Source organism: Citrobacter sp. Igbk 16 (assembly GCF_028069755.1).
Classification (GTDB): domain Bacteria; phylum Pseudomonadota; class Gammaproteobacteria; order Enterobacterales; family Enterobacteriaceae; genus Citrobacter.
This window is the reverse complement of sequence record NZ_JANEWJ010000014.1, coordinates 1-57,214: the sequence shown is the minus strand read 5'-3', so window position 1 is coordinate 57,214 and position 57,214 is coordinate 1. Positions and strand designations below refer to the sequence as shown.

The 57,214-nt window shown below is 51.9% G+C and carries 56 protein-coding genes and 1 pseudogene (1 of these 57 cut by a window edge); 31 read left to right on the top strand and 26 right to left on the bottom strand.

Annotation, left to right across the window (positions count from 1 at the left end; all coding sequences use genetic code 11):
• Positions 1-107, bottom strand: partial view of a 2-keto-3-deoxygluconate transporter gene (kdgT, locus tag NNO03_RS11435; protein ID WP_003028743.1) — the start only. Its footprint begins 877 nt before the window's first position; only the first 107 of its 984 coding nucleotides appear in the window; its start codon is at positions 105-107; its stop codon lies off the left edge, out of view.
• 283 nt (positions 108-390) lie between these two features.
• Positions 391-1,011: a superoxide dismutase [Mn] gene (gene sodA / locus NNO03_RS11430; RefSeq protein ID WP_003840480.1), complete on the bottom strand. Its 621-nt coding sequence runs from the start codon at positions 1,009-1,011 to the stop codon at positions 391-393.
• 289 nt (positions 1,012-1,300) lie between these two features.
• Here sodA and rhaT point away from each other — a divergent pair, with 289 nt between their 5' ends.
• Positions 1,301-2,335 (top strand): L-rhamnose/proton symporter RhaT, encoded by a 1,035-nt coding sequence (gene rhaT / locus NNO03_RS11425; protein WP_271449568.1) that lies wholly within the window; start codon positions 1,301-1,303, stop codon positions 2,333-2,335.
• Here rhaT and rhaR read toward each other — a convergent pair.
• Positions 2,332-3,180, bottom strand: coding sequence for an HTH-type transcriptional activator RhaR (gene rhaR, locus NNO03_RS11420; protein WP_271449567.1), 849 nt, complete (start codon positions 3,178-3,180; stop codon positions 2,332-2,334). The two genes, rhaT and rhaR, sit on opposite strands and share 4 nt — an antisense overlap.
• A gap of 152 nt (positions 3,181-3,332) precedes the next feature.
• Positions 3,333-4,181 (bottom strand): HTH-type transcriptional activator RhaS, encoded by an 849-nt coding sequence (rhaS, locus tag NNO03_RS11415; protein ID WP_271449566.1) that lies wholly within the window; start codon positions 4,179-4,181, stop codon positions 3,333-3,335.
• Between the two features lie 303 nt (positions 4,182-4,484).
• Here rhaS and rhaB point away from each other — a divergent pair, with 303 nt between their 5' ends.
• From rhaB to rhaM, 5 genes are all read left to right on the top strand, one after another.
• Positions 4,485-5,954 carry a rhamnulokinase gene (gene rhaB / locus NNO03_RS11410; RefSeq protein ID WP_271449565.1) on the top strand — a complete coding sequence of 490 codons (1,470 nt, stop codon included), beginning with the start codon at positions 4,485-4,487 and terminating at the stop codon, positions 5,952-5,954.
• The gene (rhaA, locus tag NNO03_RS11405; protein WP_271449564.1) at positions 5,951-7,210 is read left to right on the top strand and encodes an L-rhamnose isomerase; all 1,260 of its coding nucleotides are present in this window, start codon (positions 5,951-5,953) and stop codon (positions 7,208-7,210) included. The genes rhaB and rhaA overlap by 4 nt, the downstream gene beginning before the upstream one ends.
• A 142-nt stretch (positions 7,211-7,352) precedes the next feature.
• Positions 7,353-8,180, top strand: coding sequence for a rhamnulose-1-phosphate aldolase (gene rhaD / locus NNO03_RS11400; protein WP_271441474.1), 828 nt, complete (start codon positions 7,353-7,355; stop codon positions 8,178-8,180).
• Positions 8,181-8,254: 74 nt separating this feature from the next.
• Positions 8,255-9,403, top strand: a complete 1,149-nt coding sequence (gene fucO / locus NNO03_RS11395; RefSeq protein WP_271449563.1) for a lactaldehyde reductase — start codon at positions 8,255-8,257, stop codon at positions 9,401-9,403.
• Positions 9,400-9,714, top strand: coding sequence for an L-rhamnose mutarotase (gene rhaM, locus NNO03_RS11390; RefSeq protein ID WP_271449562.1), 315 nt, complete (start codon positions 9,400-9,402; stop codon positions 9,712-9,714). The genes fucO and rhaM overlap by 4 nt, the downstream gene beginning before the upstream one ends.
• Positions 9,715-9,868: 154 nt before the next feature.
• Here rhaM and NNO03_RS11385 read toward each other — a convergent pair whose 3' ends face one another.
• The gene (locus NNO03_RS11385; RefSeq protein WP_271449561.1) at positions 9,869-10,417 is read right to left on the bottom strand and encodes a helix-turn-helix domain-containing protein; all 549 of its coding nucleotides are present in this window, start codon (positions 10,415-10,417) and stop codon (positions 9,869-9,871) included.
• 101 nt (positions 10,418-10,518) lie between these two features.
• Here NNO03_RS11385 and NNO03_RS11380 point away from each other — a divergent pair, with 101 nt between their 5' ends.
• Positions 10,519-11,178: an AzlC family ABC transporter permease gene (locus NNO03_RS11380; protein ID WP_271449560.1), complete on the top strand. Its 660-nt coding sequence runs from the start codon at positions 10,519-10,521 to the stop codon at positions 11,176-11,178.
• Complete coding sequence (locus NNO03_RS11375) at positions 11,178-11,501, top strand: AzlD domain-containing protein (protein ID WP_137381438.1); 324 nt, start codon at positions 11,178-11,180, stop codon at positions 11,499-11,501. Before NNO03_RS11380 ends, NNO03_RS11375 begins: the two co-directional genes overlap by 1 nt.
• A gap of 42 nt (positions 11,502-11,543) precedes the next feature.
• On the opposite strand, the gene NNO03_RS11370 is transcribed toward NNO03_RS11375, so the two are convergent.
• A complete protein-coding gene (locus NNO03_RS11370) occupies positions 11,544-11,756 on the bottom strand; it encodes a DUF1471 domain-containing protein (RefSeq protein ID WP_003825262.1) in 213 nt (70 codons plus the stop codon).
• Between the two features lie 129 nt (positions 11,757-11,885).
• Here NNO03_RS11370 and NNO03_RS11365 point away from each other — a divergent pair, with 129 nt between their 5' ends.
• Together NNO03_RS11365 and NNO03_RS11360 are read left to right on the top strand one after the other, a co-directional pair.
• Positions 11,886-12,407: a Crp/Fnr family transcriptional regulator gene (locus NNO03_RS11365; protein WP_271441469.1), complete on the top strand. Its 522-nt coding sequence runs from the start codon at positions 11,886-11,888 to the stop codon at positions 12,405-12,407.
• A 58-nt stretch (positions 12,408-12,465) separates the two neighbouring features.
• On the top strand, positions 12,466-12,972 hold the full coding sequence (locus tag NNO03_RS11360) for a YgjV family protein (RefSeq protein ID WP_271441468.1): 507 nt from the start codon (positions 12,466-12,468) through the stop codon (positions 12,970-12,972).
• On the opposite strand, the gene fdhD is transcribed toward NNO03_RS11360, so the two are convergent.
• Positions 12,939-13,775, bottom strand: coding sequence for a formate dehydrogenase accessory sulfurtransferase FdhD (gene fdhD, locus NNO03_RS11355; RefSeq protein WP_271441467.1), 837 nt, complete (start codon positions 13,773-13,775; stop codon positions 12,939-12,941). The two genes, NNO03_RS11360 and fdhD, sit on opposite strands and share 34 nt — an antisense overlap.
• A 194-nt stretch (positions 13,776-13,969) precedes the next feature.
• On the opposite strand from fdhD, the gene fdnG reads away from it, so the two are divergent.
• The 4 genes from fdnG to fdhE are packed head-to-tail and all read left to right on the top strand — an operon-like array spanning position 13,970 to position 19,493.
• A complete protein-coding gene (gene fdnG / locus NNO03_RS11350; protein WP_158654566.1) occupies positions 13,970-17,020 on the top strand; it encodes a formate dehydrogenase-N subunit alpha in 3,051 nt (1,016 codons plus the stop codon).
• A gap of 12 nt (positions 17,021-17,032) precedes the next feature.
• The gene (fdoH, locus tag NNO03_RS11345) at positions 17,033-17,935 is read left to right on the top strand and encodes a formate dehydrogenase O subunit beta (RefSeq protein ID WP_202037268.1); all 903 of its coding nucleotides are present in this window, start codon (positions 17,033-17,035) and stop codon (positions 17,933-17,935) included.
• Positions 17,932-18,567: a formate dehydrogenase cytochrome b556 subunit gene (fdoI, locus tag NNO03_RS11340; RefSeq protein WP_271441466.1), complete on the top strand. Its 636-nt coding sequence runs from the start codon at positions 17,932-17,934 to the stop codon at positions 18,565-18,567. Before fdoH ends, fdoI begins: the two co-directional genes overlap by 4 nt.
• Positions 18,564-19,493, top strand: coding sequence for a formate dehydrogenase accessory protein FdhE (gene fdhE / locus NNO03_RS11335; protein WP_271449559.1), 930 nt, complete (start codon positions 18,564-18,566; stop codon positions 19,491-19,493). The genes fdoI and fdhE overlap by 4 nt, the downstream gene beginning before the upstream one ends.
• A 36-nt stretch (positions 19,494-19,529) precedes the next feature.
• Here fdhE and NNO03_RS11330 read toward each other — a convergent pair whose 3' ends face one another.
• Both NNO03_RS11330 and NNO03_RS11325 read right to left on the bottom strand, forming a co-directional pair.
• Positions 19,530-19,904: a type II toxin-antitoxin system VapC family toxin gene (locus NNO03_RS11330; protein WP_271441464.1), complete on the bottom strand. Its 375-nt coding sequence runs from the start codon at positions 19,902-19,904 to the stop codon at positions 19,530-19,532.
• Positions 19,904-20,146: a CopG family transcriptional regulator gene (locus tag NNO03_RS11325; RefSeq protein ID WP_003825279.1), complete on the bottom strand. Its 243-nt coding sequence runs from the start codon at positions 20,144-20,146 to the stop codon at positions 19,904-19,906. Before NNO03_RS11325 ends, NNO03_RS11330 begins: the two co-directional genes overlap by 1 nt.
• 205 nt (positions 20,147-20,351) lie before the next feature.
• Between NNO03_RS11325 and NNO03_RS11320 the strand changes: the two genes are divergently transcribed.
• Positions 20,352-21,266 (top strand): alpha/beta hydrolase, encoded by a 915-nt coding sequence (locus tag NNO03_RS11320; protein WP_271449558.1) that lies wholly within the window; start codon positions 20,352-20,354, stop codon positions 21,264-21,266.
• Positions 21,267-21,304: 38 nt separating this feature from the next.
• Here the strand turns inward: NNO03_RS11320 and fabY are convergent, their stop codons facing one another.
• From fabY to NNO03_RS11290, 6 genes are all read right to left on the bottom strand, one after another.
• Complete coding sequence (gene fabY, locus NNO03_RS11315) at positions 21,305-22,246, bottom strand: fatty acid biosynthesis protein FabY (RefSeq protein ID WP_170974333.1); 942 nt, start codon at positions 22,244-22,246, stop codon at positions 21,305-21,307.
• 44 nt (positions 22,247-22,290) lie between these two features.
• Positions 22,291-22,728 (bottom strand): D-aminoacyl-tRNA deacylase, encoded by a 438-nt coding sequence (gene dtd, locus NNO03_RS11310; protein WP_137381428.1) that lies wholly within the window; start codon positions 22,726-22,728, stop codon positions 22,291-22,293.
• Positions 22,725-23,597, bottom strand: a complete 873-nt coding sequence (locus tag NNO03_RS11305) for a virulence factor BrkB family protein (RefSeq protein WP_137381427.1) — start codon at positions 23,595-23,597, stop codon at positions 22,725-22,727. The genes dtd and NNO03_RS11305 overlap by 4 nt, the downstream gene beginning before the upstream one ends.
• Positions 23,591-24,190 (bottom strand): glucose-1-phosphatase, encoded by a 600-nt coding sequence (gene yihX, locus NNO03_RS11300; RefSeq protein ID WP_271449557.1) that lies wholly within the window; start codon positions 24,188-24,190, stop codon positions 23,591-23,593. The genes NNO03_RS11305 and yihX overlap by 7 nt, the downstream gene beginning before the upstream one ends.
• A gap of 105 nt (positions 24,191-24,295) precedes the next feature.
• Entirely contained in the window at positions 24,296-25,099 is an 804-nt protein-coding gene (locus NNO03_RS11295; protein WP_202037272.1) for a DeoR/GlpR family DNA-binding transcription regulator, read from the bottom strand.
• Positions 25,100-25,132: 33 nt separating this feature from the next.
• Complete coding sequence (locus tag NNO03_RS11290) at positions 25,133-26,029, bottom strand: sugar kinase (RefSeq protein ID WP_271449556.1); 897 nt, start codon at positions 26,027-26,029, stop codon at positions 25,133-25,135.
• A gap of 166 nt (positions 26,030-26,195) precedes the next feature.
• Here NNO03_RS11290 and yihU point away from each other — a divergent pair, with 166 nt between their 5' ends.
• The 8 genes from yihU to ompL all read left to right on the top strand — a co-directional run bounded on the left by yihU (position 26,196) and on the right by ompL (position 35,828).
• Positions 26,196-27,092 carry a sulfolactaldehyde 3-reductase gene (yihU, locus tag NNO03_RS11285; protein ID WP_271449555.1) on the top strand — a complete coding sequence of 299 codons (897 nt, stop codon included), beginning with the start codon at positions 26,196-26,198 and terminating at the stop codon, positions 27,090-27,092.
• Between the two features lie 10 nt (positions 27,093-27,102).
• Positions 27,103-27,978 carry a sulfofructosephosphate aldolase gene (gene yihT / locus NNO03_RS11280; protein WP_271449554.1) on the top strand — a complete coding sequence of 292 codons (876 nt, stop codon included), beginning with the start codon at positions 27,103-27,105 and terminating at the stop codon, positions 27,976-27,978.
• Between the two features lie 15 nt (positions 27,979-27,993).
• Complete coding sequence (gene yihS / locus NNO03_RS11275; RefSeq protein ID WP_271449553.1) at positions 27,994-29,235, top strand: sulfoquinovose isomerase; 1,242 nt, start codon at positions 27,994-27,996, stop codon at positions 29,233-29,235.
• A gap of 18 nt (positions 29,236-29,253) precedes the next feature.
• Positions 29,254-30,096 (top strand): aldose-1-epimerase, encoded by an 843-nt coding sequence (locus tag NNO03_RS11270; protein WP_271449552.1) that lies wholly within the window; start codon positions 29,254-29,256, stop codon positions 30,094-30,096.
• Positions 30,097-30,133: 37 nt separating this feature from the next.
• Positions 30,134-32,170, top strand: coding sequence for an alpha-glucosidase (locus NNO03_RS11265; protein ID WP_271449551.1), 2,037 nt, complete (start codon positions 30,134-30,136; stop codon positions 32,168-32,170).
• Positions 32,171-32,215: 45 nt separating this feature from the next.
• Positions 32,216-33,601, top strand: a complete 1,386-nt coding sequence (locus NNO03_RS11260) for an MFS transporter (RefSeq protein ID WP_271441457.1) — start codon at positions 32,216-32,218, stop codon at positions 33,599-33,601.
• Between the two features lie 46 nt (positions 33,602-33,647).
• Entirely contained in the window at positions 33,648-35,069 is a 1,422-nt protein-coding gene (locus NNO03_RS11255; RefSeq protein WP_271449550.1) for an MFS transporter, read from the top strand.
• Positions 35,070-35,135: 66 nt separating this feature from the next.
• On the top strand, positions 35,136-35,828 hold the full coding sequence (gene ompL / locus NNO03_RS11250) for a porin OmpL (protein WP_271449549.1): 693 nt from the start codon (positions 35,136-35,138) through the stop codon (positions 35,826-35,828).
• 70 nt (positions 35,829-35,898) lie between these two features.
• On the opposite strand, the gene NNO03_RS11245 is transcribed toward ompL, so the two are convergent.
• From NNO03_RS11245 to typA, 4 genes are all read right to left on the bottom strand, one after another.
• Positions 35,899-37,164: an MFS transporter gene (locus NNO03_RS11245; protein ID WP_271449548.1), complete on the bottom strand. Its 1,266-nt coding sequence runs from the start codon at positions 37,162-37,164 to the stop codon at positions 35,899-35,901.
• Between the two features lie 101 nt (positions 37,165-37,265).
• A complete protein-coding gene (locus NNO03_RS11240) occupies positions 37,266-38,246 on the bottom strand; it encodes a sugar phosphate isomerase/epimerase (RefSeq protein ID WP_271449547.1) in 981 nt (326 codons plus the stop codon).
• Between the two features lie 8 nt (positions 38,247-38,254).
• Complete coding sequence (locus tag NNO03_RS11235) at positions 38,255-38,965, bottom strand: GntR family transcriptional regulator (RefSeq protein WP_271449546.1); 711 nt, start codon at positions 38,963-38,965, stop codon at positions 38,255-38,257.
• A gap of 227 nt (positions 38,966-39,192) precedes the next feature.
• Positions 39,193-41,016, bottom strand: a complete 1,824-nt coding sequence (gene typA / locus NNO03_RS11230; protein WP_003028641.1) for a ribosome-dependent GTPase TypA — start codon at positions 41,014-41,016, stop codon at positions 39,193-39,195.
• Between the two features lie 379 nt (positions 41,017-41,395).
• Between typA and glnA the strand changes: the two genes are divergently transcribed.
• The 4 genes from glnA to NNO03_RS11210 all read left to right on the top strand — a co-directional run bounded on the left by glnA (position 41,396) and on the right by NNO03_RS11210 (position 45,915).
• Positions 41,396-42,805, top strand: a complete 1,410-nt coding sequence (glnA, locus tag NNO03_RS11225; protein WP_137381412.1) for a glutamate--ammonia ligase — start codon at positions 41,396-41,398, stop codon at positions 42,803-42,805.
• Positions 42,806-43,221: 416 nt separating this feature from the next.
• A complete protein-coding gene (gene glnL, locus NNO03_RS11220; RefSeq protein ID WP_008786986.1) occupies positions 43,222-44,271 on the top strand; it encodes a nitrogen regulation protein NR(II) in 1,050 nt (349 codons plus the stop codon).
• An 11-nt stretch (positions 44,272-44,282) separates the two neighbouring features.
• Positions 44,283-45,692, top strand: a complete 1,410-nt coding sequence (gene glnG / locus NNO03_RS11215; RefSeq protein WP_271449545.1) for a nitrogen regulation protein NR(I) — start codon at positions 44,283-44,285, stop codon at positions 45,690-45,692.
• 112 nt (positions 45,693-45,804) lie between these two features.
• Positions 45,805-45,915, top strand: a complete 111-nt coding sequence (locus NNO03_RS11210; RefSeq protein WP_086523820.1) for a YshB family small membrane protein — start codon at positions 45,805-45,807, stop codon at positions 45,913-45,915.
• A gap of 89 nt (positions 45,916-46,004) precedes the next feature.
• On the opposite strand, the gene hemN is transcribed toward NNO03_RS11210, so the two are convergent.
• The 3 genes and pseudogenes from hemN to NNO03_RS11195 all read right to left on the bottom strand — a co-directional run bounded on the left by hemN (position 46,005) and on the right by NNO03_RS11195 (position 48,387).
• On the bottom strand, positions 46,005-47,378 hold the full coding sequence (gene hemN / locus NNO03_RS11205) for an oxygen-independent coproporphyrinogen III oxidase (protein WP_271441452.1): 1,374 nt from the start codon (positions 47,376-47,378) through the stop codon (positions 46,005-46,007).
• A 188-nt stretch (positions 47,379-47,566) separates the two neighbouring features.
• The gene (gene yihI, locus NNO03_RS11200) at positions 47,567-48,076 is read right to left on the bottom strand and encodes a Der GTPase-activating protein YihI (RefSeq protein ID WP_271441489.1); all 510 of its coding nucleotides are present in this window, start codon (positions 48,074-48,076) and stop codon (positions 47,567-47,569) included.
• A gap of 113 nt (positions 48,077-48,189) precedes the next feature.
• Positions 48,190-48,387, bottom strand: a pseudogene (locus NNO03_RS11195) (hypothetical protein).
• A 254-nt stretch (positions 48,388-48,641) separates the two neighbouring features.
• On the opposite strand from NNO03_RS11195, the gene yihA reads away from it, so the two are divergent.
• Positions 48,642-49,274, top strand: coding sequence for a ribosome biogenesis GTP-binding protein YihA/YsxC (gene yihA, locus NNO03_RS11190; RefSeq protein WP_103771976.1), 633 nt, complete (start codon positions 48,642-48,644; stop codon positions 49,272-49,274).
• Positions 49,275-49,716: 442 nt separating this feature from the next.
• On the opposite strand, the gene polA is transcribed toward yihA, so the two are convergent.
• Positions 49,717-52,503: a DNA polymerase I gene (gene polA, locus NNO03_RS11185; RefSeq protein ID WP_271449544.1), complete on the bottom strand. Its 2,787-nt coding sequence runs from the start codon at positions 52,501-52,503 to the stop codon at positions 49,717-49,719.
• A 364-nt stretch (positions 52,504-52,867) separates the two neighbouring features.
• Here polA and NNO03_RS11180 point away from each other — a divergent pair, with 364 nt between their 5' ends.
• The gene (locus tag NNO03_RS11180) at positions 52,868-53,803 is read left to right on the top strand and encodes an acyltransferase (RefSeq protein WP_271449543.1); all 936 of its coding nucleotides are present in this window, start codon (positions 52,868-52,870) and stop codon (positions 53,801-53,803) included.
• A 13-nt stretch (positions 53,804-53,816) separates the two neighbouring features.
• Here NNO03_RS11180 and dsbA read toward each other — a convergent pair whose 3' ends face one another.
• The 3 genes from dsbA to NNO03_RS11165 all read right to left on the bottom strand — a co-directional run bounded on the left by dsbA (position 53,817) and on the right by NNO03_RS11165 (position 55,789).
• Positions 53,817-54,440: a thiol:disulfide interchange protein DsbA gene (gene dsbA, locus NNO03_RS11175; protein ID WP_137381405.1), complete on the bottom strand. Its 624-nt coding sequence runs from the start codon at positions 54,438-54,440 to the stop codon at positions 53,817-53,819.
• 16 nt (positions 54,441-54,456) lie between these two features.
• Complete coding sequence (locus NNO03_RS11170) at positions 54,457-55,443, bottom strand: serine/threonine protein kinase (RefSeq protein ID WP_271449542.1); 987 nt, start codon at positions 55,441-55,443, stop codon at positions 54,457-54,459.
• A gap of 76 nt (positions 55,444-55,519) precedes the next feature.
• Positions 55,520-55,789 carry a YihD family protein gene (locus tag NNO03_RS11165; RefSeq protein WP_003028616.1) on the bottom strand — a complete coding sequence of 90 codons (270 nt, stop codon included), beginning with the start codon at positions 55,787-55,789 and terminating at the stop codon, positions 55,520-55,522.
• Positions 55,790-55,858: 69 nt separating this feature from the next.
• Here NNO03_RS11165 and mobA point away from each other — a divergent pair, with 69 nt between their 5' ends.
• Together mobA and mobB are read left to right on the top strand one after the other, a co-directional pair.
• A complete protein-coding gene (gene mobA / locus NNO03_RS11160) occupies positions 55,859-56,443 on the top strand; it encodes a molybdenum cofactor guanylyltransferase MobA (protein WP_271442768.1) in 585 nt (194 codons plus the stop codon).
• Positions 56,440-56,943, top strand: coding sequence for a molybdopterin-guanine dinucleotide biosynthesis protein MobB (gene mobB / locus NNO03_RS11155; RefSeq protein WP_271449541.1), 504 nt, complete (start codon positions 56,440-56,442; stop codon positions 56,941-56,943). Before mobA ends, mobB begins: the two co-directional genes overlap by 4 nt.
• The last annotated feature ends 271 nt before the right edge of the window (positions 56,944-57,214 follow it).

Below are 57,214 nucleotides of genomic sequence, written 5' to 3'. Positions count from 1 at the left end.
AAGTATTTCCCGGCACCGGGTGAAAAGGTGTGACATAACGCGCCCAGAAAAAGTGGTACTAACATCATACCGCCTGGGATTTTCTCTATCGTACGTTTGATCTGCATTTCCATCACCTGTAGACATAAAAATGGGGCAATTTTTATGGGCGACTGCATCTTGCTTTTGAGATGCGCCCGTCTTGATGAAAAGAAGATAGACATTCAGAGAAACTATAAAAGTGATCCCACTCGCATAATAAAACCTTGTTTCAATTTAAATGGATCAATGTTCCTATGTTGATTTTGATCACAAAAAAGCCCCCACAGGCATCGCTTGCAGGGGCTGTATCACGTCATCAGATCCCGACCTGATCAGCATAACGCTCTCAGGTTTCAGGCATCATTAAACTTATTTTTTTGCGGCAAAACGCGCGGCAGCTTCGTCCCAGTTCACTACGTTCCAGAACTCTTTGATGTAGTCCGGGCGACGGTTCTGGAATTTCAGGTAGTAAGCGTGTTCCCAGACGTCCAGGCCCACAATTGGGAAGCCGGAAGCACCAGAGATAGCTTCGCCCATCAGCGGGGAATCCTGGTTAGCGGTGGAAACAACAGCCAGTTTGTCACCTTTCAGAACCAGCCACGCCCAGCCGGAACCGAAACGAGTGGCTGCTGCTTTTTCAAATTCAGCTTTGAAGTTGTCAACGGAACCGAAGTCACGTTCGATAGCCGCTTTCAGGTCGCCCTGCAGCGTGGTACCGGTTTTCAGGCCTTTCCAGAACAGGCTGTGGTTAGCGTGACCGCCAGCGTTGTTACGCAGAACGGTTTTCTTATCCGCAGGCAGCTGATCCAGTTTGGTAATCAGCTCTTCAGCAGACAGGCTCGCGAATTCAGGCAGGCTTTCCAGCGCAGCATTAGCGTTGTTTACGTAAGCCTGGTGGTGTTTGGTATGGTGGATTTCCATCGTCTGCTTATCGAAGTGCGGTTCAAGGGCATCATAAGCGTACGGCAGGGATGGCAGTGTATAACTCATAATCATCTCCAGTATTGTCGGGCGGCCAGTGTTAACGCCGCGTAAGCAGTTGGGTCATTATAGTTAATTAAATGATATTGAAAATGATTATCAATGCCGTACTTTTTACAGGGTCTTAATTATTCATCACCATTACTGAAGATGTGAGCCAAATCACCCAGTTAACGTGATGATTGCCAACAAGAGGACAAAGGCGGCAATCGTCAAAAGGTTAATCATCTGCGTAATTTTTAAACTCGTTGTGTCGGAGGGGTTATGACCGACGATAAAAAATAACGAGGATTCAGTCATGAGTAACGCGATTACGATGGGTATTCTTTGGCATTTGATAGGCGCAGCCAGCGCAGCCTGTTTCTATGCCCCGTTCAAACAAGTTAAACATTGGTCATGGGAAACAATGTGGTCGGTTGGCGGGATCGTCTCCTGGCTTATCCTGCCATGGACTATCAGCGCCATGTTACTTCCCAATTTCTGGGCCTACTTCAGCTCTTTTAGCCTCTCCACGCTGGCACCGGTATTCCTGTTTGGCGCGATGTGGGGGATCGGTAATATCAACTATGGCCTGACCATGCGCTATCTCGGCATGTCGATGGGGATTGGTATTGCGATTGGTATTACCCTGATTGTCGGCACGCTGATGACCCCTATCATCAACGGTAACTTTGATGTGCTGATCAACACCAATGGCGGACGCATGACGCTACTGGGCGTATTGGTCGCGCTGATCGGCGTGGGCATTGTGACCCGCGCAGGGCAGTTGAAAGAACGTAAAATGGGCATCAAAGCAGAAGAGTTCAACCTGAAGAAGGGGCTGTTGCTGGCGGTAATGTGCGGCATTTTCTCTGCCGGGATGTCCTTTGCGATGAACGCGGCGAAACCCATGCACGATGCTGCTGCCGCGCTGGGCGTTGATCCGCTGTATGTCGCACTGCCAAGCTATGTCGTCATCATGGGCGGCGGTGCTTTAGTCAACCTGGGCTTCTGCTTTATTCGTCTGGCAAAAGTGAAAGATCTTTCGATAAAAGCCGACTTCTCGTTAGCCAAACCGCTGATCATCACCAACGTGCTGCTGTCCGCGCTCGGTGGCCTAATGTGGTATCTGCAATTCTTCTTCTACGCCTGGGGCCACGCTCGCATTCCGGCGCAGTATGATTATGTCAGTTGGATGCTGCACATGAGCTTCTATGTCCTGTGCGGCGGCATTGTTGGTCTGGTGCTGAAAGAGTGGAAAAACGCGGGCCGCCGCCCGGTCAGCGTACTGAGCCTCGGCTGCGTGGTCATTATTCTCGCGGCAAATATTGTCGGTCTGGGGATGGCCAGTTAATCATTCGGGCTACTGAGATGACGCCACTGGCTCGGCGTCATCCCGGTTTCTCGCGTGAATACCACCGAAAAGTAATTACTGTCTTCAAAGCCGCAGCGCATAGAAATTTCACCGATCATCAGTCTGCTGTGCTTGAGCAGATACTGAGCATGGCAAACCCGCACCTGGCGGAGATACTGGTTGATGGTCATTCCGGTCTGGCTGCGAAACTGCTGACGCAAAACTCGCTCACTGCACTGTTCCTGCTCGCAGAATTTATCCAGCGCAAAGGCATGTTCATGACTCCCGGCCAACGCGGTAATCAACTTATCCAACAACGTTTCACTTGATGTCGCTGGCAGCGTATCCGTGGCATAGCGATGCCGTTTGAAATGAGTCACCAGTTGCCCAAACAGCAATTCAGCCATTTCAAAAGCCAGCGGGTCACGCTGATTACTCTCGTGTTCAAGCTGACTAATTATCTGCCGGGCCTGGGACATACCAGCGCTGCCGAGCCGCCAGTGAGGCTGTCGCGGCGAACCGTTAAATCCTGGGATCGCGCTTTCCCAGCCGACATTCAGCGTCAGCCGTTCCGGGCAGTAAATGATATTTTGCAGGACGAGATCGTTAACTGAGGTGTAGGAGTGTTTGTCTTCGGCACGGATATAAAACAGATCGCCACGGGTTATCCGGTACGGGCGATCGTTGAGAACATGCAGGCCATTGCCGCGCCACACCATCACCAGCTCGCAAAACTCATGAGTATGTTCGGCAAACACATCCTGCGGGTAACGATCGGCCACCGCGACGGCCTGGTGGCCATTCGCAAAAAAGTCTGATTTCAGAAGGACCAGATGATTCACCATCACATCACCTCAACCTGAACGCTTGCCGGATGCGCTACGTTTATCCGGTCTACAGAGCATCCACGTAGGCCGGATAAGGCACAGCCGCCATCCGGCATAAAAGGGTATGATTATCAGCAAACGGACGGCAAAAAACGTTGATAGCTTTCGCGTTACTGGAGGCTGCTTCCAGTAATGACATCGCGTCCCTGTCGGATATCGCGCGGCGACCAGTTAAACTCCCGGCGAAACAGCGTCGAAAAATGGTTACTGTCACCAAACCCGCAGCGATAAGCGATGTCCGTCACGCTGTCATCACTGTGACGTAGCAAATGGCGGGCTTTGATAAGCCGTAGGCGGTTGAGATAGCGCTGTGGCGTCAGCCCGGTCTGTTGTTTAAGCTGACGGTGCAAAGTACGTAAAGAGAGCGAAAACTGCTCGGCTACGGCTTCCCAGCACACTTCGTCGGCAAAATTATCCTCCAGCCATGCCAGTAGTTGGTTCAGCCGCGCATCATTATCTGTTGCCGCTGCCATCAGGCTACTTTTACGCAACAGTACCAACAACTGCATGAACAAGATCTCACGATTTGCCGCCGTTGGGGTATCCATTGCCTCACCAAGATTTTCCATTTGTCCCACCAGATGCCGAACCTGCTGCAGCACGCTCTGATTCACCCGCCAGTGCGATGGATATTGCCCATTCAGCTCCTGGGGTAACAACTGATTCAGCCCGGCCAAAAACTGAAACGCATCCGGGGAACGATACAGAATATTGGTCAGACACAGGTTGTCAGTATGTTCATATAAGTGTCTGTCATGATCACGGACAAAACACACCGTTCCCCCGCTAATGGTATAAGGCTGTCCATTGAATACATGAATTCCCGTACCATGCTCAACCACTACAATTTCATGAAAATCATGATGATGCTCTGGAAAAGCAGGCTGAGGAAGCCGGGGTTCAATCGCCACGGGCGCTTTACCTGTCGGAAAAAAATCCACGCAATGCAATACGGTCATGATGACATCCACCCCGATCAAATGAACATGGCTGAATAGTAATTAAGGGTTATCACCCTCACCTTAAATTTTTGACGCCAAAGTGCGTAAACACGGTCAATTCTTCAAGAAATAGCGGGAAAGATCGGGAATTGCGAAAGGGCTCACATCAGAAGAAACCATCCCTATTAGTAGAAACTGTGAACGCTATCACGTTCACCTTTGCCATGCTGCCAGCCGCCTATTGTCGTTGTCATTAACAAGAAGGTACGCCATTTCACGGGTTCTTAGACTGAGTGCAATGAAACTCAGAAGGACCTCGCTATGACTCTTCGCCATTGTGTCGCTGTTGATCTCGGTGCATCCAGTGGACGCGTAATGTTGGCGCGTTACGACAGTGAACACCGTACCCTGACACTGCGTGAAATCCACCGCTTTGTTAACTGCCTGCAAAAAACAGACGGTTTTGACACCTGGGACATCGACAGCCTGGAAAACGACATTCGCCTCGGTCTGCAGAAAGTCTGTGATCAAGGCATTCGGATCGACAGCATCGGCATTGATACCTGGGGCGTGGATTATGTCCTGATCGATAAAAACGGTCAGCGTGTCGGATTGCCAGTCTCTTATCGCGATAGCCGCACGAACGGCATTATGTCGCGGGCCATGACGCAGCCAGGTCAAAGTGAAATCTATCGCCGTAGCGGCATTCAGTTTCTGCCCTTTAATACCCTGTATCAGTTCCGCGCGCTGATCGAGCAGCAACCAAAACTGATCCCCCAGGTGGCGCATGCCCTGCTGATCCCCGATTACTTCAGCTATCGCCTGACCGGAGAAATGAACTGGGAATACACCAACGCCACCACCACCCAGTTAGTCAATATCAACACCGACGACTGGGACGAAACCCTACTGGCCTGGAGCGGTGCCGACAAAGCGTGGTTTGGCCGCCCCACGCATCCGGGGAACGTAATTGGTCACTGGATTTGCCCGCAGAAAAATCAAATCCCGGTGGTTGCCGTCGCCAGCCATGACACCGCCAGCGCGGTGATCGCTTCACCGCTGGCCGATAAACACAGCGCATACCTCTCTTCAGGCACCTGGTCACTGATGGGTTTTGAAAGCCGAACCCCATATGCCAACGATGCGGCACTGGCGGCGAATATCACCAACGAAGGCGGCGCGGAAGGACGCTACCGCGTGCTGAAAAACATCATGGGGCTGTGGCTACTCCAGCGCGTGTTAAAAGAGCGGCAGATAACCGACCTGCCTGCGCTTATCGCCCAAACCCAGGCGCTGCCGGCCTGCCAGTTTCTGATTAACCCCAACGACGAGCGCTTTATCAATCCTGACGACATGAGCGCGGAAATTCAGGCAGCATGCCGGGAATCTGGCCTGCCTGTGCCAATGCAAGATGCCGAACTGGCGCGCTGTATTTTCGACAGTCTGGCGTTGCTGTACGCCGATATCCTGCAGGAACTGGCTGAGCTTCGCGGCGAAGCATTTCACCAACTGCACATCGTCGGTGGTGGGTGCCAGAACGCATTACTCAACCAACTTTGCGCGGATGCCTGCGGTATTCGCGTCATATCCGGGCCTATTGAGGCCTCCACGCTCGGCAATATTGGCGTCCAGTTGATGACGCTGGATGAGCTAAACAACGTCGATGATTTCCGCCAGGTGGTACGCGCTAACTACGACCTGACAACCTTCATCCCCAATCCTGAAAGTGAAATTGCCCGCCACAAAGCGCAGTTTCAACCATTACGACAGACAAAGGAGCTTTGCGCATGACCACTCAACTTGAACAAGCCTGGGAACTGGCAAAACTGCGTTTCGCAGCGGTAGGTATTGATGTCGAGGAAGCATTACGCCAGCTCGATCGTCTGCCGGTCTCCATGCACTGCTGGCAGGGCGACGACGTAGCCGGATTCGAAAACCCGGAAGGTTCGCTCACGGGTGGAATTCAGGCAACCGGTAACTATCCGGGCAAAGCGCGTAACGCCAGCGAACTGCGTGCCGATCTGGAGCAGGCGCTCAGTCTGATCCCTGGCCCTAAACGTCTGAATCTGCATGCCATTTATCTGGAATCAGAGACGCCGGTTGCCCGCGACCAAATCAAACCCGAACACTTCAAAAACTGGGTGGAATGGGCAAAAGTGAACCGCTTAGGGCTGGATTTCAACCCATCTTGCTTCTCACACCCGCTGAGTGCCGACGGTTTCACGCTGGCGCACGCCGACGACCATATCCGCCAGTTCTGGATTGACCACTGTAAAGCCAGCCGCCGCGTTTCCGCGTATTTCGGCGAGCAACTGGGTACGCCGTCGGTGATGAACATCTGGATCCCGGATGGCATGAAAGACATCACCGTTGACCGTTTAGCGCCACGCCAGCGTCTGCTGGAAGCGCTGGATGACGTGATCAGCGAGAAGTTCGACCCGGCGCACCATATCGATGCCGTTGAGAGCAAGCTATTTGGTATCGGCGCTGAAAGCTACACCGTGGGCTCCAACGAGTTCTATATGGGTTACGCCACCAGCCGTCAAACCGCGCTATGTCTGGATGCGGGTCACTTCCATCCGACCGAAGTCATTTCCGACAAGATCTCCGCCGCCATGCTGTACGTACCGCGCCTGCTGCTGCATGTCAGCCGTCCGGTTCGTTGGGACAGCGACCACGTGGTGCTGCTGGATGATGAAACTCAGGCGATTGCCAGTGAGATTGTGCGCCACAACCTGTTCGACCGCGTACACATTGGTCTCGACTTCTTCGACGCCTCAATCAATCGCATTGCCGCATGGGTTATCGGTACCCGCAATATGAAAAAAGCCCTGTTACGTGCGCTGTTAGAACCAACCGAACAGTTACGTCAGCTCGAAGCCAGCGGCGACTACACCGCCCGTCTGGCCCTGCTGGAAGAACAAAAATCGCTGCCGTGGCAGGCCGTCTGGGAGATGTACTGCCAGCGTCACGACACCCCAGCCGGTAGCCAGTGGCTGGAAAGTGTGCGCGCTTATGAAAAAGAGATTCTGAGCCAACGTAGCTAAGCGTGACGCCAGGCTTGTAGGCCGGATAAGACGCCCTGCGTCGCCATCCGGCAGTGAATGAAACACGATTGCCGGATGGCGCTGCGCTTATCCGGCCAGCGTAAGACCCGATAACGTTCGGGCAATAAACAGGAACACCGACATGCAAAACATTACCACGTCCTGGTTCGTCCAGGGGATGATCAAAGCGACTTCTGATGCCTGGCTGAAAGGCTGGGATGAACGCAACGGCGGTAACCTGACGTTACGTCTTGATGAAGCAGATATTGCGCCATTTAGCGCCGATTTCCACGAAAAACCGCGCTATATTGCGCTGAGTCAGCCTATGCCGATGCTGGCGAACACCTCATTTATCGTCACCGGTTCCGGCAAGTTCTTCCGTAATGTTCAGCTCGACCCGGCCGCCAATTTAGGCGTGGTGAAAATTGACAGCGACGGCGCGGGTTATCACATCCTGTGGGGTCTGACCCATGAAGCCGTACCGACTTCAGAACTGCCGGCCCACTTCCTCTCTCACTGTGAACGCATTAAAGCCACCAACGGCAAAGACCGCGTCATCATGCACTGCCACGCCACCAATCTGATCGCACTGACCTACGTACTGGAAAACAACACGGCACTGATTACCCGTAAGCTGTGGGAAGGCAGCACCGAATGTCTGGTCGTGTTCCCGGATGGCGTCGGCATTCTACCGTGGATGGTACCGGGTACCGATGAGATCGGTCAGGCTACCGCGCAGGAAATGCAGCAACACTCGCTGGTACTGTGGCCGTTCCACGGCGTATTCGGCAGTGGGCCAACGCTTGACGAAGCGTTCGGCTTGATCGACACCGCAGAAAAATCCGCTGAGGTGTTAGTCAAAATTTATTCGATGGGCGGTATGAAGCAAACCATCACACGTGAAGAGCTGATCGCACTCGGCAAACGTTTTGGCGTGACCCCGCTGACCAGTGCCATAGAGCTGTACTGATACCTCCCCACTCAACGCCGGATGCGGCTTCGCCTTATCCGGCCTACAGGATTTTATTGTTAAGGAGAATAGTGATGAGCTTTATGTTGGCATTACCAAAAATCAGTCTGCATGGCGCAGGGGCAATCCGCGATATGGTGAGCCTTGTGGCGAACAAACAATGGGGCAAAGCGCTGATCGTCACCGATGGCCAACTGGTGAAGCTGGGTTTGCTGGATAGCCTGTTTGCCGCGCTGGATGAACATCAGATGTCTTACCACCTGTTTGATGAGGTGTTCCCGAACCCGACAGAGGAGCTGGTGCAGCAGGGTTTTGCAGCATATCAGGCCGCAGAATGTGACTACATTATCGCATTCGGCGGTGGCAGCCCGATCGATACCGCTAAGGCAGTGAAGATCCTGACCGCTAACCCGGGTCCCTCCACGGCGTACTCCGGGGTGGGAAAAGTGAAAAATGCGGGCGTACCGCTGGTTGCCATTAACACCACCGCAGGTACGGCGGCGGAAATGACCAGCAATGCAGTCATTATTGACTCCGCGCGTAAGGTCAAAGAGGTCATTATCGACCCGAACATCATTCCGGATATCGCCGTGGATGATGCCAGCGTGATGCTGGAGATACCGGCGTCCGTGACTGCCGCGACCGGTATGGATGCCCTGACCCACGCCATTGAAGCCTATGTCTCCGTCGGCGCACATCCATTGACCGATGCCAACGCGTTAGAAGCGATTCGCCTGATTAATCTGTGGTTGCCAAAAGCTGTCGACGATGGGCATAACCTTGATGCCCGTGAGCAGATGGCGTTTGGCCAGTATCTCGCGGGTATGGCGTTCAACAGTGCCGGTCTTGGCCTGGTACATGCGCTGGCGCACCAGCCGGGCGCGACACACAACCTGCCGCACGGCGTTTGCAATGCCATCCTGCTGCCAATAATCGAGAATTTTAATCGCCCCAACGCCGTGGCACGCTTTGCCCGCGTGGCGCAGGCAATGGGTGTCGATACCCGCGACATGACCGATGAGGCAGCAAGTATGGAAGCCATCAACGCGATCCGCACACTGAGCAAACGCGTAGGTATTCCTGTCGGCTTTAGTTCGCTTGGGGTAACCAAAGAAGATATCGAAGGTTGGCTGGACAAAGCGTTGGCCGATCCGTGTGCGCCTTGTAACCCACGCACAGCCAGCCGCGATGAAGTCCGCGAGCTGTATCTGGAGGCGTTATGATCCGCAAAGCCTTTGTGATGCAGGTGAATGCCGATGCGCACGTTGAGTATCAACGTCGGCATAACCCGATCTGGCCCGAGCTGGAAGCAGTGCTGAAAGCCCACGGCGCACATCACTACGCGATTTATCTCGATGAGACGCGCAACCTGCTGTTTGCCACAGTCGAGATCGAGTCCGAAGCGCGCTGGAATGCCGTCGCCGAGACTGAGGTTTGCCAGCGCTGGTGGAAGTATATGCGTGACGTAATGCCCACCAATGCAGACAACAGCCCGGTCAGCTCAGCGCTAAAAGACGTATTTTATCTGCTGTAAGTTATATGCCCGGTGGCGCAAGCTTACCGGGCCTACGGTTTTATTTTTTGTAGGTCGGATAAGCGATAGCGCCATCCGACAATTCAATTTTGCTCAGTCTTGTAGGCCGGATAAGGCGCTAACGCGCCGCATCCGGCACAACGCAACATAACAGTTAGTTCTGCTCAGAAACCAGAATCGCCTGGGTATCCGGCTCCAGTGCTTTAAAGATATGGGCTTGATCGGCGGGATAACAGATATAGTCTCCCTCACCCAACGCTTCCGGTGCCTCAGTCAACCCGACCAGCGCCTTCCCCTGCGTCACAATAATATGCTCCACCGATCCCGGTGGATGTGGCTGTGAAATGCGGTCTGCACCGGGTTGCGTCAGCAGCAGGTAGATATCCCGTCGAGCGCCTGGAGGGCAAGCTGCCAATAAAATCGCCTGATAATGGGCCTGTTCCGCCACCACTTTTGTCCCTTCACCGCGGCGAATCACCTGCGTTTTTTGCTCCTGCGGTTCCAGTAATCGGGCAAAGGGGATATCCAGCGCCACACACAGTGACCACAGCGTTTCCAGGCTAGGATTTCCATTACCGGCTTCCAACTGGGAAAGCGTAGATTTTGCAATCCCCGCACGGCGCGCAATCTCTGCCAACGACAAACCGGTACGCTGACGTTCGCGCACCAGACTTTTGGCAATCATACTGATGGGTTGGGTCATATTCGACTCTATGTTTTTTATATCGAACGAATCGTTCGACTTGTAAAGCAATTCTGTTCCGTTCATTATAATGGAAATTCGTTCGATATGGCTAAAACAGTATGAAACATTATTTCTCCAGCCTCAAAGGCGACACGATAAAAGCAATTTTTTTAGTGTGCCTGGCCGTCGGCGTGGTAGGCATGTCTTACGGTTCGCTGGCAATGGCTTACGGCTTCCCGCTGTGGGTGCCCTTTGTACTCTCGATTACCGTGCTGGCCGGGGCTTCTGAATTTATGTTCATCGGTATTATCGCCAGCGGCGGAAATCCGTTGGCAGCCGCCGCCGCCGGGTTACTAGTGAATGCCCGACATGTGCCGTTTGGCGTGACGGTACGCGATCTGGTCGGCACTCGCGCCGCCGGTTTTCTCGGCTGCCATATCATGAACGATGAAAGCGTGGTGTTCGGCCTGTCGCAGAAAACACCGGAACAACGTAAAGCCGCCTACTGGTTATGCGGTCTGGGCGTCGCCATTTTCTGGCCGATTGGCACACTGATCGGTGCCGGTGTCGGTAAGCTGCTCCCGGCACCTGAAACCATTGGGTTGGATGCCGTTTTCCCTGCCATTCTGTTGGCCTTAGTGGTTCCGGCCTTTAAAAACCGCACCACGCTCATCCGTGCCTGTAGCGGGGCCGCATTGTCACTCGCGTCCGTACCTTTCGCACCGGTAGGCTTGCCGGTACTGCTCTCACTGTTTGGCTTACTGGCGAGGAAAAAATAATGGGTAATATGACGCTGTTTATCGTCGGGATTGCCGTGCTGTCTTTGGGTACATATTTAATGCGCTTAGGGGGAGCAAAACTGGGAGGGCGTTTAGCCTTTTCTGAACGTTCACAGGCGTTGCTTTCTGATGCTGCAACGGTATTACTGTTCTCCGTCGCGCTGGCAACCACCTTTTATGAAGGCGAACACTTTGCCGGCATGGCGCGCGTACTCGGTGTGGGTTTTGCGGTCTTTCTCGCCTGGCGCAAGACGCCATTGATTGTGGTGATTATCGCTGCAGCAGTGGTAACCGCACTGCTGAGAATGGCGGGTATAAACTAAAAAAGCGCCCCTGGGGCGCTCTTTCTACCGTACTGAGATAACTTATTTCAGCAGTTCAGCGGTCATATGCACACGGTTACCGGTGTAAGCCTGAGTGATTTTATAATCGCTGGCACCCGCACGTTCAGCCTGAGCGGCAATTTTAGCTTCAGCGCTTTCCAGTGTGGAGCCGGTCGCTGTAACAGTCTGGGCAGCGAAAGAACCGAAAGAAGTAGCGAGAGCGATAACTGCGACAAAAGTTTTGATGCTTTTCATGATATAAACCCTTTCACTTAGTTGTTTGAGTAAGGCACTGTGCCTTGATGTGATAAATAGTAGCCTTCATATCACACAACTAAAAGCGGAAGGATTTGCCAGTCTTATTCAAATTATTTGAGAGATAAGATGTCACATAATCGGGAATCACAGTGGCTTGCAGGCAGCCGAAGAAAAACGCAACCGGCGGGAAGTTGGTTACTGCGTCAGGGTGAACCGCAAAGTAAAATTCATCTTTTACATCATGGCGTTGCACGTGCGGTGTATCACGCAGATAGCGGCGTTGAAAGGGTTAAAGAGTTCTACTTTGCCGGGGAGTACTGCTTTCTGTACCTGAACTGGCTAACCAACACGCCTGCTGATTACAGTCTGCAAATGATCGCCGCTGGTGAAACCACTGAAATCCCCTTGGCGTTGCTGGATGCGCCGGAAAATCAGGATATTAAGACCCAGCTACTGGTCCAGCAGTTGATCTACAAAGAGAAAAAAGAACAAATGCTGCTGCTCAATACCCCAGAACAGCGCTACCAGTATGTACAAACACACTTCCCGGACTGGGAGTCGCAACTCACTCAGCGCGATCTCGCCAACTATATCGGCATTACCCCCGTTAGCCTGTCTCGTATTCGCCAGCGTCTTAACAAAGGTTAACGCCTTACGCTGATGCGTCGATTATTGTCCCGTCACTCTTTCATAGATGGCGACCACAATGAACGCATTTCTTCTCTCTCAGATGCTGGCTGGCATCAGCTTCTTACTGGATATTTCCGCTTTTCATTTTCAGCGCCGGGCTATCACTTTATCTCTGCTCACCAGCTCCACTTCCCTATTGGCTATCCATTTCTATCTTTTGGATCAACACGCTGCGGCTGGGTTAATGATCATTGCCGCATGCCGCTACGCGACGGCCATCGTCACGTTTCACCGCTGGGCGATGTGGGGATTTATGCTGGGATCGCTGCTGTGTAGCGTTTATCTTTGGCAAAATCTGTCGAGTATTTTGCCGCTGATGGGAAGCCTGCTGATGACCTTTGCGTCGTTTCAAAAACACAGCGGAAAACTACGGAGTTACACATTGTGCGGTAGCCTGTGTTGGCTACTGAACAATGTGATTGTCGGCTCGCCAGTTGCCGTAATCATGGAGCTGGCATTTTCAGGCAGCATTCTGGCCGCCTGGTGGCGTCACAGCGCGATCAGACGTTGCGGATGCGTGTAGACCGTCGCCCTGCCCGGTTTGCAAAAACCCACCAACGTCAGGTTACAACGTTCGGCAACTTCCACGGCAAGCGTCGTGGCGGCTGAAACAGCAAACAGGATCTCCACGCCACACATCGCCGACTTTTGCACCATCTCGTAGCTGGCGCGGCTGGAAACTAGCACCGCGCCCTGTTGCCAGCTTTCCCCTTCTACTGCGCGTCGTCCCAGCAGTTTATCCAGCGCAACGTGGCGACCCACGTCTTCATGGCCCCCCGTCAAATGGCCTGATGGCTGTACCCAGGCCGCAGCGTGCGTACAGCCTGTGAGCTGTCCCACGGGCTGATAATCGTGCAAATGCCGTAATGCGGTATCGAGGTTCGCCAGGTTAAATGTCTGGGTAAACGGCAGAGGCTGGACCGGTTTGCCAATGTCATTGAGCTGCTCCACGCCACAAACGCCGCAACCGGTACGTCCGGCCAGCGCGCGACGACGCTCCTTCAGCCCCATAAAACGACGGCTGGACAGTTCAACCTGGACTTCCAATCCATTGCAGGAAGGCACCACATCCATGCCAAAAATATCCTGCGGGGATTCAATAATGCCTTCAGACAGCGAAAAACCCATCGCAAAGTGCTCAAGATCTTTCGGTGATGCCATCATCACCACGTGCGAAATTCCGTTGTAAACCAACGCAACGGGCACTTCTTCAGCGACTTCATCTGGCTGAGGATGTTGCAAATCCTCACGCTTCCAGAGGGTCAACTGACGCGATCCTGCACAATTCATCACATTTTTGACTTCTTCTTGATGGATTTTATTCACTTTCTTTTAACCATATTGGAACACACATACCAACATTGTGGTATTCTTTACAAACCCCTCCTGGACGGAGGGAAATTCACCCAATTCTGGACCTTTGCGGTCCCGTCCGCAAAGAAAAATAACAACCACTTCCCTCGCGTTCGCGTTAAAGAAAAGCGAAGGGAATGTGACAATGTCGAAACAAGGAGCGAACCATGCAGGTCAGCAGAAGGCAGTTCTTTAAGATCTGCGCTGGCGGTATGGCAGGCACCACGGCAGCGGCACTGGGCTTTGCGCCCGGCGTAGCGCTCGCGGAAACACGGCAATATAAATTGCTGCGCACCCGCGAAACCCGTAACACCTGCACTTACTGTTCCGTTGGCTGTGGACTGTTGATGTACAGCCTCGGTGACGGCGCAAAAAATGCCAAAGCATCCATCTTCCATATCGAAGGGGACCCGGATCACCCGGTCAACCGTGGCGCGCTCTGCCCTAAAGGGGCCGGTCTGGTGGATTTCATCCACTCCGAAAGCCGCCTGAAATTCCCGGAATACCGCGCACCAGGCTCTGATAAGTGGCAACAAATTAGCTGGGATGAGGCATTTGACCGCATCGCGAAGCTAATGAAAGAAGACCGCGACGCTAACTACGTTGCGCAGAACGCTGAAGGCGTTACCGTTAACCGCTGGCTTTCCACCGGGATGTTGTGTGCTTCCGCGTCCAGTAACGAAACCGGCTATTTAACACAAAAATTCTCCCGCGCGCTGGGTATGCTCGCGGTCGACAACCAGGCACGCGTCTGACACGGACCAACGGTAGCAAGTCTTGCTCCAACATTTGGTCGCGGTGCGATGACCAACCACTGGGTCGACATTAAAAACGCCAACCTCGTTGTGGTGATGGGCGGTAACGCCGCTGAAGCTCACCCGGTCGGGTTCCGCTGGGCGATGGAGGCCAAAATTCACAACGGCGCGAAGCTGATTGTGATAGATCCTCGCTTTACGCGAACCGCAGCGGTGGCTGATTTCTATGCTCCTATTCGCTCTGGTACTGACATTGCCTTCCTGTCAGGCGTCTTGCTGTACCTGCTAAATAACGAAAAATTCAACCGCGAATATACCGAAGCCTACACCAACGCCAGCCTGATCGTGCGTGAGGATTATGGCTTCGAAGATGGCCTGTTCACGGGCTATGACGCGGATAAACGCAAGTATGACAAAACCAGCTGGAACTACGAGCTGGATGAAAAAGGCTTCGCCAAACGCGATGTTACGCTGCAACACCCGCGCTGCGTGTGGAATCTGCTGAAACAGCACGTTTCCCGCTACACGCCGGACGTGGTGGAAAACATCTGCGGTACACCGAAGGCTGATTTCCTGAAAGTCTGTGAGTACATCGCAGAAACCAGCGTAAAAGATAAAACCGCGTCGTTCCTGTACGCATTGGGCTGGACGCAGCACTCCGTTGGTGCGCAGAACATCCGCACCATGGCGATGATCCAGTTACTGCTTGGCAATATGGGGATGGCTGGCGGCGGTGTTAACGCCCTGCGCGGTCACTCGAATATCCAGGGTCTGACTGACTTAGGCCTGCTGTCACAAAGCCTGCCAGGCTACATGACGCTGCCAAGCGAGAAACAAACCGACCTGCAAACCTACCTTGCCGCCAACACGCCAAAACCGTTGCTGGAAGGCCAGGTGAACTACTGGGGCAACTACCCGAAATTCTTCGTTTCGATGATGAAAGCCTTCTTTGGCGATAAGGCGACAGCGGAAAACAGCTGGGGCTTTGACTGGCTGCCGAAGTGGGATAAAGGGTACGACGTGCTGCAGTACTTCGAGATGATGAACCAGGGCAAAGTAAATGGTTATATCTGCCAGGGCTTTAACCCGGTCGCGTCATTCCCGAACAAAAACAAGGTTGTGGCTTCACTGTCTAAACTGAAGTTCCTGGTGACCATCGATCCGCTCAATACCGAGACGTCCACCTTCTGGCAGAACCACGGTGAGTCGAACGATGTTGATCCGTCGAAAATCCAGACTGAAGTATTCCGCCTGCCATCCACCTGCTTTGCCGAAGAGAACGGTTCTATCGTGAACTCCGGTCGCTGGTTGCAGTGGCACTGGAAAGGCGCGGATGCCCCAGGGATTGCCGTTACCGATGGTGAAATCCTCGCCGGTATCTTCCTGCGTCTGCGTAAGATGTACGCCGAACAAGGTGGTGCGAACCCGGAACAGGTGCTGAGCATGACCTGGAACTACTCCACCCCGCACGAACCGGCTTCAGAAGAAGTGGCAATGGAGAGCAACGGTAAGGCGCTGGCCGATATTACCGACCCGGCAACTGGCGCGGTTATCGTGAAGAAAGGCCAACAGCTGAGCTCGTTCGCCCAACTGCGTGACGATGGTACCACCTCCAGCGGTTGCTGGATTTTCGCCGGCAGCTGGACGCCGGAAGGCAACCAGATGGCCCGTCGCGATAACGCCGACCCGTCAGGTCTTGGCAATACGCTGGGCTGGGCATGGGCATGGCCGCTCAACCGACGCATTCTGTATAACCGCGCCTCCGCTGACCCACAGGGGAATCCGTGGGATCCAAAACGTCAGATCCTGAAATGGGACGGGGCGAAATGGAGCGGAATGGATATTCCGGACTACAGCGCCGCCGCGCCGGGCAGCAACGTTGGGCCATTCATCATGCAACCTGAAGGGATGGGACGTCTGTTTGCTATCGATAAGATGGCGGAAGGTCCGTTCCCGGAACACTACGAGCCGTTTGAAACGCCGCTGGGAACTAACCCGCTGCACCCGAACGTTATCTCTAACCCTGCCGCCCGTATCTTTAAAGGCGACGAAGAAGCACTGGGTAAAGCAGATAAGTTCCCGTACGTCGGAACAACCTATCGTCTGACCGAACACTTTCACTACTGGACCAAACATGCGTTGCTTAACGCCATCGCACAGCCGGAACAGTTTGTGGAAATTGGCGAGAAACTGGCAAATAAGCTGGGCATCTCCCACGGCGATACCGTCAAAGTCTCCTCTAACCGCGGCTACATTAAAGCCAAAGCAGTGGTGACCAAACGTATTCGCACGTTGAAGGCAAACGGTAAGGATATCGACACTATCGGTATTCCTATTCACTGGGGCTACGAAGGCGTAGCTAAAAAAGGCTTTATCGCCAACACGTTAACGCCATTCGTCGGTGATGCGAACACGCAAACACCGGAATTTAAGTCCTTCCTCGTGAACGTGGAAAAGGTGTAACGGAGACGACCTATGGCTTATCAATCGCAAGACATCATTCGTCGTTCCGCCACTAACGGTTTCACTCCCGCGCCTCAGGCGCGGGACCATCAGGAAGAGGTGGCGAAGCTTATCGACGTCACCACCTGTATCGGCTGTAAAGCGTGTCAGGTGGCGTGTTCGGAGTGGAACGACATCCGTGATGAGGTGGGTAACAACGTTGGGGTGTACGACAACCCGGCTGATTTGACCGCCAAATCCTGGACGGTGATGCGCTTCTCGGAAGTGGAACAAGACGACAAACTCGAATGGCTTATCCGTAAGGATGGCTGTATGCACTGTGCCGATCCGGGCTGTCTGAAAGCATGCCCGGCTGAAGGGGCAATCATTCAGTATGCCAACGGTATCGTCGACTTCCAGTCCGAGCAGTGTATCGGCTGCGGCTATTGTATTGCAGGCTGCCCGTTCGACGTACCGCGCCTCAACCCGGAAGACAACCGCGTCTATAAATGTACGCTGTGTGTTGACCGCGTGGTGGTGGGCCAGGAACCGGCCTGTGTAAAAACTTGCCCAACCGGAGCCATTCATTTCGGCACCAAAGAGTCGATGAAAACGCTGGCGGGCGAGCGTGTCGCGGAGCTGAAAACACGTGGTTACGAAAATGCGGGTCTGTACGATCCGGCAGGCGTTGGCGGTACGCACGTGATGTATGTACTGCACCATGCTGACAAGCCGAACCTGTATCACGGCTTGCCAGAGAACCCGGAAATCAGCGCCACCGTCAAATTCTGGAAAGGCATCTGGAAACCCCTCGCAGCGGTCGGCTTTGCAGCGACATTTGCGGCCAGTATCTTCCACTACGTCGGTGTAGGCCCAAACCGTGCGGAAGAGGAAGAAGACAATCTGCATGAAAAAGACGACGAGGTGCGCAAATGAAACGACGTGACACCATCGTGCGCTACACGGCGCCGGAACGCATCAACCACTGGGTAACCGCCTTCTGCTTCATTCTGGCGGCGGTGAGCGGGATGGGTTTTCTCTTCCCGTCGTTTAACTGGCTGATGCACATCATGGGCACTCCGCAGCTGGCGCGAATTGTGCACCCGTTTGTCGGCGTGATTATGTTTGCCTCGTTTATCATCATGTTTTTCCGATACTGGCACCACAATCTAATCAATCGGGATGATATCTTTTGGGCGAAGAATATTCGTAAGATTGTCGTCAACGAGGAAGTAGGTGACACGGGACGTTATAACTTCGGCCAGAAATGCGTATTCTGGGCGGCGATTATCTTCCTGGTCCTGTTGCTGGTGAGCGGAGTGATCATCTGGCGTCCATATTTTGCGCCTGCTTTCTCAATCCCGGTGATCCGATTCGCGTTAATGCTGCATTCATTTGCCGCAGTAGCGTTAATTGTGGTTATCATGGTGCACATTTACGCCGCCCTTTGGGTGAAAGGCACCATTACCGCGATGGTGGAAGGATGGGTTACCAGTTCATGGGCGAAGAAACATCACCCACGCTGGTACCGTGAAGTCCGAAAGACAACGGAAAAGAAAACTGAATGAGTATTCGCATAATCCCGCAAGATGAGCTGGGTTCGAGCGAGAAACGCACGGCGGATATGATTCCGCCGTTGTTATTCCCCAGACTCAAAAATTTGTATAACCGCCGCGCCGAACGTCTGCGCGAGCTGGCCGAGAACAACCCGCTGGGTGATTATCTGCGCTTTGCCGCGCTGATCGCCCATGCGCAGGAAGTGGTGCTGTATGACCATCCGCTGCAGATGGATCTGACCGCTCGCATCAAAGAAGCGAACGATCAGGGCAAACCACCGCTGGATATCCACGTCCTGCCGCGCGATAAACACTGGCAAAAACTGCTGCAGTCGTTAATTGCAGAGCTGAAGCCAGAAATGAGCGGCCCTGCACTGGCGGTGATCGAAAATCTGGAAAAAGCCTCAGAGCAGGAACTTGAGCTGATGGCCAGCGCACTGTTTGCCTCTGATTTTGCCTCTGTCAGCAGCGACAAAGCACCGTTCATCTGGGCGGCCTTGTCGCTCTACTGGGCACAGATGGCAAGTCTGATCCCTGGCAAAGCACGTGCGGAGTACGGTGAACAACGCCAGTACTGCCCGGTATGTGGTTCAATGCCTGTTTCCAGCATGGTGCAAATTGGCACTACTCAGGGGCTGCGCTATCTGCACTGCAACCTGTGTGAAACCGAGTGGCACGTCGTGCGCGTGAAATGCAGCAACTGCGAACAGAGCCGTGATTTGAACTACTGGTCACTGGATAACGAGCAAGCGGCAATTAAAGCCGAAAGCTGCGGCGACTGTGGTACTTACCTGAAGATTCTCTATCAGGAAAAAGACCCGAAAGTAGAAGCTGTTGCTGACGATCTTGCTTCACTGATGCTGGACGCGCACATGGAACAAGAGGGCTTTGCCCGCAGCTCCATCAACCCGTTCCTGTTCCCAGGTGAAGGGGAGTAAGTACTCCGCACCACCGGGCGGCGTAAGTCGCCCGGGTTATAACGTATATGGCGTGACCACGCCTGATATGCCTGCAAAATCCTTGGTATTACGCGTAACCAGTGTAAGACGATGAATCTGCGCAGTGGCCAAAATAATGGCATCCGGCAATTTCATCCCATGCTCCTGCCTGATACTCACGCTTCGTTCAGCAATATCCTGTGAAACGCCGATCACGTTAAAAGCGCCTAGCGCAACGCGAGTACGGGCTTCCTGATGGTATTTTTTTGCGCCCACCATCACCTCCATCCATGTAATGAGGCTGATTGCGTTCTGTGGCGACCATGTTTCTATCGCTAGTTTTGCTTCATTTCTCCCGCTAAACAGGTCGATGAGGATGTTGGTATCAAAAAGCGCTAATCCTTTGACCATTACCATTCCTCACGAAGTTTACGCTGGTATTCAACACCATCTTCCTCACAGCCTTGCCACAGCCCAAGAGCACGTGAAATAGCTGTTTCAGCCTGATCCTGCCTTTCAAGATATTGTTCAACGGCCTCCCGTAAGAGTTCTGCTCGCGGCAGGTTGCGCTGAACCTTGAGGTCATCAAGGCGTTTAATCACCTCATCTGATAAATCGAGTAAAATTCTGCCCATATCCATTCCAGCCATCATACTCACATATACCTCCAGTATATCATCGGCGATTAATTTCCACACAACATACACTTGAGAAAAGCGGGAAAATAGCCTTCACACTAACGATTTTTACTTTTGCGAGCCACTTTCCAGAATCATACATCCCCCTACTTTTCCGATTTTCATCCGTGGTAATCCAGGTTATAAAGCTGTATATCCATACAGATAAGAGAAATAATAAATGGCACTGGAAAGCGGGATTGCACAGCGGGTTGAGGCGTTTATTGCGGCGGGGCGACCTTCTGCACGCGAGCAGAATATTGATGACCGGAGGGCTGGCTACATCGCCAGTACGGTACTGGCCGGAGAAACAGAATCCCGCGTGCAAGTTGAAGATATTGAACTCGAAACCATGACGTTTCGCGTTGTTTCGCCACGGGGCGCCATGGGAAACCTACCCTGCGTGATTTATTATCACGGCGGCTGCTTTGTCAGCGGTGGATTCGCTACACATGATAACCAGCTAAGGCAACTCGCCTGGTACAGCGGCTGTCGGGTCATTGCGGTACAATATCGCCTCGCACCAGAGCATACTTTCCCAGCAGCACACGACGATGCCGAAAAAGGCGCTAGCATCATTTGGAAGTATGCAGAGAAACTGGGTGTCGATCGCACGCGCATCACGCTCGCTGGCGACAGTGCTGGCGGACATCTGGCGTTCGTTTGCGCCTTGCGCCTGAAAGCCGCACAGCAATGGCAACCTGCACAACTCGTGCTGATTTATCCCATGCTCGACGCAACCGCCAGATTTGAGAGCTACACCCGCAATGGACAGGATTACATCATCACACGTGACACACTGCTGTCTGGTTACGAGATGTATATGCCACAGACTGACCCATACCATCCGGAAGTCAGCCCGCTGTGGCGCGACGATTTCAACGGGTTACCGCCGACCCACATCATTACCGCTGAATTTGACCCACTGTGCGATGAAGGAGAAGCCCTGTATCACAGGCTTCAGAAGCAAGCCGTGGACTGCACCTGCCAGCGCTATCTCGGCGTCATCCACGGATTTTTTCAGTTAGGAGGCGTAAGCCAGACGGCACGAAACGCAATGCGCGACGTGGCCTGGCGAGTTGCAACACGCGAGTAAAACGCGAATCGGGTAGCGTGAAGAGTAGGGATTTCCTCCTACTCTTCTTCATTCCCACCTTCGACGTAAGGACCAAACGGCTTCGCAGGCAATACGATATACGTGCCTTCAAACACCACGCCCGCCGTATCGTCACCAAAAAGCTCCACCTGCATCTGCACACGTGCCTTGCGGCCTCTTGCCAGACGGTCCAGGTCACCGCTCAATGAGCCCAGATCGGCGATAGCAGTAGGCTTCCCGGTGATCGGCTTGCTGTAGCGGATATGTGCATCGGCGAGGATAATCGTTCCTCCCAGATGACGCTCACGCAACATCAGCCAGATAAGCCCCCAACCGGTAAGCGTTGCCAGCGAGAACAGGCTTCCGGCAAACAGGGTGTGGTGCGGATTCTGGTTCCCTGTCTCGGGCATCGTGGTAATAAATTTCTGCCCGGTATATTGCTGAATACGCACGCCCATTTTCTCGCTTAACGGAATATGTTCGTACCAGGCCTGCTGTAGTTGCCCACACCAGTCACCACGATGAAGAATATCGTCCAGCGTCGCAATGGGCTTAATCATCAGGAAGTGGCGGACCGGTGTGGTTTGCGGCGTGGTGATTTCCCCCTGGCTTACAAACCCCAGCTTGGCGAAAAATTCCACCGCATCCTCACGAGCGCTACAGGTGACGCGCTTCACCCCTTCCTGGCGTGCCACGGATTCAAGGGTCATCGCCATCAGTGTTCCGAGCCCCTTTTCTTGCACCGAGGGGTCTACAGCCATAAAGCGTATGGAGGCTTCGTTATCCGCATTGATATACAGACGCCCTACCGCGACCAAATTACCTTCTTCGTCCACCACCATCTGATGGTGTGCCATTGCGTCCCAGGCATCCCGTTCGGAGCCTTTTGGCTGGTGCAGGGGTTTACGCAGCATTTCCCAGCGAAACTGGTAGTAACGCTCCAATTCTTCTTCTGTTTGCGGTACTCGAAGGTGATACATAGTTGTATTCTCTCTTGTTACCCGCGACCACGCCGGAAGCTGGTTCATACTTGTAACCAGAACGTCACGGGGCCATCATTAACCAGCGAAACCTGCATATCAGCAGCGAACCGCCCGGTTTGCGTGTTCATCTCCTGTTGGCGGCAGCGCTCTACAAAATATGTGTAAAGCGCCTCTGCCCGATCGGGTGCTGCGCCTTTTGAAAAACCGGGGCGCATGCCGCGTTCGGTATCGGCCGCCAATGTAAACTGTGAAACCACCAGCACGCTGCCACCTGACTGCTGCACATTCAGGTTCATTTTGCCTTCGGCATCGCTAAAGATTCGATAGCCGAGTACGCGTTCGCACAGGCGGTTCGCTTTCTGTTCGTCATCATCCCTTTCGACACCTAACAGGACCAAAAGTCCTGGGCCAATTTCACCCGTCACCTCACCCTCCACGGTGACGCTGGCACGGGTTACGCGCTGAATTAATGCAATCATGGTTGCTCTGCTTCTTCTTGTTCTGCGGCTTGTTTAAGTTTGCGGTATTCCCCGAGAGTGACAGTTATTTCCGCGCCTAGCAAGACGATACACCACGTCCAGTAAACCCAGACGAATAAAATAGGGATCACCGCCAGGACACCGTAAATGAGCTGATAAGACGGGAACATCGTGATATAGAGCGCAAATCCTTTCTTTCCGGCTTCGAACAGCACAGCAGCAACAAAGGCACCGATTACCGCATCGCGATTGGGGACTCGCGTGGTGGGTACAATGCTGTAAAGCAGCCAGAACGACAGCCAGGAAAGTACCAACGGGAAAATACGCAGTACGTTATCAATCACCGTGTTGAGATCGCTGGCCCAGCGCAACGACAGCAAATAAGAACTGATTGCCAGGCTGGCTCCCGCCAGCAGCGGTCCCAGCGTTAATATCATCCAGTAAACGGCAAAAGAGTACACTTTGGGCCGCGTGCGCTTACTGCGCCAGATGGTATTCAACGCGCTATCGATGGCATACATCAGCAATAAGGCGGTTACAATCAGCCCACATGCCCCAACAGCAGTCATTTTGTTCGAGTTTGCGACAAACTGTTCGATATACCGCTGGATGACATCGCCAGTCGCCGGAATAAAGTTAGCGAAAATGAAATGACGGAGTTGAATGCTAACATCGGAAAACATCGGAAATGCAGCGAAAAGAGCAAAAACAACGGCGATAAGCGGCACTAATGAGAGCAATGAAACGTAGGCAAGATTTCCTGCCAGCGTTGTCATATGGTCCTCATCAATGCGCTGCCATAATAGCTTCAGCCAGGCCCATACAGGACGCGTATGATGCCTGGCTTTTTGATGCAAAAATTTTAGCATAACAACTTCGCGAAATAGTCAGGGATGGTCGTTTTATCGACGACCTGGATACTGGTGATCCCTAACTGGTTAGCCCCTTCAATATTATCGGCGTTGTCATCAAAAAAGACCGTATCGTGCGCAGAAAAACCTTCTGACTGCAGAACGTGCTGGTAAATCCGTGCTTCCGGTTTACGCATGCCCAGTTCCTGAGAAAGATAAATGTGATCGGCTGCCTGGCGGATTTCGGGATACTCATCCGGCCAAAACGTTGTGTGCAGGCGGTTAGTATTCGATAACACAACGACACGATGCCCTTGCTCGCGCAGCTTATGCATGATGTCGATAACTTCGGGGCGTAATGCGACAAAAACGGCCTGCCAGCCGTGGGAGAACTGCTCATAACTCAAAGGCAACGCCATGTCATGACACAGCGCCTCGGCGAAGGCCTCATCTGTTATTTCGCCTCGCTCATGCTGGCGAAAAGCCTCCCCCATCGTGAAACTTTGCTTTAGTGAAGCCAGCGGTACACGGCTCAAATCGCTCCATGTGCCTAACACGCGATTGAAGTCGATATCGACAATCACATTACCCAAATCAAAGATATAGAGCATGTCCTTCTCCTTTCTCGCCGTGGATGAATAACTGTAGCGGGAAAGGAGAAGTTTGACTATGCGTGCGTGATGACTTCGAACGAATCAGAGCACCAAAGAGCGAGATCACATAGCCAGCGCATCATCCTGAGAAGGACTCACTTGCACAATTTCAACCTGCTGTGACTGAAGGAGATTGTGCAACGCCGGACCAGGATATTCATCGGTGAACAGCGCAGTTACCTGCGACACATTACCAATCTCTACTGCGGCAGAGGCCGTGTATTTCGTATGATCCGCTGCCAGCAGAATGTGCCGGGAATGGGACATCATCGTTTTTACTACACTGGCTTCGTTAACATCAAATTCCAGCAGCGCGCCATCGCTTTCAATCGCACCCACACTGGTCACCAGATAATCGGCGCGAAAGTCAGCGACAAACGCTGTAGCAGAAGGACCGATAATACCGCTGTTATGCGGGCGCAGCGTCCCTCCGGGAACCATTACTTCAAAACGCGGGTTGTTATACAGAATATGCGCCACGCGCAGGCTGTTGGTGATGATGCGCAAATGGTTATGGTTTAACAGCGCCCGCGCAACCTGCTCAACGGTAGTACCAATGGTAATGAACACCGTTGAGCCGTCGGGAATGTAATCCGCTACCGCTTCCGCGATGGCTTTTTTCTCTTCCGTCCAGGAGACTTCACGCTGTTCGAACGCCGTATTGACCACGCTGGAGGCTCTACCTGCTCCGCCGTGATGACGCGTAATTAATCCCTGTTCGCTTAACTTACGAATATCACGACGCACGGTCTGGGTGGAAACATCCAGCAGACTGGCAAGTTCGTCAATATTCATATAACCGCGCTCGCTAATCAGCATCAGCAGTTGATCGTGTCGCGGGTTACCGGTCAGTTCGGTAAGACTCATGAAATTTCCTCGAAAAACCATTGCCCTGGCATTTTATACAAAAAGTGACAGAAAAGATCGGGTTTGATCACAGTCAGGGATCCCCGCACGTCCGCCCGGACGCGTACACTTCAGTGCCGCGACGCCACTGGCAAACCTGACGGCGTCTTCCTGCGCGGACCCACAGGCCAGACTAAATGCCAGCGCACCGTGAAAAACATCACCAGCACCGGTGGTATCGACCACATCGACTAAAAATCCTGGCTGATGCTGCACTGCATTATCTTTTATCCAGTCACACCCCTCACTGCCACGCGTCACATAAACATGACCATTTGTGAGCATTTGTGCTTTTTTCAGTCCAGAATCAGTCTCCGTTGCCCCCGTCAGTCGCGCCAGCCCCGGTTCAGAGAACGCAGCATGATCGCTCAATGCCACCAGTTCACTGATGTCCTGCGGCGTAACGTCGCCATCCAGCACGGTCATCACCCCTGACTGACGCGCCAGCGTGAAGGCCTGTTTTGCCCCTTCGTGCCAGCGCACGTCTGCCAACACCACATCCCACTGAGAAAAATCGATCTCCTTCAGCCAATCAGCATCCGGCAGTAAGTCCGGGCTGGGATAGTTAACAATAATTCGCTCTCCCTTCGCGTCGACCATAATCGCCGACTGTGAAGAGTTCGCCCCTGCATAGCGCCGGGTGTAACGCGTATTTACCCCCAGGGATTCCAGCTCTGCCAGCAGGCTGTTTCCGGTGTCGTCATCGCCCACACGGCCAATAAAGTCCACCTGTGCGCCCAGCTTCGCCGCAGCCACAGCCGCAGTCGCAGCAGGCCCACCGCCCACTTCGGTATACCGCTTCGCCACATATTTACCTCCTTCAGTCGGTAAACCTTCTACGTAATAGATGCGATCCATCACGGTAATACCCACACAAGCAATACGAATCATGGTCATTCCTTAGGCGTTTCAAGATGGGATCATTTTAATTTCACAAAATGTTTAAAAAGTGACGGCTGTCAATTTTTTGACCATAAATTACAAATACGATCAAAAACAGACAGAAAAAGACGACTTTAAATGACAGAAAATGACATCCACGTCTCAGGAGAACGTTATGGCAGTTATAGCATTTATCGGATTAGGTCAGATGGGTTCCCCCATGGCGAGCAACTTGCTAAAGCAGGGTCATCAACTCAGCGTCTTTGACGTTAACCCGGATGCCGTTCAGTGCCTGGTGGAAAAAGGGGCGCAGTCTGCCAGCAGCCCGGCTCAGGCAGCAAACGGCGCGGAGTTTGTCATCACCATGTTACCCAACGGCGATCTGGTGCGCAGCGTCTTGTTCGCTGAGCAAGGGGTTTGCGAGAGCCTGTCGCCACAAGCGCTGGTCATTGATATGTCCACTATCCATCCGCTGCAGACCGACAAACTGATTAGCGACATGGAGGCCAGAGGTTTCGGCATGATGGATTGCCCTGTCGGGCGCACCTCCGATCATGCGATCGCAGGCACGCTACTGCTGCTGGCTGGCGGAACGGCTGAGCAGGTAGAACGCGCCACACCGGTTCTGATGGTGATGGGTAATGAATTGATCAATGCCGGCGGTCCCGGCATGGGGATCCGCGTCAAACTCATCAACAACTACATGAGCATTGCGCTAAATACGCTCTCCGCCGAAGCCGCCGTGTTGTGCGAAGCACTCGGTCTCTCCTTCGATGTGGCCCTGAAAGTGATGAGCGGGACGCCTGCCGGAAAAGGCCACTTCACCACCTCCTGGCCGAACAAAGTGCTGAAAGGCGATCTTTCCCCGGCCTTCATGATCGACTTAGCCCACAAGGATCTTGGCATCGCCCTGGATGTGGCAAATCAACTGCACGTGCCGATGCCGCTTGGTGCGGCCTCCCGCGAAGTCTATAACCAGGCTCGCGCCGCTGGCCGTGGCCGGGAAGACTGGACGGCCATTCTTGAACAGGTTCGCGCATCCGCCGGGCTAAATAAACACACAGATAAGTAAGGACTGAACAATGACGAAGTACACCCTGAAAGACATCACCCGAGCTTCCGGCGGTTTTGCCATGCTGGCAGTCGATCAGCGCGAAGCCATGCGCTTAATGTTTGCCGCTGCGGGTGCGAAATCCCCGGTGAGCGACAGCGTGCTGACTGATTTCAAAGTGAATGCAGCGAAGATCCTTTCTCCCTATGCCTCTGCGATCCTGGTCGATCAGCAGTTCTGCTACCGCCAGGTTGTGGAACAACATGCCATCGCGAAAAGCTGCGGCATGATTGTGGCCGCGGATGAGTTCATTCCGGGTAATGGTATTCCGGTCGATAGCGTGGTGATTGATAAAAAAATCGACCCGCAGGTCGTGAAACAGGACGGCGCGAAGGCGCTGAAGCTGCTGGTACTGTGGCGCAGCGACGAAGATGCCCAACAGCGTCTTGATATGGTGAAAGAATTCAATGAGCTATGCCACGTCAACGGCCTGCTGAGCATTATCGAACCGGTTGTGCGTCCACCGCGCCGTGGCGATAAGTTCGATCGTGAACAGGCCATTATCGAGGCCGCAAAAGAGCTGGGTGACAGCGGCGCCGATCTCTACAAGGTCGAAATGCCGCTGTACGGCAAAGGTACCCAACAAGAACTGCTTAGCGCCTCCCAGCGCCTGAATGAAAACATCAACATGCCGTGGGTCATTCTCTCCTCTGGTGTGGATGAAAAACTGTTCCCGCGCGCGGTCAGCGTGGCCATGACGGCAGGTGCATCCGGCTTTCTCGCCGGACGTGCGGTCTGGTCATCCGTGGTTGGCCTGCCGGATACCGAACTGATGCTGCGCGATGTCTCTGCACCGAAGCTGCAACGTCTTGGCGATATCGTCGATGAAATGATGGCCCGCCGCTAATTCGAGGATGAATAAATGAAATGGTTTAACACCCTGAGCCACAACCGCTGGCTGGAACAGGAAACCGACCGCATCTTTAACTTTGGTAAAAACGCGGCGGTACCCACCGGGTTTGGCTGGCTGGGCAATAATGGTCAGGTCAGAGCGGAGATGGGGACGCATTTATGGATCACCGCTCGTATGCTGCACGTTTATTCCGTGGCCGCATCAATGGGCCGCCCCGGCGCATATCAGCTCGTCGATCACGGAATTAAGGCGCTGAATGGCGCATTGCGTGACACGCGCTACGGCGGTTGGTACGCCTGCGTGAATGATGAAGGGGTCATGGATGCCTCCAAGCAGGGATATCAGCATTTCTTCGTGTTGCTCGGTGCGGCAAGCGCTGTAACAACCGGTCATCCGCAGGCGCGAGTGTTGCTTGATGATGCCATCGAAGTGATTGAGAAGTACTTCTGGAGTGAAGATGAGCAGATGTGCCTTGAGTCCTGGGATGAAGCCTTCAGCCAGACGGAAGATTATCGTGGCGGCAATGCCAACATGCACGCAGTCGAAGCCTTCCTGATTGTCTATGACGTTACCCACGACCGTAAGTGGCTCGATCGCGCACTGCGTATCGCTTCAGTGATTATTCACGATGTTGCCCGCAGCGGTGAGTATCGCGTCAACGAGCACTTCGATTCGCAGTGGAACCCGATCCGCGATTACAACAAAGATAACCCTGCGCACCGCTTCCGCGCCTACGGTGGCACGCCAGGACACTGGATCGAGTGGGGCCGTCTGATGCTACATCTGCACGCCGCACTGGAAGCGCGCTTCGAAACCCCTCCCGCCTGGCTGCTGGAAGATGCCAAAGGCTTGTTCCACGCCACCATTCGCGATGCCTGGGCACCGGATGGTGCGGATGGGTTTGTCTACTCGGTGGACTGGGACGGTAAGCCGATCGTTCGCGAAAGAGTGCGCTGGCCGATAGTCGAAGCGATGGGTACCGCCTACGCCCTGTATACCCTCACTGGTGATAGCCAGTACGAAGCCTGGTACCAGAAGTGGTGGGATTACTGCATCACCTACCTGATGGACTACGAGACGGGTTCATGGTGGCAGGAGTTGGACACCGACAACAAGGTGACCACCAAAGTCTGGGACGGCAAGCAGGATATTTACCACCTGTTGCACTGCCTGGTGATCCCACGTCTACCGCTGGCACCGGGGTTGGCTCCTGCCGTTGCCGCCGGCCTGCTGGATATCAACGCTAAATAAGCCAGGAGATAAGCAGCCATGCATAGCGGTGGAAAAACCCTTCATCTTCAGGCCGGGCACTACCAGGCAAAAATTGTCACGGTTGGCGCGGGGCTGGCGGAACTGACGCATCGTGGGCGTCACGTCGTTATTCCGCACAAACCTGAAGAGATGCCGTTGGCACATCTGGGGAAAATACTCATTCCCTGGCCAAATCGCGTGGCAGACGGCTGCTATCAGCATAACGGCAAAGCCTTCCAGCTTGCCGTTAACGACCCCGTTTCACATACCGCCATTCATGGATTGCTGGCCTGGCGAGACTGGCAGATTGACCAACAGTCGGCATCGGAAGTGGTGCTGACTATTTTTCTGCCGCCCTCGTATGGCTATCCCTTTGCGCTGATTTCAGAGGTGATTTACCGGCTGGACGCCACCAGCGGGCTGCATGTCTTTATTCATACACAAAATGTGGGTGACGAAACGGCACCGTATGGCGCGGGCGCACACCCCTATTTGACCTGCAACCTGCACAGTATTGATGACTGTGAATTAGTACTGCCGTCGTGCGAAGCCACACAGGGAGAGTGGGATTTCACAACACCGCAGGTCATCGCGAAAACCTCGCTTGATCATACGTTCAAGGTCTTACCGTCCGGGAATGAGTGGGAAGTCAGAATGACCAACCCGGCACAAAACATGTCCACATACCTGCGTAGCCACCAGCCCTGGCTGCAGGTTTATACCGGTGAAAAATTAGCACGCCGTGGCCTGGCAGTTGAGCCGATGACCTGCCCGCCAGACGCCTTTAATTCCGGGGTTAGCCTGATTCTTCTCGCCCCCGGAGAAGCACACCGAATGCATTTTTTAATCGGCTGTGAATAACAGACTACCGAATTACCCTACATTTACGGAGACTATAATGAATTCGTTACTACAGCGGCCAGCCGCCTTAGAACTCAAAGCATTACAGGACGGATTTACCTTAACGTATCAACAGCGTCTGATTTTACGCCATAGTGCCGAAAACCCCTGCCTGTGGATCGGCACAGGGGTTGCCGATATTGATATGTTCCGCGGTAACTTCAGTATTAAAGACAAGCTCAATGAGAAAATTGCCCTAACTGACGCCACGGTCAGCGAATCCCCGAACGGTTGGCGTGTAGATTTCAGCCGCGGTAATACCATCACTGCCACACTACACATTTCCACCGATGAACAGGGTCGCCTGAAGCTGGATCTGCATAACGACGATCTCAGCCATAACCGCATTTGGTTACGTCTGGCCGCCAGGGCGGACGACCACATCTACGGCTGCGGTGAACAGTTCTCTTACTTCGACTTACGCGGCAAGCCCTTCCCATTGTGGACCAGCGAACAGGGCGTGGGTCGGAATAAGAATAGCTATGTCACCTGGCAGGCGGATTGCAAAGAGAACGCCGGTGGCGACTATTACTGGACCTTCTTCCCGCAACCGACCTTTGTCAGCACGCAGAAGTACTACTGCCACGTTGATAACAGCTGCTACATGAATTTCGACTTCAGCGCGCCGGAGTATCACGAGCTGGCGCTGTGGGAAGACAAAACCACCCTGCGCGTTGAGTGCGCCGAGACTTACATTTCTCTGCTGGAGAAACTAACCGCATTGTTAGGTCGCCAGCCAGAACTGCCGGACTGGATTTACGATGGTGTGACACTTGGTATCCAGGGCGGTACTGAGGTTTGCCAGAACAAACTGGATACCATGCGTAATGCGGGCGTGAAGGTAAACGGCATCTGGGCGCAGGACTGGTCCGGGATCCGCATGACCTCCTTTGGTAAACGCGTGATGTGGAACTGGAAGTGGAACAGCGACAACTATCCACAACTGGACAGTCGTATTAAACAGTGGAAAGAAGAAGGTGTGCAGTTCCTCTCTTATATCAACCCCTATGTTGCCAGCGATAAAGACCTGTGCGCGGAAGCCGCAGCACGTGGGTATCTGGCGAAAGATGCCTCCGGCGATGACTATCTGGTTGAATTTGGCGAGTTTTATGGCGGCGTGGTCGACCTGACCAATCCCGAAGCCTACGACTGGTTCAAAGAGGTTATCAAAAAGAACATGATCGCGCTGGGCTGCGGCGGCTGGATGGCGGACTTCGGTGAATATCTGCCGACCGACACGTACCTGCATAACGGTGTCAGCGCCGAGATCATGCACAACGCCTGGCCCGCGCTGTGGGCGAAATGTAACTACGACGCACTGCAGGAAACCGGCAAACTTGGTGAAATCCTGTTCTTTATGCGCGCGGGTTACACCGGTAGTCAGAAGTATTCCACCATGATGTGGGCTGGCGATCAGAACGTTGACTGGAGCCTCGACGATGGTCTCGCCTCAGTAGTTCCTGCTGCATTGTCGCTGGCCATGACCGGCCACGGCCTGCACCACAGCGATATTGGCGGTTACACCACGCTGTTTGACATGAAACGCAGCAAAGAGCTGTTGCTGCGCTGGTGTGATTTTAGCGCCTTCACGCCGATGATGCGCACCCACGAAGGTAACCGCCCCGGCGATAACTGGCAGTTTGATGGTGATGCTGAAACCATTGCCCACTTTGCCCGTATGACCACCGTATTCACCACCCTGAAACCGTACCTCAAACAGGCCGTCGCACAAAACAGCGCCACCGGGCTACCGGTTATGCGCCCATTATTCCTGCACTACGAAAACGATACGCAAACCTACACCCTGAAATATCAGTACCTGCTGGGACAGGATCTGCTGGTCGCACCGGTTCATGAGCAGGGTAAGCACGACTGGACGCTGTATCTACCAGAGGATAACTGGGTCAACGTCTGGACAGGGGAAACTTATCAGGGCGGTGACATCACCGTGGAAGCGCCAATCGGCAAGCCTCCGGTGTTTTACCGCGCGAAGAGTGAGTGGGCGTCACTGTTTGCCACGTTACGCAACATCTAATACGGCTCGCCCGTGGGGAAACTCACGGGCAAATGGAGAATAACAATGAGTCAAAATACAGCCAATCCGGCAACCCTACGCTTGCCGTTTAAAGAAAAACTTGCCTATGGGATGGGTGATTTGGGCTCCAATATCCTGCTGGACATTGGTACGCTCTATTTACTCAAGTTTTATACTGATGTCCTTGGCTTGCCGGGGACTTACGGCGGTATCATTTTCCTTATCGCCAAGTTTTTTACCGCGTTTACCGATATGGGCACCGGGATTATGCTCGATTCGCGACGCAAAATTGGTCCGAAGGGTAAATTCCGCCCATTCGTGCTCTACGCTGCCTTCCCCGTTACCTTGCTAGCGATTGCTAACTTTGTCGGCACACCGTTTGAAATAACCGGCAAAACGGTGATGGCAACGGTGCTGTTTATGCTGTACGGACTGTTCTTCAGCATGATGAACTGCTCTTACGGCGCGATGGTTCCTGCCATTACTAAAAACCCGGATGAGCGCGCTTCGCTGGCCGCCTGGCGGCAAGGTGGCGCAACCCTGGGTTTGTTACTGTGTACCGTCGGCTTTGTTCCAGTGATGAATCTGATCGAAGGTAACTCGCAGTTGGGTTATATCTTCGCCGCCACATTATTTTCCCTGTTCGGCCTGCTGTTTATGTGGCTGTGCTATGCCGGTGTGAAAGAACGCTATGTAGAAGTGAAATCCGTGGATGCAGCAGCGCAAAAACCGGGATTACTGCAATCCTTCCGCGCTATCGCCGGTAACCGACCGCTGTTTATTCTGTGCGTTGCTAACCTTTGTACACTTGGTGCTTTCAACGTCAAGCTGGCAATTCAGGTGTATTACACCCAATACGTACTGAACGACCCAATCCTGCTTTCCTGGATGGGCTTTTTCAGCATGGGCTGTATCTTCATCGGCGTCTTTTTAATGCCGGGAATGGTCAGACGCTTTGGTAAGAAGAAGGTCTATATCGGCGGCCTGCTGATTTGGGTAGCGGGCGATCTGCTTAATTACTTCTTTGGCGGCGGCTCCGTCAGTTTTGTTGCCTTCTCCTGCCTGGCGTTCTTCGGCTCAGCATTCGTTAACAGCCTGAACTGGGCGCTTGTTTCCGACACAGTGGAATATGGCGAATGGCGTACCGGCGTACGTTCAGAAGGGACGGTGTACACCGGATTTACCTTCTTCCGTAAAGTGTCGCAGGCGCTGGCGGGATTCTTTCCTGGTTGGATGCTGACGCAAATTGGTTACGTCCCAAACGTGGTGCAATCGGCAAATACAGTCGAAGGCTTGCGTCAGCTGATCTTTATTTATCCCTGCGCATTAGCAGTGATCACCATTGTGGCCATGGGCTGTTTCTACAACCTTAACGAGAAGATGTATGTCCGTATCGTTGAAGAGATAGAAGCGCGTAAACAACCTGTTTGATAATAATAATGAATAGCGCCTTACGGGGCGCTATTAAGGAGCGATTATGTCTGACCATGATCCGCTAACGCTAAAACTGAGTCTGCGTGAAAAATTCGCCTACGGAGTGGGTGACTTCGGCTCAAATTTGATGCTGTGTATCGGCACGCTGTATCTGCTTAAATTTTATACCGATGAACTAGGGATGCCGGCCTGGTACGGCGGAGTAATCTTTCTGGTGGCGAAATTCTTCACTGCCTTCACCGATATGCTGACCGGTGTATTGTTGGACTCACGACGCAATATTGGCGCCAAGGGGAAATTCAGACCCTTTATTTTGTATGCGTCGTTTCCCGTCGCATTGGTTGCCAGCGCGCAGTTTTTAGCCACAGACTTTACCTTGACGGTGAAAACAGGTCTGGCGACGGTGTTGTTTATGCTGTTCGGTTTGTTCTATAGCCTGATGAACTGCTCCTACGGTGCGATGGTGCCTGCAATCACGAAAAACCCACATGAACGCGCTCAGCTCGCCGCCTGGCGTCAGGGCGGTGCCACCATTGGCCTGTTATTGTGTACCGTTGGCTTTATGCCGATTCAGGCGCTATTTGTCAGTTCCCCCTCATTGGGTTATCTGATTGCCGCACTGATCTTTTCGGTCTGCGGACTGTTCAGCATGTGGTGGTGCTTTAGCGGTGTGAAGGAGCGCTATATCGAAATCGTGCCGGATCACCATAAACCCAGCATGCTCAAATCGTTCTGTGCAATTTTCCGTAACCCCCCCCTGTTGGTGCTATGCCTTGCCAACCTGTGTACGTTGGCAGCATTCAATATCAAGCTGGCGATTCAGGTTTATTACACCCAGTACGTGCTCAATGATATCCACCTGCTCTCCTGGATGGGGTTTTTCAGCATGGGGTGCATTCTGGTTGGCGTACTGCTGGTGCCCGCAGCCGTGAAACGTTTCGGTAAAAAGCAGGTTTATCTTGGTGGCCTGGCGCTATGGGCTCTCGGTGACATCCTGAATTTTCTCTGGGGCAGTACATCACTTCTCTTTGTCACTTTCTCGTGCATGGCCTTCTTTGGGACGGCATTCGTAAACAGCCTGAACTGGGCGCTGGTCCCGGATACGGTGGATTATGGGGAGTGGAAAACGGGGATACGTGCTGAAGGTTCCGTCTATACGGGTTATACCTTTTCACGCAAAATTTCTGCGGCGCTGGCCGGTTTCCTGCCAGGTATTATGCTGACGCAAATCGGTTATATCCCCAATATCGTCCAGAGTGATGCAACCTTGCTGGGTTTGCGCCAGCTTATTTTTCTCTGGCCCTGTGGGTTGGCAATTATTGCGGCCATCACGATGGGATTTTTTTATAAACTTAGCGAAGCCCGTTTTGCTTTTATCATTGAGGAAATCAGCCAACGGAAGAAAAATAACATTCAACCAGAACGCATTAGCCATAAAAAGAAAGCCTCTGCTGTAAACATATAAAAATAATTGCCGCTTATTCCATCTTAATGGATGGCGGCCTCCCTACGCTTAAAAAATGGATTTATTATGAAAAAATTAAATACAATAATTCTCTTATCCTCTGTGGCATCCACCTCTGTTTTCGCCGGCGCTTATGTAGAGAACCGTGAAGCTTACAATCTGGCCTCCGATCAGATGGAGGTCATGCTGCGCGTCGGCTATAACTCCGATATGGGTGCGGGTATCATGCTCACCAACACCTACACCATGCAACGCAAAGATGAGCTAAAACATGGTTATAACGAAATAGAGGGCTGGTATCCGTTATTTAAACCGACAGATAAATTAACCATCCAGCCCGGCGGACTGATAAACGATAAGAGTATTGGTTCGGGTGGTGCCGTTTACCTGGATGTTAACTATAAATTCACCCCGTGGTTTAATCTGACAGTACGTAACCGATATAATCATAATAACTACAGTTCCACTGATTTAAACGGAGATCAGGATAACAATGACACCTATGAGATTGGTAACTACTGGAACTTCACTATTACCGATAAATTTTCCTACACTTTTGAGCCGCACTATTTTATTCGAGTAAATGACTTCAATAGTAGTAATGGTAAAGATCATCATTGGGAAATTACCAATACGTTTAAATACCGCATCAACGAGCGCTGGTTGCCCTATTTTGAGTTACGCTGGTTAGATCGCAATGTCGAGCCGTATCACCGCGAACAAAACCAGATTCGTATTGGTGTGAAGTATTTCTTCTAACCTCCCTGTCAGTACAAAAAAGCCGCTGATAGTCAGCGGCTTTTTCATGCTTTCCACACACTCCACCGCATTAGGCCTCTGCGGCTTCCAGCATTTTCTTGCGCTGGCTAATCCGCTTAACCAGCATCACGGAGACAATCGCGCCGCAGAAGGCGAAACACGCCATAATGCCAAACACGATTTTATAGCCGATAAGACCCGGGTTTAAATCCAGAATATATCCGTACAGGCTGAAACAGAACATCGCGGGGGCGTATCCGATAAAGCTGCCCAAAGCCATTGCAGCACCCGTTTGGTTCTCAGCAATTTTAGCTTCACCAATCGGGGCAAAGAAAACGGCACGCTGTGTAAATACGATGGCCCCAAAGCCCAGCGTACACATCATACCTAAATAAACCGGCATGCTTTCATGTGGCAGAACCATCAGCAGAACCAGAGCCACCGTACTGATCATGAACGTATAGCATAAGTATTTACTGGGGGACTTCAGGATTTTATCCGAGATCATCCCACCAATCGGACCACCAACCATTTTCAGGCAATACTGGTTAATGATCCCGTAAGCACCCACCAGCGCGACCGGCAGCATGTAGATGTTTTTCAGGAACGGAATGAAGAACGTTAATCCGCAATACACGGCATAGACAAAGAAGACGTTGAAGGCGATTAACCAAATAGTCTTATCCTTCAATACCGATGTCATGCTGGGATTTTTCGGCGCCTCTTCGGCAGTCTGCACTTTTGCCGCAGGCGCTTCTTCTTTATCGTTCAACACAAAGAAGATGATGACCCCCACCATAATCACGATGGCAGAGTAGAACCAGATACCCGCTTTGAATCCCAGTAGCCCACTACCAAACCAGGTGAAGACAGCCAGCGCGGAAAACGCAACAACCGTATCAACAATACCGCGTCCCGTCTCAAAGAAACCAAACAACCGCCCTTGCTGTTCGCTATTACCCAGCCGGCTGACTGATTTTAGTAGCACGGGCCAGTTCATCATGTCACAAGTCACGCCAAACAGTGCCCAGACGAAGAGGATCCCCCAATAGCCAGGCATCGTGGTCAGATAGACCCCCAACAACCCCGTCGCAATCAGAGATAACGACATCGTGTATTTACGTGGCAGTTTATCGGCAAAATAAATAGATAAGAAAAAACCCACGGTTGTCACAAATGAGTTCACGGACATCGCATTACCAATCTGCCCATTGGTCAAATGGAAATATTCCTGCATCGGAATATAGAACGCATCCTTCAGTGAAGGCAATTTATAAATTGTACCACCGCACAGCGTTAACAGGCTAAAAAGCGCCCATTTCTTTTTTGTGAGCATAGCATCCCCTAAATGATTACATAAATCATTTGTTTTGAATAATAAAAAGCCGTCCATTCACCAGGAATGGATAAAGAATCCTAAAAGTAAATTACAACTTATTATTTGGTTAGAATAACATGTGCCTCATTTTTAATTTGCTGCAGAACACTGCGTACAAATTTTAATTGCTGAATAGCATCATGTTTTTCTTTAATCAGACGGTCTTCGAGAAGTTCAGGTTCCGGCAGCGGCGTTTCACTCATCTGACGCCACGGGATCCACGGATTATCCCCCTCATTCTCAAAACGAAATGCTGGCGCATAATAATCAACTTCTTCTTCCAGGCCATATGCCGTTACTTGCGGTTTATCATCACCCAGGCAGATCAGTTTTGTCAGCAGTTCCTTAAACGGCATATCCCCCTGGCCGGAGGTGCAGGCTTTGTGGCCTAATCCTTCCTTCTCATTTACGATTAGTGCGTCTTTAATATGCACCTGAGTAATATGCGGCGACATTGTATCTAACGCCGTTAATGGCTGCTCGTTAGCGTTGATCATGTTAGCAAAATCAAAGAGTAGCGAGAGAGACGTCATGTCACTGTTCTGAACTAACGATACCAGTTCATGGCTCTTCAAATCTTCATGTTGTTCTAAGGTGAAAGTCAGACCGCTATCCTGATAGTGCTCACGTAGGTAGTGGATATCCTGCGTAATCATCGCGAGAACATCCTGGAGATTGCCTTCATAGCGCGGATAAAATCTTACTGACGAGGCCCCCGTTTTTAATGCAATAGATACAGCCTGGTCTATGGATTTTTTATCTGAAGCGCTGGTTTCGATATGTATATCCAGTTGCAGCTTACGCGCTTTATCGCCAAACGCGGACAGCTCATTGTTATTCATATTTTCAAGAGAATAACGTTCACCATCAAGAACATGGATTTTCACGCCATGTAGATTATTTTCGTTCGCAATATCTAATAAATCACTCGGTAATATACGTTCAAGCCGCATATTCAAATGATAAGCGTAAGCGTGCAGATAAAGTGGGAGATTATCTACACGCGCCAGAATTTTATGTGCATTATCTTTAGTGACCATAAACATACCTACAAGTTAATGAAGAGATCAACTGCTTCAAAGCGCCAATACTCGATATCTATTTGCACGATGTTGCCATCGTTATCAGCCCGATGCTTTTCAATAAGAATGGCTGGCATTCCGGTAGAACCACCAATGAACTTACTGATATCACCCACCATTCTGACGGGACGGAAAGCCAGTTTTTTAATTACAGTTTCTTTTTTATATTCATTTTCCCACACAGAAGAAAACGACTGACTTTCAAGCTGCTCAATAAATCCTGGCGCAACTTTCGGGTTGATGTAGGTTTCGTGATAAAAAACCTTATGTCCCTCCAGTGCTCCCCAGCCGGTAATCCTATACAGCTCATCAGACGGCATAGCAGACACCAGGGGGGCAACAACTTCTGGGTATTGAGACACCCGACTTTTTTCGATAAACCCCCAGGACGGCTCTCTGCCCTGCTCAATTGCGGCACGCTGGAAGCTGGCTGAAAGTTCCGGGCTGTAGTTAAATCGGGCCTGGGTGACGAACCATCCCTTGCGATCTTTACGAAAGATTCTGGATTCAGATTCCAGGTTTAATAACGCCTGACGTAAGGTCATCCGTTTGATGCCCAGCAGCTCTCCCAACTCTCTTTCTGAAGGCAATTTGCCACCAGGCGTAGTGAGCCCTTCTTTTAACCAACGGTCTAACTTCTCTTTCGCATTCTCAACGGTCGACTGATTATTCGTCATTGTTTAATCCATTTGGTTTAAACCAGATGGTTAATCATACGCTGACGTCGAAAACGAAAGCAAACCCCCTCCGCGAGCTTTAGAAATAATTGTGACAAAGCTCTCTTATGACGGGGGTCATACAGAAAATGAGAGCACATGCGTGGAGTTTGCCCAGAAATCAGGAATGACAGGCAAAAAAAAACCCCACCTCATAAGGCGGGGTCTTGTCACGAGAAGAGCGTTAATTACTCTTCTTTCGCGCCACGCATTGCACGGCGACGATCGTTTTCAGTCAGGTGACGTTTACGAATACGGATAGAAGTTGGTGTTACTTCTACCAGTTCGTCGTCATCGATGAATTCCAGAGCCTGCTCCAGAGTCATCTTAACCGGCGGAACCAGAACCGTTGCTTCGTCAGTACCGGACGCACGCATGTTGGTCAGTTTCTTACCGGTCAGGCAGTTTACAGTCAGGTCGTTAGAACGACTGTGAATACCGATGATCTGGCCTTCGTAAACTTCAGCACCGTGACCCAGGAACAGCTTACCGCGGTCCTGCAGGCTGAACAGTGCGAACGCAACTGCTTTACCCTGGCCGTTGGAAATCAGTACGCCGTTCTGACGCTGACCCACATCACCCGCACGAACGTCGTCGTAGTGGCTGAAAGTGGAGTACAGCAGACCGGTACCGGAAGTCATGGTCATGAATTCTGAACGGAAGCCGATCAGACCACGGCTTGGGATCACGTAGTCAAGACGTACGCGGCCTTTGCCATCTGGATTCATGTTTTTCAGGTCGCCTTTACGCTCACCCAGAGCCTGCATCACAGACCCCTGATGCTGTTCTTCGACGTCCAGCGTTACGTTCTCGAACGGCTCTTGTTTACGGCCATCGATTTCGCGGAAGATTACTTTCGGACGGGAAACCGCCATTTCGAAACCTTCACGACGCATGTTTTCGATCAGAACTGACAGGTGCAGCTCACCACGACCGGATACACGGAACGCATCCGCATCTTCGGTTTCTTCAACGCGCAGCGCAACGTTGTGCACCAGCTCTTTGTTCAGGCGGTCAAGGATCTGACGAGAGGTAACATATTTACCTTCTTTACCACAGAACGGAGAGGTGTTTACGCAGAAGAACATGGTTACGGTCGGTTCATCAACGGACAGAGCCGGCAGCGCTTCGACGTTCTGCGGGTCGCAGATGGTGTCGGAGATGTTCAGTTCGCCCAGACCAGTGATCGCGATGATATCGCCTGCTTCGGCAATATCACTCTCGATACGTTCCAGACCCAGGTGGGTCAGAACTTTACCGACTTTACCGTTACGGGTTTTGCCTTCGCTATCAATGATAGTGATCTGCTGGTTCGGTTTAACTTTACCGCGTTTGATGCGACCGATACCGATTACGCCAACGTAGTTGTTGTAGTCCAGCTGGGAGATTTGCATCTGCAGCGGGCCATCAAGGTCTACGTTCGGAGCCGGTACGCGATCAACGATGGTCTGATACAGCGGAGTCATGTCTTCAGCCATGTCTTCGTGATCCAGACCAGCGATACCGTTCAGCGCGGAAGCGTAAACGATCGGGAAGTCCAGCTGCTCGTCGGTAGCGTCGAGGTTAACGAACAGGTCAAATACCTGGTCAACAACCCAGTCAGGACGCGCGCCAGGACGGTCAACTTTGTTGATAACAACAATTGGCTTCAGGCCATGGGCAAAGGCTTTTTTGGTCACGAAGCGCGTCTGCGGCATCGGACCGTCCATTGCATCCACCACCAGCAGCACGGAGTCGACCATGGACATTACACGTTCAACTTCACCACCGAAGTCGGCGTGCCCTGGGGTATCAACGATGTTGATACGGTAGTCATTCCATTTGATAGCGGTGTTTTTAGCGAGGATGGTAATCCCACGCTCTTTCTCCAAATCGTTGGAGTCCATCACGCGCTCTTGGGTTTCAGCACGTGCATCGAACGTACCGGATTGTTGGAGCAGCTTGTCTACCAGGGTCGTTTTACCATGGTCTACGTGCGCGATGATGGCGATGTTACGCAAATTTTCGATCACAACTTTGCCTCAGGCATTTTAGAAATAGCGCGTTATTGTACACGGATTAATCGCAGTACAAAACAGGATCACAAACATCCTCCGCAAACAAGTATTGCAGAGTTTCTTTGTGATCACATTCACGGAGCGTTAAAAGGGGTAATCTGAGGTGCTTTGCACCAATATGGTGCTTAATGTTCACATTGAAGCACTATAATGGTGCAACACAACCTTCATGGTGCAGCCCCTTTGCACGATGGTGCGCATGATAACGCCTTTTAGGGGCAATTTAAAAGTTGGCACAGATTTCGCTTTATATTTTTTACGGCGACACGGCCAATTTTTGCAGAATTGAAGACTTCGTTACCACGACGACAATGACCAATCCGGGAGAGTAAGTATGTCCGCTGAACACGTTTTGACGATGCTGAACGAACACGAAGTGAAGTTTGTTGATTTGCGCTTCACAGATACTAAAGGTAAAGAACAGCACGTCACTATTCCTGCTCACCAGGTAAATGCCGAATTCTTTGAAGAAGGCAAAATGTTTGACGGCTCCTCAATCGGTGGCTGGAAAGGCATTAACGAATCAGACATGGTTCTGATGCCAGATGCTTCGACTGCACTCATCGACCCGTTCTTTGAAGAGTCTACCCTGATCATCCGTTGCGATATCCTGGAACCAGGTACGCTGCAGGGTTACGACCGCGACCCGCGCTCCATTGCGAAACGCGCTGAAGAGTACCTGCGCGCTACCGGCATCGCAGACACCGTTCTGTTCGGGCCAGAGCCAGAGTTCTTCCTGTTTGACGACATCCGTTTCGGCGCGTCTATTTCCGGTTCCCACGTCGCTATCGATGATATCGAAGGCGCATGGAACTCCTCCACCAAATACGAAGGTGGCAACAAAGGTCACCGTCCTGGCGTCAAAGGCGGTTACTTCCCGGTTCCTCCGGTAGATTCTTCTCAGGACATCCGTTCTACCATGTGTCTGATCATGGAAGAGATGGGTCTGGTTGTTGAAGCGCACCACCACGAAGTCGCGACCGCTGGTCAGAACGAAATCGCAACCCGCTTTAACACCATGACTAAAAAAGCGGACGAAATTCAGATCTACAAATATGTCGTTCACAACGTTGCGCACCGTTTCGGTAAAACTGCGACCTTTATGCCAAAACCTATGTTTGGCGATAACGGTTCCGGCATGCACTGCCACATGTCCCTGTCCAAGAACGGCGTAAACCTGTTCTCTGGTGACAAATATGCAGGTCTGTCTGAGCAGGCGCTGTACTACATCGGCGGCGTTATCAAGCACGCTAAAGCGATCAACGCCCTGGCGAACCCGACCACCAACTCTTACAAGCGTCTGGTCCCGGGTTACGAAGCACCGGTCATGCTGGCTTACTCTGCCCGTAACCGTTCTGCATCCATTCGTATTCCGGTAGTTGCTTCTCCGAAAGCGCGTCGTATCGAAGTGCGCTTCCCGGACCCGGCAGCTAACCCGTACCTGTGCTTCGCTGCACTGCTGATGGCTGGCCTGGACGGTATTAAGAACAAGATCCACCCAGGCGAAGCCATGGACAAAAACCTGTACGACCTGCCGCCGGAAGAAGCGAAAGAGATCCCACAGGTTGCAGGCTCTCTGGAAGAAGCACTGAAAGAACTGGATCTGGACCGCGAATTCCTGACCGCAGGCGGCGTGTTCACCAATGAAGCGATCGATGCGTACATTGCGCTGCGTCGCGAAGAAGATGACCGCGTGCGCATGACTCCGCACCCGGTAGAGTTTGAGCTGTACTATAGCGTTTAATCTTATATTAAAAATCCGACGAATTTCACGTTGCGGCAAGGCGGCAACTGAGCAAGTCCCCAGGAGCATAGGTAGCTATGTGACTGGGGTGAGCGAAGGTAGCCAACGCAGCAGCGGCGCGAAAGACGTCAGGAGTTTTTGAGTTGCCGTGGAACTTTTAGCCTGCTCAGGCAGGCTTGAGATCGATGGCGAATGATAGGACGCCTGATGGCGCAAACTTATTAGGCCTGGAGGGTAGCATTACCTTGTAGGCCGGATAAGGCAAAGCCGCCATCCGGCATCTATGTTTGCCAGTCATCTGTAGCCCATCCCAGGATGGGCTTTTTTCTCCACTAACAACCTGCTTTTTAGCGCTTTTTTGATGTAAAAAGCTATAATGCACTAAATTGGTGCAACACTTTTCAGGAGACTGCTGAATGGCAACCGGCACGCTGCCCGATGCTGGGCAGATCCTCAATTCGTTAATCAACAGCATTTTACTCGTCGACGATGAGCTGGCGGTGCATTACGCCAACCCGGCGGCGCAACAGCTGCTCGCGCAAAGTTCCCGCAAACTGTTTGGCACACCGCTTCCCGATCTGTTGAGTTATTTCTCCTTAAACATCGGACTGATGCGAGAGAGCCTGGAAGCGGGTCAGGGCTTCACGGATAACGAAGTGACGCTGGTGATAGACAGCCACTCACATATCCTCTCTGTGACCGCGCAGAGGCTGCCTGATGGCCTTATCCTGCTGGAGATGGCGCCAATGGATAACCAGCGTCGTCTGAGCCAGGAACAACTCCAGCATGCCCAGCAAATCGCCGCGCGCGATCTGGTGCGTGGTCTGGCACACGAAATTAAAAATCCGTTGGGCGGCCTGCGCGGAGCGGCTCAGCTTCTTAGCAAGGCGCTTCCGGACCCAGCGCTGACGGAATATACCAAAGTCATTATTGAGCAGGCTGACCGCCTGCGTAATCTGGTTGATCGCCTGTTGGGGCCGCAACAGCCAGGTATGCATATCACGGAAAGCATTCATAAAGTGGCAGAGCGCGTGGTGGCGCTGGTGTCGATGGAGCTTCCCGAAAACGTCACGCTGATTCGTGATTACGACCCTAGCCTGCCAGAACTGCTGCACGATCCGGATCAGATAGAACAAGTTCTGCTGAATATCGTGCGTAATGCGCTACAGGCGCTGGGACCGGAAGGCGGAGAAATTATTCTGCGCACCCGCACCGCGTTTCAGCTCACGCTGCACGGTATGCGTTACCGTCTGGCGGCACGTATTGATGTTGAGGACAACGGTCCGGGCATTCCCTCGCATTTGCAGGATACGCTGTTCTACCCAATGGTCAGCGGCCGCGAAGGCGGTACCGGACTTGGATTATCCATCGCCCGTAATTTGATCGATCAACATTCCGGCAAAATTGAATTTACCAGTTGGCCGGGTCATACCGAATTCTCGGTTTACCTGCCTATCAGGAAATAAAGGTGACGTTTATGCAACGAGGAATAGTCTGGGTCGTTGATGACGATAGTTCCATCCGTTGGGTGCTTGAACGTGCGCTCGCAGGGGCAGGACTAAGCTGCACCACATTTGAAAGTGGCAAAGAGGTGCTGGATGCGCTGGCCAGCAAAACACCGGATGTGCTGTTGTCGGATATCCGCATGCCGGGTATGGATGGTCTGACGCTGTTAAAACAGATTAAGCAGCGTCACCCGATGCTTCCGGTCATCATAATGACTGCCCATTCCGATCTGGATGCCGCCGTCAGCGCTTACCAGCAAGGGGCGTTCGACTATCTGCCCAAACCTTTTGATATTGACGAAGCGGTAGCACTGGTCGAGCGCGCCATCAGCCATTATCAGGAACAGCAGCAGCCGCGTAATATTCAGATCAACGGCCCGACCACCGATATCATCGGCGAAGCGCCCGCGATGCAGGATGTATTCCGCATCATTGGCCGCCTCTCCCGCTCGTCAATCAGCGTGCTGATAAATGGAGAGTCCGGGACGGGTAAAGAGCTGGTCGCCCACGCCCTGCACCGCCACAGCCCGCGCGTCAAAGCACCGTTTATCGCGCTTAACATGGCAGCCATTCCGAAAGATTTGATTGAGTCTGAGCTATTTGGCCACGAAAAAGGGGCGTTTACCGGGGCGAATACCATTCGTCAGGGGCGTTTCGAACAGGCTGATGGCGGCACCCTCTTCCTTGATGAAATTGGCGATATGCCGCTGGACGTGCAGACACGCTTGTTGCGCGTATTAGCCGATGGACAGTTTTACCGCGTTGGCGGATACGCGCCCGTAAAGGTAGATGTTCGGATTATCGCGGCCACCCACCAGAACCTGGAACTGCGCGTGCAGGAAGGCAAATTCCGTGAGGATTTGTTCCACCGTCTGAACGTAATTCGCGTTCATTTGCCCCCGCTGCGTGAGCGTCGGGAAGATATCCCCCGTCTGGCACGTCATTTCCTGCAGGAAGCCGCCCGCGAGTTGGGTGTGGAAGCCAAGCAACTCCACCCTGAAACCGAAGCGGCACTTACACGTCTGGCCTGGCCAGGTAACGTTCGTCAGCTTGAAAACACCTGTCGCTGGCTGACCGTAATGGCTGCCGGACAGGAAGTGCTGATTCAGGACTTACCGGCCGAACTGTTTGAAGCCAGCGTGCCCGACGCGCCTTCGCATATGCAGCCAGACAGCTGGGCAACCCTGTTGGCACAGTGGGCAGACCGGGCATTGCGTTCCGGTCATCAAAACTTGCTGTCAGAGGCTCAACCGGAGATGGAGCGGACGCTGTTGACCACCGCGCTACGTCATACCCAGGGGCACAAACAGGAAGCGGCACGTTTGCTCGGCTGGGGGCGTAATACCTTGACGCGCAAGTTAAAAGAACTCGGAATGGAGTGACGAAAAGTCACTGTGTAAAGATTGATAATTGAGCGCAAATTGCTGCTATTTTGCGCTTTACTGTTCCGATGAGTTGAGTATGATCGTGCCCGGCAAACGGGGGGAAGTCATCATGTTGGAATCAATCATTAATCTGCTATCGAGCGGCTCAGTCGACAGCCACACGCCACAAACCGCGGTTGCCGCAGTACTGTGCGCTGCGCTGGTTGGGCTGTTTAGCTGAAGGCGCGCCGGATGGCGCTAACGCTTATCCGGCCTACAGGTTATCGCAACGTGTAGGCCCGGTAAGCAAAGCGCCACCGGACAACGTCATTAAATCACCCGAGAGAACTGCTGCATCCGCGCTTTCTGGCGTAGATAAGCATCAAAGCACATGCAAATATTACGGATCAACAGGCGACCCTTCGGCGTAACCTGAATTCCCTTCTCATCCACATCCACCAGCCCATCTTTCGCCAGTGGTGCCAACAGCTTCAGATCTTCAGCAAAATAATCCGCAAAGTTCAAATCCCATTGCTGTTCCACAGCAGCATAGTCGAGGCGAAAGTTGCAGATCAGCAGCTTAATAACATCCCGACGAATGCAATCATCGCGAGTCAGCGCAATACCGCGCCACAGTGCATTCCCTTGTTCATCAACCTGCTGATAATAGTGTTTCAGCTCTTTTTGGTTCTGTGCGTAGTTGTCGCCAATCATACTGATGGCGGATACGCCCATACCCAGCAAGTCGGTATCGCCCTGGGTGGTATAGCCCTGGAAATTCCGATGCAGAACACCTTCGCGCTGGGCAATTGCCAGTTCGTCGTCCGGGCGAGCGAAGTGATCCATTCCAATGAACTGATAGCCGGTTTCGGTTAGTGAAGAGATGGTTTCCTGCAGGATATCCAACTTTTGCTGTGCGCTGGGCAGGTCAGCATCTTTGATCTTGCGCTGGGCTGCGAAAAGCGTTGGCAGGTGCGCATAGTTAAAGACGCTCAGACGATCTGGATTCAACTCCGCCACCCGCTTCAGGGTGAAAGCAAAGCTTTCCGGCGTCTGTTTTGGCAGGCCGTAAATAAGGTCGATATTCGTCGAGGTGAAACCGATCTCACGCGCATGGTTAAGTAGCGCAAAGATAAATTCCTCGTCCTGCTCACGGTTCACCAGGCGCTGAACTTCTTTGTTGAAGTCCTGCACCCCCATGCTCAGGCGATTAAACCCTTCAGCACGTAAATGATCGAGAACATCCAGCTCGATTTCACGCGGATCCACTTCGATCGAAATTTCGGCATCCGCGTTAAACTGAAAGTTAGCCCGCAGTAGCGTCATTAAGCGGCTGATTTGCGCTTTATTTAAGTAAGTTGGTGTACCGCCACCCCAGTGTAGCTGGCTGACATGCCGTCCAGAAAACAACGGTGCGCGGTGAATAATTTCTTGTTCCAGGGCATCGAGGTATTGATCGGCTTTATGCTGCTGACGGGTCACAATCTTATTGCAGCCACAGAAGTAACACAGTTTATGGCAGAACGGGATGTGAACGTATAACGAAAGTGGGCGCTCAGGGTAACGCGCCACGGCGTGCAAAAACGCTTCTGCACCGTAGTCTTCAGAGAACTCCAGCGCGGTCGGGTACGAGGTATATCGTGGCCCGGAATAGTTATATTTCTGGATCAGGGCCAGGTCCCAGTCTATTAGCTGTTCAGACATGCTCACTCCTTCCGATGGCGTCTCTGGCGGGTACGGCGTACCGGCTTAACCCCAGTGCGGGTGATAAGCCGGTTGCGCAGCCACTTCTGTCGCCGCGACAACCGCTGTAGTTTAACGAATAACCACACCAGATAACATATAACCGGAAGGGTTATAAGCAGGACGGGAAGACCCACGGTGTAAAACCGTTAGTTGCCGCCTTTCAGCAGGCGCATCATATCTTCCTGCTTTTCTTCCTCATCCTCTTCTTCGTCATCCTCGTAAGAGAGACCCAGCTTTTGCATCAGCTCGTCGATGCGATCCAGTTTGGCATCTACCCAGGCCTGATCTTCTGCGCTCAGGGTTTCTCCGGTTTCAAGACGTTCCAGCAGCGCATCCAGGCGCTCATCCGTTTCCAGTAAATCCAACTCAGCCTGTGGTGAAAGCATAGGTTTCTCACTTTTCGGTTTGTGCTGTTTGGTGACTTTTTCGGTCACACCCAATGGAATGGGGGTTTTACTGCCAATACGAGGATCTTTTTGTTTGTTTTGGTTTCCGCCACCTGATGCGCCATCACTACCGGACGCACGGCTACCCGCCGCATGACCACGGTGTTTTTTCTGGCGCTTACGGTCGCGAGCTTCCTGGTTAATTTCTTCGCGTGTTTTACGACGCGCTTTTGCAGGACCTTTACCGCGTGGTGTAGAAGTTGGTTTCATCATGATTCGTCTTTGGCTGTTTTTATTCAGTATATATTTGCGCCGGAATCTAGCAGAAATAAAGAAAAAAGGCGACAGAGTAATCTGTCGCCTTTTTTCCTGACTCTCAACCCTCAGCGGGCTCTACAATCCCTGTCGGCTATCAACACACCCTGTTTTTCCCTTAGCCTGCAACATTCCGTGTTGTTTCCATTTCCTTTTACTAACGTCTCCGGACGTTTGTCTTCCTGACAATCCTGTGTCTTCGCCTCCTGGCGCTCCTGACCCTCATCCTGAGTCGTTTATCCTGTCAGCTTCCTCGCTATGGACACTACTTTACCTTTTTAAGGTAAGCGCACAAGTAAGCCAGGTAACAGTTTCCATTAATCATAATTTCAACAAAACATAATTACATGATTTATATATATTATATTGTTTTTCGCTCTGCCATCTCGCATAGATACTATCGGCAATATCTCACAAAGCACGAGGTTTTTACTTACACTGACCACGCGTCGAAAAACCAGTCTTTTGCTGGTGTTCAGGTATAATCGCTGCAAAGCCTTGATTGATGGAGACGACCACGTTGACTAACTTGAATTATCAACAGACGCATTTTGTGATGAGTGCGCCTGATATTCGCCATTTACCTTCCGATACGGGAATCGAAGTGGCTTTTGCTGGCCGTTCCAACGCAGGCAAATCCAGTGCACTAAATACCCTGACCAATCAAAAGAGTCTGGCGCGTACCTCTAAAACACCTGGCCGTACTCAGCTCATCAACTTGTTTGAAGTTGTGGACGGTAAACGCCTGGTCGACCTGCCAGGTTATGGTTATGCCGAAGTCCCGGAAGAAATGAAGCGTAAATGGCAGCGCGCACTGGCTGAATACCTGGAAAAACGCCAGAGCCTGCAGGGTCTGGTAGTATTAATGGACATTCGTCACCCGCTAAAAGATCTCGACCAGCAGATGATCCTGTGGGCTGTTGAGAGCAACGTTCAGGTTCTGGTTCTACTGACTAAAGCAGATAAGCTGGCCAGTGGTGCCCGGAAAGCACAGCTGAACATGGTACGTGAAGCGGTACTGGCGTTTAATGGCGATGTACAGGTTGAAGCTTTTTCATCACTGAAGAAGCTGGGCGTGGACAAACTGCGTCAGAAGTTGGATAGCTGGTTTAGTGAGCTGGCACCCGTTGAAGAGATGCAGGACGGGGAATAATCCACGGATATGCCGGATGGCGCCGCTGCGCGTCTTATCCGGCCTACAGATCTTTATTTTTGCTCTAAATAATTCGAGTTGCATAAAGGCGGCGACACAGCAAATCCCCAGGAGCTTACATAAGTAAGTGACTGGGGTGAGCAAGGAAGCCAACGCGTATGCAGCTTGAAGTATGACGAGCAAAATAAAAAACGCCCCAGTCATTACTGACTGGGGCGGCTAAAATATTCAGCCAAATCCGATTACGTGAAGTAAAAGGTCTGAAAGATAGAACATCTTACCTCTGTACCCTACGTGAATAACTTTACTCTTTTTTGAGCAGCTCAGAAAGCACTTTTTGTAATTTTTTTTCATTCCCGCCATAGGGATTTCTAATGGACATCACAAAAAGTTCTATCTTATGTTGCTTAGTTACGAAAAAAGCGCGTTATTCAGTAAACCCTTAGTGCGCCTGATCCCAGTTCTCACCACTACCGACTTCCACCAGCAAGGGCACATCAATTTGCGTCTCGTTTTCCATCAGCTGATGGATCTTTTTCGACACGCTTTCCAGATCATCTTTGTGCACTTCAAACACCAGTTCATCGTGTACCTGCATGATCATGCGCACGCGCGGCTGTTCTGTTTGCAGCCACCCATCCACGGCAATCATGGCCCGCTTAATAATATCTGCGGCAGTACCCTGCATCGGAGCGTTAATTGCAGCACGTTCCGCACCGGCACGGCGCGCGCCATTACTGGATTTAATATCCGGTAAATAGAGGCGGCGCCCTTCCAGCGTTTCAACGTAACCTTGCTCTTTTGCCTGTGCACGCGTCCGTTCCATATATTCCAGCACGCCAGGGTAGCGCTCGAAGTAGAGATCCATATACTTCTGTGCTTCTTTACGCGGGATATTCAACTGACGAGCAAGACCGAAAGCACTCATGCCATAGATCAGACCAAAGTTAATGGCTTTTGCGCTACGACGCTGTTCGCTGGTCACTGAATCGAGCGGTAAACCAAAAACTTCTGCCGCCGTTGCACGGTGAATATCTTTTCCTTCGGCAAACGCAGTAAGCAGGCCTTTATCGCGCGAGAGATGCGCCATAATACGCAGCTCGATCTGCGAGTAGTCCGCAGAGACAATCACGTAGTCTTCTGGCGCGATAAATGCCTGACGAATACGACGACCTTCATCGTTACGTACCGGGATATTTTGCAGGTTAGGATCGGTTGAAGACAAACGTCCGGTCGCTGTAACAGCCTGGTGATATGAGGTATGCACACGTCCGGTTTTTGGGTTGATCATCAACGGAAGCTTATCCGTGTAGGTCGACTTCAGTTTTGCTAACCCACGATATTCCAGGATAACTTTTGGCAACGGATAATCCAGCGCTAACTCTTCCAGCACCTCTTCCGACGTTGACGGCGCACCACCCGGTGTTTTCTTCAGCGGCTTGATACCCTGCTTTTCAAACAGAATCGTTTGCAGTTGCTTGGTTGAAGAGAGGTTAAACGCTTCTCCAGCAATCTCGTGCGCTTTTTGCTCAAGCGCATTCAAACGCAACGTCAGCTCTTCTGAGTGTTTGTGCAATACAGCAGGATCGATTTTCACACCGTTGCGCTCAACGCGGGACAGAACCGGGACCAACGGCATATCGATATTTTCGAAGACGTTTAACGGCCCTTTGTGCTTCTGCAGTTCAGGCCACATCTTCAGGTGCAACTGAAGCGTAACATCGGCATCCTCTGCGGCATAACGCCCGGCTTCTTCCAGTGCTATCTGGTTAAAGGTCAGCTGGTTTTTACCTTTCCCGGCAATCTCTTCAAAGGTGATCGTTTTATGTTTCAGCCAGCGATCTGACAGGCTGTCCATATCGTGTCGGCCTGCGACGCTGTTAAGAATGTAGGATTCGAGCATGGTATCAAAGACGATGCCGCGCAGTTCAATCCCGTAATTTGCCAGGATACCGCGATCGTACTTCAGGTTTTGCCCAACTTTATGCGCCTTTTCATCTTCCAACAGTGGCTTCAGTAACGCCAGCGCACGGTCACGAGAAATCTGATCGGGGGCATCCAGGTAATCATGGGCGACAGGAACATACGCAGCCACACCTGGCTCAATGGCAAACGAGAGGCCAACCAGATTCGCGGAGATGTTATCCAGACTGTCAGTTTCTGTATCAAAGGCGAATACGGGGGCTTTTTTCAGCTTCGCAATCCACGCTTCCAGCGTTTCTTCGTCCAGAATCGTCACATAATTATCGTACGAGAGAACCGTGGCAGGTTCCTCAGGTGTTTCATCGACGACGATGGTTTCCTGCGGTTTAGCTGCCGGTTTCGTCCCTTTCGCCTGTAGCCATTTACCGGCTTCAACGTCAGTAACCCAACGTTTGAATTCATACTGTTTAAACAGGTCAAGCAGTTCTTCTGCTGCTGGTTGGCGCACTTCCAGCTGCTCGCAGGTTAATTCCAGCTCAACATCCGTTTTGATAGTAGCCAGCTTATACGAGAGATACGCCACGTCTTTATTCTGCTCGAGTTTGCCTGCCATGGTTTTGGCACCACGGAAGGTAAGCCCTGCTATTTTGTCTGATTCCGCATAGAGGGTATCCAGCCCACCCAAACCCTGAAGCAGCGCCTGAGCCGTTTTTTCACCCACGCCAGGTACACCAGGAATGTTATCGGAGGAGTCACCCATCAGCGCCAGGAAATCAATGATCAGTTCAGGCGGGACACCGTACTTATTCACGACTTCATCCGGACCAAGGATCGTATTAGTCATGGTGTTGATGAGGGTGATGTTCGGCGTCACCAGCTGAGCCATATCTTTATCGCCAGTGCTAATCAGCACCGGACGCCCTACCTTCTCTGCCTCACGTGCCAGCGTACCGATGACATCGTCCGCCTCCACGCCTGAAACAGCCAACAATGGCAACCCCATCGCTTTTACCATCGCATGTAGAGGCTCAATCTGCGCACGTAAATCGTCCGGCATTGGCGGGCGATGCGACTTGTAGTGTTCGAATAATTCATCACGGAAGGTTTTACCCTTAGCGTCGAATACCACCGCAGCATGTGTAGGCTGATATTGCAGAATCAGGCTACGCAGCATGTTGAGAACACCGTACATCGCACCGGTAGGCTCTCCTGCGCTGTTCGTCAGCGGCGGAAACGCGTGGTATGCGCGATACAGGTAAGATGAACCGTCTACAAGGATAAGTGGGTTTTCTGGGATCTGAACCATAATGTCCGTGCCTGTTTATCAGATTATGGGTAAAGGATGCCACAGACGGGATGAAAACATGAGTTTTTCGCCGCATTTGTCGAAAAACTTTTGCAGATCTTCTGCGTTGCTCGCAAAGCGCGCTGTGGATAACTTTGTGAATAAATAATTTTCAGCCCTTTAACTCCAGCAATACAATTTATGAATCATAATAATTTATTATACTTTTCATTACGTTATGTTGATAAGTGGAACTTTATGCCATTTTTTCAGCTTATATCTGGATGTGGATAGATATTACCTTTTTTTCTATTCAGCGAAGATCCATCATTTGGTTCGTTTTCTGATAAAATCAGCCCCTTGCGCCTCATTTAGCGCACTATCTATGGCTAACCTTTTGAATAATTTAATTATGACGAGAATACTCGCTGCGATAACGCTGTTGCTGAGTATCGTATTGACCATATTGGTCACGATTTTTTGTTCTGTGCCGATCATCCTTGCAGGGGTTGTAAAACTCCTTTTGCCCATTCCTGTCGTCTGGCGCAAGGTTTCTGTCTTCTGTAATTTCATGATGTATTGCTGGTGTGAAGGTCTGGCTCTACTGCTGCACCTTAATCCACGATTAAAGTGGGATATCGAAGGACTGGAAGGTCTTAGCAAGAAAAACTGGTACCTGCTCATTTGTAATCATTACAGTTGGGCCGACATCGTTGTACTTTGTGTTCTGTTCCGTAAACACATCCCGATGAATAAATACTTCCTCAAGCAGCAGTTGGCCTGGGTCCCTTTTATTGGTCTGGCGTGTTGGGCTTTGGATATGCCGTTTATGAAACGCTATTCGCGTGGCTATCTGCTCCGCCACCCGGAACGACGCGGTAAAGATGTGGAAACAACGCGCCGTTCCTGCGAGAAATTTCGCGTACATCCGACAACAATTGTGAATTTTGTCGAAGGATCACGTTTTACGGACGAGAAGCGTCAGCAAACCCGTTCACCGTACAGCAATCTGCTTCCGCCCAAGGCGGCAGGCATTGCAATGGCGCTAAACGTTCTGGGGTCACAGTTCGATAAATTGCTGAACGTTACGCTGTGTTATCCAGAAAATAGCCGTCATCCTTTCTACGATATGCTCAGCGGCAAGCTGACACGTATTGTCGTACGAGTGAATCTCGAGCCGATTAGCGAAGAATTGCACGGTGATTACGTTAACGATAAGGCATTTAAACGTCGGTTCCAGCAGTGGCTGAACATGCTCTGGAGCGAGAAAGATACACAATTAAATGCGATTAAAGCCTCAAATAAAAAAGCCGGTCTGTGACCGGCTTTTTCTTTTACTTCTGACCAACCAGGAATTTCACGGTATCAGCATACTGCTGTACAAAGATATCCATGCTGCTGGTATCCATACCCTGCGGGTTCACCTGATATTTGCCATTAACAAACATCGCCGGCACGCCCTGCAGCTGCAAATCAGCTGCCGCTTTTTCCTGCTGGGCAACAAGTGATTTCACCACGAAGCTATTCCATGCCGCATCATAGTCTTCACCTTTAATACCTGCGTCGACGAAGACTTTACGGATATCAGCGACAGACTGAACAGTCTGCGTTTTCTGCACCCCTTCAAACAACGGCACAGTCACCTGATCTTCAACGCCCAATGCCATAGCAACAGCCCATGCCTGCGTCAGATCTTTACCTAGAGGCCCCAAAAACTCGACGTGATACTTAGTCATTTTGGTGCCTTCTGGCAATTTTTTCTTCACGTTATCAGATACGTGAAGGACTTCTTCAAACTGGTAGCAATGCGGGCAGTAGAAGGAGAAAAACTCCAACACCTGCGGTTCACCCGCAACAGGCTTTTCCAGCGTGATGTACTGCTTACCATCCTGGAACTGCGCTGCCGATGCGCTAAAAGCTAAAACCATACCAGCCAGCGCCAGCCATATTTTTTTCATGTTCAAGTTTCTCCGATTAATACATTGGCGTTAATTGTAAGGGGGGCTCTTGCAGAATTTTTGCCTGCTCAATAAAGGTCGCGGTCTGACGCTGCCAATAATCTTCCCCGGTTAACCATGGAAAATTTTTGGGGAAAGCGGGATCAGCCCAACGTCGAATCAGCCAGGCAAGATAATAAACTAAACGCATTGCGCGTAAAGGTTCTATCAGTCCGATTTCAGCGGTGTCAAATTCACTAAACTCTTCATAAGCTTCAATAATAGTTTCAAGCTGCATACGTTGCTCTGCTTTATCACCATTAAGAAGCATCCATAAATCCTGTATTGCAGGACCGTTTCGGGCATCATCCAAATCGACAAACATCGGACCATCGCGCCACAAAATATTACCTGCATGGCAATCACCGTGCAGGCGTAGCGACGCAAAACGCGTATGCCAGCGCTCGGTGACCACCGCAATCAGTGCGTCCGTTGCCTTCAGGAAGGCCGCCTTTTGTCCTGACGGAATGTGCGGTGCGTGCTCAAAAAGCTTACGTGGCTCAGTCAGGTACTCTTCAAGGCCTATAGTGGGGCGAAAGGTAAAAGGTTGTTTGCACCCGGTCTGATGAAGACGACCCAGGTAGCGACCCACGGCCTCCATCTGATCGATGTTGTCGGCTTCAAACTGACGACCACCTACGCTTTGGAAGATTGCATAGTGAAAACCCTGATGGCTCAACAGCGTTTGACCATTCAGAACCAGAGGTGCAGCGACCGGGACGTCATCACGAACCAGTTCCAGGGCAAATTGATGCTCTTCCTGAATCTGATCGACAGACCAACGCTCAGGGCGATAAAACTTCACGACAAAACGTCGACGATCTTCATCCTGGAATTGATAAACACGATTTTCATAGCTGTTTAGCGGGGTAAGACCAGAATCCACGCGGATACCCTGTTCAAACAAGGCATCCATGATGGTATCAGGGTGTAGCGTCTGGAAAGTAAAAGCGTTGTCGTTCATCCCATCATCCAGAAATTACTACGAATGATTCAGGATATCATTTCACAGCGCTTTCGGTGGAGGCGCTTACAAGGTTTTACTCTTTAATTACGCCACGTGCGCGTAGAAGTGCTGTTTTAAAATCTTCTTCATAATCTTTTTGAATGCCTGGGATCACGGCATCTTTCGCTGAGTCACGCATTTTCAGGTGATAGATCAGAATGTCATCAGTTAAATCCGCCAGTTCTCCGTCAAAACCTGACTCTTGCGCCAGTTTCTGTAAAAATTGCATCAGGTTAAGATCGGGTTCTTTCTGCCAGGCCGGCTGGAGGAGTTCAATAACTTCATTCAGACGTTTACATTTCATGGTTGTGCTCCTTACGCTCAATATAGATACGTTAGCAGGGTCAATCCCACATTAAAAGAGGCGATATCAGTGATTCTGGATAGTGCAATAACAGGGGTTGTCCTGGCCGGCGGGAAAGCCAGACGAATGGGTGGAGCAGATAAAGGTTTGCTTGAGCTGGATGGAAAACCCCTTTGGCGATATGTGGCCGACACCCTCGCTTTGCAGGTCGAGACTGTTGTGGTTAACGCTAATCGCCACCAGGATATTTATCAGCAAAGCGGCCTGAAAGTCATCCCCGATGCCCTGGCTGATTATCCTGGTCCATTGGCCGGTATGCTGTCGGTTTTTTTACAGGCAGAAGGGAACTGGTTTCTGTTTTGCCCTTGTGATATGCCCTATATCCCCCATGATCTGGTCGCTCGTTTAAAAGAACAACGCAAATCAGCCCCCGTAGTCTGGGTACATGATGGTGAAAGAGATCACCCGACAATTGCACTGATGAACAGATCAATGCAGCCCCTGCTACAGGATTACCTGCAGTCTGGAGAACGACGCGTGATGGTCTTTATGCGCCAGGCTGGGGGACATCCCGTTGACTTTAGCGATCATAAAGATGCATTCGTGAATGTGAATACACCCGAAGAACTCGCCAGATGGCAGGATAAATCATGATCCCATTACTCGCCATTGCAGCCTGGAGCGGTACGGGGAAAACCACGCTGCTCAAAAAGCTTATCCCGGAACTGTGCGCCAGAGGTATTCGTCCCGGATTGATTAAGCATACACACCACGATATGGATGTCGATAAGCCTGGCAAGGATAGCTATGAGCTACGCAAAGCCGGGGCAGCACAAACGCTGGTTGCCGGCCAACAGCGTTGGGCGTTAATGGTTGAAACACCTGAAGAGCCCGAACTGGACCTGGTCTATCTGGTTAGCCGGATGGATACCTCGACATTAGATATGGTGCTTGTTGAAGGCTTTAAGCATGAACCTGTCGCGAAGATCCTGCTTTTTCGTGAAGGCTGCGGGCATCGTGCAGAAGAGTTAGTTATAGACGAGCATGTTGTCGCAGTTGCTAGTGATGTGCCGCTGGCGGTGGATGTTCCATTGTTAGATATCAACGACATACAGCAACTTACTGAGTTTGTTACGCAATGGGTAAGACAGTAACTGTGGTATTGCCTGCTTGCCTGATGCGCTGCGCTTATCAGGCCTACACCCGGGTAACAACGGCTGCAGGCCGGATAAGGCGGGACGCCGCATCCGGCGGTTTTCACCCCGCACAGACGCAAAAAAGCCCATCCGGCAGGATGGGCTTCTTCACTTATTTGATGCCTGGCAGTTTATGGCGGGCGTCCTGCCCGCCACCCTCCGGGCCGTTNCTGCGCAACGTTCAAATCCGCTCCCGGCGGATTTGTCCTACTCAGGAGAGCGCTCACCG

Excerpts from the sequence above, each read along its gene's own strand:
- sodA (WP_003840480.1), bottom strand. The coding sequence starts at position 1,011 with ATGAGTTATACACTGCCATCCCTGCCGTACGCTTATGATGCCCTTGAA.
- rhaT (WP_271449568.1), top strand. The coding sequence starts at position 1,301 with ATGAGTAACGCGATTACGATGGGTATTCTTTGGCATTTGATAGGCGCA.
- rhaR (WP_271449567.1), bottom strand. The coding sequence starts at position 3,180 with ATGGTGAATCATCTGGTCCTTCTGAAATCAGACTTTTTTGCGAATGGC.
- rhaS (WP_271449566.1), bottom strand. The coding sequence starts at position 4,181 with ATGACCGTATTGCATTGCGTGGATTTTTTTCCGACAGGTAAAGCGCCC.
- rhaB (WP_271449565.1), top strand. The coding sequence starts at position 4,485 with ATGACTCTTCGCCATTGTGTCGCTGTTGATCTCGGTGCATCCAGTGGA.
- rhaA (WP_271449564.1), top strand. The coding sequence starts at position 5,951 with ATGACCACTCAACTTGAACAAGCCTGGGAACTGGCAAAACTGCGTTTC.
- rhaD (WP_271441474.1), top strand. The coding sequence starts at position 7,353 with ATGCAAAACATTACCACGTCCTGGTTCGTCCAGGGGATGATCAAAGCG.
- fucO (WP_271449563.1), top strand. The coding sequence starts at position 8,255 with ATGAGCTTTATGTTGGCATTACCAAAAATCAGTCTGCATGGCGCAGGG.
- rhaM (WP_271449562.1), top strand. The coding sequence starts at position 9,400 with ATGATCCGCAAAGCCTTTGTGATGCAGGTGAATGCCGATGCGCACGTT.
- NNO03_RS11385 (WP_271449561.1), bottom strand. The coding sequence starts at position 10,417 with ATGACCCAACCCATCAGTATGATTGCCAAAAGTCTGGTGCGCGAACGT.
- NNO03_RS11380 (WP_271449560.1), top strand. The coding sequence starts at position 10,519 with ATGAAACATTATTTCTCCAGCCTCAAAGGCGACACGATAAAAGCAATT.
- NNO03_RS11375 (WP_137381438.1), top strand. The coding sequence starts at position 11,178 with ATGGGTAATATGACGCTGTTTATCGTCGGGATTGCCGTGCTGTCTTTG.
- NNO03_RS11370 (WP_003825262.1), bottom strand. The coding sequence starts at position 11,756 with ATGAAAAGCATCAAAACTTTTGTCGCAGTTATCGCTCTCGCTACTTCT.
- NNO03_RS11365 (WP_271441469.1), top strand. The coding sequence starts at position 11,886 with ATGTCACATAATCGGGAATCACAGTGGCTTGCAGGCAGCCGAAGAAAA.
- NNO03_RS11360 (WP_271441468.1), top strand. The coding sequence starts at position 12,466 with ATGAACGCATTTCTTCTCTCTCAGATGCTGGCTGGCATCAGCTTCTTA.
- fdoH (WP_202037268.1), top strand. The coding sequence starts at position 17,033 with ATGGCTTATCAATCGCAAGACATCATTCGTCGTTCCGCCACTAACGGT.
- fdoI (WP_271441466.1), top strand. The coding sequence starts at position 17,932 with ATGAAACGACGTGACACCATCGTGCGCTACACGGCGCCGGAACGCATC.
- fdhE (WP_271449559.1), top strand. The coding sequence starts at position 18,564 with ATGAGTATTCGCATAATCCCGCAAGATGAGCTGGGTTCGAGCGAGAAA.
- NNO03_RS11330 (WP_271441464.1), bottom strand. The coding sequence starts at position 19,904 with ATGGTCAAAGGATTAGCGCTTTTTGATACCAACATCCTCATCGACCTG.
- NNO03_RS11325 (WP_003825279.1), bottom strand. The coding sequence starts at position 20,146 with ATGATGGCTGGAATGGATATGGGCAGAATTTTACTCGATTTATCAGAT.
- NNO03_RS11320 (WP_271449558.1), top strand. The coding sequence starts at position 20,352 with ATGGCACTGGAAAGCGGGATTGCACAGCGGGTTGAGGCGTTTATTGCG.
- fabY (WP_170974333.1), bottom strand. The coding sequence starts at position 22,246 with ATGTATCACCTTCGAGTACCGCAAACAGAAGAAGAATTGGAGCGTTAC.
- dtd (WP_137381428.1), bottom strand. The coding sequence starts at position 22,728 with ATGATTGCATTAATTCAGCGCGTAACCCGTGCCAGCGTCACCGTGGAG.
- NNO03_RS11305 (WP_137381427.1), bottom strand. The coding sequence starts at position 23,597 with ATGCTAAAATTTTTGCATCAAAAAGCCAGGCATCATACGCGTCCTGTA.
- yihX (WP_271449557.1), bottom strand. The coding sequence starts at position 24,190 with ATGCTCTATATCTTTGATTTGGGTAATGTGATTGTCGATATCGACTTC.
- NNO03_RS11295 (WP_202037272.1), bottom strand. The coding sequence starts at position 25,099 with ATGAGTCTTACCGAACTGACCGGTAACCCGCGACACGATCAACTGCTG.
- NNO03_RS11290 (WP_271449556.1), bottom strand. The coding sequence starts at position 26,029 with ATGATTCGTATTGCTTGTGTGGGTATTACCGTGATGGATCGCATCTAT.
- yihU (WP_271449555.1), top strand. The coding sequence starts at position 26,196 with ATGGCAGTTATAGCATTTATCGGATTAGGTCAGATGGGTTCCCCCATG.
- yihT (WP_271449554.1), top strand. The coding sequence starts at position 27,103 with ATGACGAAGTACACCCTGAAAGACATCACCCGAGCTTCCGGCGGTTTT.
- yihS (WP_271449553.1), top strand. The coding sequence starts at position 27,994 with ATGAAATGGTTTAACACCCTGAGCCACAACCGCTGGCTGGAACAGGAA.
- NNO03_RS11270 (WP_271449552.1), top strand. The coding sequence starts at position 29,254 with ATGCATAGCGGTGGAAAAACCCTTCATCTTCAGGCCGGGCACTACCAG.
- NNO03_RS11265 (WP_271449551.1), top strand. The coding sequence starts at position 30,134 with ATGAATTCGTTACTACAGCGGCCAGCCGCCTTAGAACTCAAAGCATTA.
- NNO03_RS11260 (WP_271441457.1), top strand. The coding sequence starts at position 32,216 with ATGAGTCAAAATACAGCCAATCCGGCAACCCTACGCTTGCCGTTTAAA.
- NNO03_RS11255 (WP_271449550.1), top strand. The coding sequence starts at position 33,648 with ATGTCTGACCATGATCCGCTAACGCTAAAACTGAGTCTGCGTGAAAAA.
- ompL (WP_271449549.1), top strand. The coding sequence starts at position 35,136 with ATGAAAAAATTAAATACAATAATTCTCTTATCCTCTGTGGCATCCACC.
- NNO03_RS11245 (WP_271449548.1), bottom strand. The coding sequence starts at position 37,164 with ATGCTCACAAAAAAGAAATGGGCGCTTTTTAGCCTGTTAACGCTGTGC.
- NNO03_RS11240 (WP_271449547.1), bottom strand. The coding sequence starts at position 38,246 with ATGGTCACTAAAGATAATGCACATAAAATTCTGGCGCGTGTAGATAAT.
- NNO03_RS11235 (WP_271449546.1), bottom strand. The coding sequence starts at position 38,965 with ATGACGAATAATCAGTCGACCGTTGAGAATGCGAAAGAGAAGTTAGAC.
- glnA (WP_137381412.1), top strand. The coding sequence starts at position 41,396 with ATGTCCGCTGAACACGTTTTGACGATGCTGAACGAACACGAAGTGAAG.
- glnL (WP_008786986.1), top strand. The coding sequence starts at position 43,222 with ATGGCAACCGGCACGCTGCCCGATGCTGGGCAGATCCTCAATTCGTTA.
- glnG (WP_271449545.1), top strand. The coding sequence starts at position 44,283 with ATGCAACGAGGAATAGTCTGGGTCGTTGATGACGATAGTTCCATCCGT.
- NNO03_RS11210 (WP_086523820.1), top strand. The coding sequence starts at position 45,805 with ATGTTGGAATCAATCATTAATCTGCTATCGAGCGGCTCAGTCGACAGC.
- hemN (WP_271441452.1), bottom strand. The coding sequence starts at position 47,378 with ATGTCTGAACAGCTAATAGACTGGGACCTGGCCCTGATCCAGAAATAT.
- yihI (WP_271441489.1), bottom strand. The coding sequence starts at position 48,076 with ATGAAACCAACTTCTACACCACGCGGTAAAGGTCCTGCAAAAGCGCGT.
- polA (WP_271449544.1), bottom strand. The coding sequence starts at position 52,503 with ATGGTTCAGATCCCAGAAAACCCACTTATCCTTGTAGACGGTTCATCT.
- NNO03_RS11180 (WP_271449543.1), top strand. The coding sequence starts at position 52,868 with ATGGCTAACCTTTTGAATAATTTAATTATGACGAGAATACTCGCTGCG.
- dsbA (WP_137381405.1), bottom strand. The coding sequence starts at position 54,440 with ATGAAAAAAATATGGCTGGCGCTGGCTGGTATGGTTTTAGCTTTTAGC.
- NNO03_RS11170 (WP_271449542.1), bottom strand. The coding sequence starts at position 55,443 with ATGAACGACAACGCTTTTACTTTCCAGACGCTACACCCTGATACCATC.
- NNO03_RS11165 (WP_003028616.1), bottom strand. The coding sequence starts at position 55,789 with ATGAAATGTAAACGTCTGAATGAAGTTATTGAACTCCTCCAGCCGGCC.
- mobB (WP_271449541.1), top strand. The coding sequence starts at position 56,440 with ATGATCCCATTACTCGCCATTGCAGCCTGGAGCGGTACGGGGAAAACC.